Consider the following 55,240-nt stretch of genomic DNA (forward strand, 5'->3'; position numbering starts at 1 on the left):
GGAACCCGACGTGACGCCCCCGCCAGTTGCGGGGCCGCCGGTCCATTCCGGCCTTCAGCCCTTCCCGGATCTCCATGGGTGTGCGGCGGGCGGTCAGCAGCTCGGCGTTGCTCCTCTCGGCCGCGAACTGCCGCAGTTCTTCGGCCAGATACAGCCAGACGACGGTCCGGTAGCGGTTCAGGTAGAACGTCACCGGAACCAGCAGGCCATAGCGCGCGAGGCTGGTGAACCTGGTGGGCGCCACCCCCAGGAGCTCGGCGCCCTGCGTGGTGCCGACGGTCGCGACGCGTTCGCGCAGGGCGCCCGGGAAGCCGTCCCCGGAGCGCAACCGGTCGATCTCGGCCCGGGCCACATGCCTGCCCCCGCCCCCTTCGTCGGGAACGGTCCGGATGAGCCCCAGGTTCACCGCGAGGTCGAACTCGCGCCGCTTGAGTTCCAGTTCACGCGCGGCCCGGCTCGGGACACAGGTGGTGCGATCGGATGCCGTGCTGGTGCGGGCCATGGTCGGTCTCCCCCGTGGAGTCAGCGGCTCACGCCGAGTGCGATCGCCGTGTGCGGCGGCCGTATGCGATGGCCGTGAAAAAACCGTAGCCGCTTCGACGAATCTCGTGGCGAGCCTGTGGATAACTCCACGGGGGATGACGAACGTGCAGGTCAGAGGTCTGTGATCGGTTTTGGTTCGGGCTGGCGCGCATCGACGTCGAGACGCTCGCCCACCCGGTTGACCAGCAGTGTCATCTCGTAGGCGATCAGGCCGATGTCGGCCTCCGCACCGCTGAGGACGCACAGACAACTGCCCGTGCCGGCCGCAGTGACGAACAGCACCGCGTCGTCGAACTCGATCATCGTCTGGCGTACGCTGCCCGCGCCGAAGTGCCGTCCGGAGCCCTTGGCCAGGCTGTGCAGCCCGGACGACACGGCCGCGAGGTGCTCGGCGTCCTCGCGGCGCAGTCCGGTGCTCGCGCCGGTCACCAGGCCGTCGTTGGACAGGACCAGTGCGTGCCGTACTTCGTGGACGCGCTCGGTCAAATCGTCCAGCAGCCAGTCGAGTCCCTGGTTCTGCGCCATCTTCCGGTCTCCCCGTTTTCTCCCCGTGCGAATGTCCTCCTGGCCGGAGGATCTCCTTGTCAGCCTTCCCCACGACCGCGGTCGGGGCAAGGAGGATGGGAGCCATGGCAGAGAAGATGACCGACGCGCAATGGCGGGACTTCGTTTCCCACGGAACCCGCACCGCGAAGCTCTCCACGGTCCGGGCCGACGGCAGTCCGCACGTGGTTCCGATCTGGTTCCTTCTGGACGGCGACGAGGTGGTGTTCAACACCGGCAAGGACAGCGTGAAGGGGCGCAACATCGTCCGGGACGGCCGGATCGCCCTGTGCGTGGACGACGACCGGCCGCCGTACTCCTTCGTGGTGCTGCGAGGCCGGGCCCGCGTCTCGGAGGACCTCGACGAGATACGGCGCTGGGCGACCAGGATCGGTGCCCGGTACATGGGCGAGGAGCGCGCCCAGGAGTTCGGTGCGCGCAACGGCGTCCCCGGCGAACTCCTCGTCCGTGTCACCGTCGACAGGGTGCTGGCGGAGCGGGACGTCGCGAACTGACGGCGGGAAAGCCCCTGGTCCCGCGTTCAGCCGACCGAGTCGAGCAGCCGGGCGGTGTGCATCCGCCCGGCGTACTCGACGAGCCGGATCAGCACCTCCTTTCCCGAGTCGCGGTCACGGGCGTCGCACAGCACCACGGGTGTGCCCCTGTCGAGGTCGAGTGCGCGCGAGACGTCCGGGGCACCGTGCCGCCGGGCGCCCGCGAAGCAGTTGACGGCCACGACGAACGGGATGCGCCGGTGCTCGAAGTAGTCGACCGCGGGGAAGCAGTCCTCCAGGCGGCGGGTGTCCGCGAGGACCACCGCACCGAGCGCCCCCTGCGACAACTCGTCCCACAGGAACCAGAAGCGGTCCTGGCCCGGCGTGCCGAACAGGTACAGGGAGAGGCCGGACCGGATGGTGATGCGTCCGAAGTCCATGGCGACGGTCGTGGTGGTCTTGTGGTCCACGCCGTCGGTGTCGTCCACCGACTGCCCCGCTTCGCTGAGGAGTTCCTCGGTGCGCAGCGGCCGGATCTCGCTGACGGCGCCCACCAGGGTGGTCTTGCCCACGCCGAATCCGCCGGCGACCAGAATCTTCAACGCCAGCGCGGCGGTCTCGCCGTCCGGAGCGTCGGAGTGCTCGGAGACCATTGATCACTTCTCTCAGGAGTGCCGGGTGTCGGGTGTCGGGGGGTGCCCGCTGTGCGCCGAGCCGGGAGTGCCCCGGTGTCGGGAGTGCGTGGGTGAGCGCTTTGTGTCGGTGCGTCGGGGCTACAGCGCTCTCAGCCCCTCGATCACCTCGCGCAGGATGCGTTCGTCGGGCAGCTGCGCCGGTGGGACGGGGCGGCTGACGGTGACACAGCCGAGTTCGAGAAGATCTCCGAGGAGGACCCTGACCACACCGACGGGCAGATCCGCACCTGCGGCGAGTTCGGCGACCGACTGGGTCTCCGGGCGGCACAGGTCGATGAGGTTGCGGTGTTCCGGGCCGAGCGGGGCGTCTTCCGGTCCGGGTGCCCCCGGGTCCAGTGTGACCAGGGCGATCAGGTCGAACCGTACGCCGGTGGGGCCGGGCCGGGTGCGTCCGCCCGTTATGGCGTAGGGGCGGACGAGCGGGCCCGCCTCGTTGTCGTACCAGTGGCTGTCCTGCTCGCGCGGGATGCCCGTCATGTCCTCGGTCATCTGCACGGACCGTTCTCCCGGTTCATCCGGCTGCGGGTGGCCGCGCGGCCGTGCGGGGCGCCGTGCCGAGGTGCTCGCCGACGCGTTTGACCAGGCGGGCCATCTCGTAGGCCACGAGGCCGATGTCGGCGGTGGCGGCGGTGAGGAGGGCGAGGCAGGAGCCGTCGCCCGCGGCGGCCACGAACAGGAAGCCCTCGTCCATCTCCACCATGGTCTGGCGCACTCCGCCGGCGCCGAAGTGCCGTCCCGCGCCCTTGGCGAGGCTGTGGAAGCCCGAGGCGACCGCGGCGAGGTGCTCGGCGTCCTCGCGGAGCAGGCCGGAGGAGGCACCCACGGCGAGGCCGTCGTTGGACAGCACCACGGCGTGCCGGATGTCGCTCACGCGGAGCACCAGATCGTCCAGCAGCCAGTCGAGTTCGCCCGATCGCCGGGCGGACTGTGTGCTCGGGTCCTGGATCATGCGGGGTCTCCTTCACTGCTGTCGCTGCCCGTCGCGGGGCCGGGAGTGGTAACGCGGCCGGGTCGCCTGCCGCCGCCGCGCGCCCATCCGTCGCGGTAGGCGGCCATGCGGTCGCGTACGAGTTCCGGCGTTCGCTCGTCGTCCGGGGCGGCGGGCACGGGTTGCTGATCGGGGCGCTTGTCGCGCAGTTGGGGAGCGAGGCTGGCCTGGCGTACGCGGCGCGGGAGGTCGTCGGAGTCTTCGGGCTGCTGCGGTGGGCGGTGCAGTCGCAAGGTGGCGACTCCTGGGGGTGGGGCCTGGCTCGGGGTCTCCAGGTGACGTGGGCCGTCCGCGTGACCTGAGGTTTCCGCGTGCCGCGAAGTCTCCGCGCGAGGGGAGAGATCCGCGTGAGGCGAGGTCTCGGGCTCCGCGGCGGATGGCACGGGGGCCACGAGGGCGCGCCGGTCGCTTCGGTCGCTCCGGGCCTGGACGGCCTCCTGGAGCGGGGTGTCGTCGGGCACGCGCGCGTAGGCGCGTGCCTCGGGCTGCCGCGCGGGTTCCACCGCTTGAGGGGAGCGGGGTGCCGCGCCCGTGTGGAGGAGGGCTGTGGGCAGCAGGACGACCGCTGTGGTGCCGCCGTACGGGGAGGTCTTCAGGTGGACCTTCACCTCGTGCCGGGCGGCGAGCCTGCTGACCACGAACAGGCCGAGCCGGTCGCTGTCGAACAGGTCGAGCGCCTCGGACTGGGCGATACGGCGGTTGGCTTCGGCGAGGGTCTCCTTGCCCATGCCGAGGCCGCGGTCCTCGACCTCGACGGCGTAGCCGTTCCCGACGGGTTCGCCGGTGACGCGCACACGCGTGTGGGGCGGGGAGAACTGGGCGGCGTTCTCGATGATCTCGGCCAGCAGATGGGTGAGGTCGGCGACGGCCGCGCCGACGACGGCCGCCTCGGGGAGTTGCCGTACCTCCACGCGCGCGTAGTCCTCCACTTCGGAGACGGCCGCGCGGACCACGTTCGTCAGGGAGACCGGCATGCGCCAGGCCCGGCCCGGGGCGGCCCCGGAGAGGATGATCAGGCTCTCCGCGTGGCGCCGCATACGGGTGGTGAGGTGGTCGAGGCGGAAGAGGTCGCTCAGCTCGTTCGGATCGTCGGAGCGGCGTTCCATGCTGTCGAGGAGGGCCAGCTGGCGGTGGACGAGGATCTGGCTGCGGCGGGCGAGGTTGACGAAGACGCCGGAGATTCCGCTGGCGAGTTCGGCGCGTTCCACGGCGGCCCGCAGCGCTGCGCGGTGCACGGTGGTGAGGGCCTCGGCGACCTGCCCCGTCTCGTCCTCCGCGGGCGCTTTCGGCGGGGCCTCGGCGCGGATGTCGATCTCCTCGCCCGCGCGCAGTCTGCGCATGGCGTCGGGCAGTTTGCGCCGGGCGATCTCCAGCGCGCTGTTGCGCAGGCCTTCCAGTTCCACCACGAGGCCGCGGCCGATGCGCACGGAGATGACGAGCGAGGCGGCGACGGCGGCGAGGCCGAGCAGGACGGCGGCGCCGGCCGGGGTGAGCAGGCCCCGGGTGAACGGGTCGGCCCGCTCGGCGACTCCGCGTGCAGCGTCCTCCTCGATGGTGCGCATGCCGTTCTGCACGCGCGCGTGTGCCGTGTTCCAGGTGCTCTCGGGTGCCGCTCCGACCGCCTTCGCGCCGGGCCCGCGGGTGAGGACGGCGTTCTCGGCGTCGCCCAGGCCGGCGTAGGCGCTGCTGTCGGCGAGGGCCTCCCACGCGGAGCGTTCGACGCCGCTCAGGTCCGCGACGGCCGACTCGCTGAGCGTACGGCGCAGGCCGACGGCGCCGGTGAAGAGCCGCAGCCGCTCCCCCGTCAGGGTGCCGTCCAGGCGGGCGCTCGCCAGCAGCGCGTCCTCCTGGGCCAACGCCTCGCCCGCGCGGGCCAGTTCCAGCAGTACGCGCGCGTCGGATCCGAGGTCGGCGTCCCGGATGCCGGTCAGGGCGCCTTCGACGCCGAAGGCGGCCGAGATGGTCCGGGTGTAGCGGTCGTAGGTCTCGGCCCAGCCGGTGCGCCGGTCCCGGACCGCGGTGCGCAGCGGCCGCAGTTGCCCGGCACCGGAGACGAACGTCTTCAGCCGCCGGGCGACTCCGGTGGGCAGATCCCCGCTGTCGGCGACGGTGGTGCCCTGTCCGAGCCGTAGTTTCGCGACGGCCCGGTCGGTGCGCCGGGCGAGCTCGTCCAGTTCGTCGGTCCGGACGGCGGACGGGTCGGTGGCGTGACGTACGGCGGCGGCGCGTTCGGCCTGGAGAGCGGTGACGGCGGCGGAGACGGGGGCGCGGACCGTGGCGTCGACGCGCTGGACCTGCCGGAGCCTGGAGATGTCCTGGGCGGTGGTGACGGTGGCGTATCCCCACAGGGCCAGGAGGGAGACGACCGGAACCATCAGCAGGCAGACGATCTTGGCGCGTACGGTGCGGGGCCGTATGTGCCAGCGCTCCGCGCGTGCGGGCACCTCGTCCGGCGCGGCGCCCGAGGGCGTGTCGGGGCCCTCGTCGGCCGGTGGTCCGGCGTGCGCGCGGCGTCCGCGCGCGGGAGGGGACGGCGCCTCGGCGCCGGCTGTGGGGGTCCTACGGGGTGTGCGCATGGACTCCTCGCTCGGGAGTGGGTCGGAGGCTGAGGGCCGGCGTCCTGGCAGGGGCGGCCATGGAGCTCGGAGCGCGTGGCCCGGCCGGGAAACGGGCTGCCCATGCCGTGGGTGCGCCACCGCCACCCGGTCCGTTGAGACGGCCCCTCCTTGTCCGCCGGGCGCGCTCGCCGCGAGGCGAGCCCTGTCCCCCGGGCCTCGGCAGCGGTCCGCGGTCTCGGGCGTGCCTAGTGGCTAGGGGGCGGCACCCTGGACCGGGCGCTGAGCCGAGGCGGACGCGGCGCGCTCCCCCGCCGTCGGCGACAGCGCGACGAAGGCCGACGTCAGGAAGAGGTAGGAGCCGAGGCCGACGGCGAGGGGGAAGATGAACTGCATCGCCGAGGCCCCGGGCAGCGCCTCCCCGGAGGGCGTGACGCGCACGCCCACCGCGAACATCCCGGTGTAGTGCATGCTGCTGACGGCGGCGCCCATGATCAGGGAGGCGATGGTGACCGCCACGGGCGACTTGATGTTGAGGGCCGCCCACAGGGCCGCCGTGGCGGCGACGACGGCGATCAGCACGGAGAGTGCGACGAGCAGCGGGTCGTAGCTCACGTCGCCGTGCAGCCGGACGGCCGCCATGCCCAGGTAGTGCATGCTCGCGACGCCGAGGCCCGTGGTGAGCCCGCCGACGAGCAGGGCGCGGCCGCGGTCCTTGCTGTAGCCGACGGCGAAGACGCCTGCGCAGACCACGACCATGGCGACGAGCAGGCTCAGCAGCGTGAGCGGCACGTCGTAGCGGATGTCGGTGCCGGTGACGCCGAAACCGAGCATGGCCACGAAGTGCATGGTCCAGATGCCGGTGCCGATCGCCGAGGCGGCGGTGAGGAGCCAGTTGCGGCGCGAACGCCCGGTGGTGGCGAGCGCGCGGACGGTGCAGCGCAGACCGAGCGCGGCGCCTATGCAGGCCATCACGTACGACAGTGCGGGGGTCAGCCACCCCAGGGCTGCGTGGTCCAGGTGTCCCATGGCCCAGGGACGCTAGACCCGGCACAGGCGCACGAAGGGGGCGCATTTCGAAAGGTGTTGGAATATGACCCAAGGCTGCACCGGAACGACCGGGTCACGCTCGAACGTGTGCGCTGAGGCGTCATCCGTGCCGGTGAGGAATCATGCGGTGCATGAGCGACGAGCAGACGCGTGTCCAGGAGTTCTTCACCGCCCGCGCCGCCGGCTGGGACAGCCGTTTCCCCGACGACGGTCCGGCCTACGCGGCCGCGGTCGCCGAGCTCGGACTGCGTACGGGCGACCGGGTGCTGGACGCGGGGTGCGGCACCGGACGCGCCCTGCCGCCGCTGCGAGCCGCCGTGGGGCCCTCGGGAGTGGTCCTCGGGGCCGATCTCACGCCGGCCATGCTGCGGGAGGCCGTGCGGGCCGGGCGGGACCGTGACGGGCAGTTGCTGCTCACGGACGTCGCCGCGCTGCCCCTGCGCTCGCGGTCGCTGGACGCCGTGTTCGGGGCGGGCCTCGTCTCGCACCTCGGCAGTCCCGCCGAGGACCTGCGGGAGCTGGCACGCGTGGTGCGCCCCGGTGGGGTGCTGGCGCTGTTCCACCCGATCGGCAGGGCGGCTCTCGCGGCACGCCACGGCCGCCCGCTCACCCCGGACGATCTGCGCGCCGAGCCCAACCTCCGCCCGCTGCTCGCCGGTTCGGGCTGGCGCATGACGTCGTATGTCGACGAAGACTCTCGTTTCCTGGCGCTCGCCGTCCGCGAGGACTGAGCCACCGCGTCGCAGTGCCCGGGCGCCCGGCGCCGGCTCACCCCCGCGCGGGCATCCGGCGCCGTCACGTCGCGTTGCGCCCCGCTGCGTCACCCCGCCTCTGCCTCCGGCGCCGCGTGCCGCACGGGGCAGCCCCGGATGCCCGGGACCGGGCGGGTGCCCAGGTCGGCGACTTGGTAGCCGTACGGGTAGCCCTTGATCTCCCGATTCTGGCGGGCGAAGTGCGGGGTGCGCCGGGGCGGCAGCAGCCGGACGGCACGACCCCGGAGCCGGACCGCGCGCCGCACCCACGCGCGCGTGGTGGCGCTGGGCGGGGTGTAGCGGAAGGCGTGCAGCAGCGAGTCGTCGAGCAGCGCGAGGGTCGTGGTACGCAGCAGGGGCGCGAGGGGCCCGGGGTACCAGGAGGCCATCAGGTCGAGTGTGGCGTCCGAGACCCGCCGGGCGTCCTCGTCCCAGGCGAAACGGGCGGCCTCGTAGGAGTCGAGGCAGCTTTCGAACTCCTCGTAGGTCTCGGGAATGTTCTTGATTCCCATGTGCCGGCCCAGGGTGCGGTAGTGGACCACACTGGCGACGATCTCGTGGCGTGACATCCTGCGCCAGCCGTAGGCGTCGATCCACCGCTTGGGCATCACGACGAAGGTGCAGAGCACGTACCGCATGTCGTCGTCGCTGATGTCGTAGCTGCGGTGCATCTGGTTGATGCGGCGGATCGCGGTCCTGCCCTGCTCACTGCCGAAACCGTGCTCGACGATGGTGTCCAGCAGCAGCGAGGTGTCGTCGTAGCGCTTCTGAGCCCGGTCCGTGAGCTCCGCCGTACGCGCGAGCAGCCTGCCGATGCCGGGGACGGCGTACGTGCGGTACAGGGCCAGCTCCAAGGCGCGTGTGAAGTCCCAGGGGAACTCGTACGCCACGCTGAGCCGGTAGATCTCCGTGGCCTCCTCGTACGGGTCCATCCGCCGGATCTGTTCGAGCCGTGAGAAGCGCTTCACTGTGCCGTCCCCCTTCTGCCACAGGTTCTGCAACTTTACTTTGGTCACCGGGAGACGAACGACCGGGCAGGGCAGAGGCAGGGGGAAGGTGGTCAGCATGTGGGGCAAATTCCGCAGAGCCGGGGGAAGGGTCGCCGATGCCGTGCGCACGGAGCCGAAAGCCGGTGGGGACAAGCGTCCCCACAATCTCTTCGAGGCGGCGGCCACCTATGTGACGGCCTCGGCGGAGAACGACCCGGAGCGGGCCGACGAAGCGGCCGGCTGGGTATCGCCGGAGGCGCTGTCGTTCGGCGTGAACGAGCTGGCCTGCCGGGCCGTCGTCGCGCTGGCCCGTGAGCGCGGTCGGTCGCCGGAGACCGTGGCCCGCGAGTTGCTGGGGCTGCCGGGGACGTGATGTGCACGTCCCGGACGGCCGATTCGCCCCGTCCGCCGGAAAACTGCAGCTCCGGGTGCGCCTGCGAGGCCGTGACAAGGGGCTTGCGGGCGCATTAGGGTGCGCGCCGGTGGACGAACCGATGGGGAGGCTGGGATGGCCGGGACGGACGAGGAAGCCGTCGCCGCCGCGGACGATGCGCTCTATGTGCTCACGGCGGTGCTGCTGACGCCGGCGAAGTTCCCGAGCGTGCTGGGCGACGACTATCCCGAGGCATGCGCGGCACTCGGCCTCGCGCCCCTCGCCGACGGGTACGGCCTGGTGCTCGGCCAGGACGGCGAGGGCGCCCGGTGGACGGTGGCCATCGACGACGTCTCGCTGGTGGCCGTCGCGATCGCGTCGTGGGACTGCGGCATGGAGTACGAGTTGTCGCCCGACGAGCGCACGGTCGTCGCGGCACTGCCCGGGTGGCCTCTCGCGGTCGCCGTCGCGGCCCCCGGGGTGCCCGCGCCGCACGATCCGGGCCCGGAGGCCGACGACCGGCCCCCGCTGACCCCGCCGGACACCGGCGTCTGGGGCCCCGCCCAGCGGCGTCTGGGCGCGGACGAGATCGCACTGCAGTGGGCCACATGGCGGGAGCAGGTCGACGACGGGGAGTTCCCGGCGCCGGGGTCGTCCGAGGCCACTGAGGCCCCGGGGGACGGGGGCAGCGCGACCGACGGTCCGGACGGGCCCGGGGCGAACACGCACCAGGGTGGCCACAGCGGCATCCGGCGCGTGCTCGCGGAGGCCCGCACCTACATCGACTCGCCGCCGCCCCTGGGCCGGGTCCGGTCCTCCTTCGCGCCGGGCGACGCCCGGACCCTGCGGGCCGACGGTCCGGGCTGGTCGCTCGTGGCGAGGACCGACGACATCGCGTTCGTGCTGCTCGACGACGAGCCCGGCGAGGTCCTGCCGGTGGGCAGGGGGCCGGAACTGCCCAGTCTCCTGGAGGCCCTGGACAAGATGGCCGTACGGCCGAACTGAGCCGGTGCGGCCGGGCCCCTCGCGGTGCCCGGCCGGACCGTGCGGAGCCGGGGCCTCAGCGGCCGAGTTCCTTGCGGGTGGCGCGGCGCAGCCTGCGCCGCTGCGACGGGTCGAGCGTGAGGTACGCGGCGGCCGGGACTCCCAGGATGATCAGGAGCGCTGCCCACCAGGGCAGCCAGATCAGCAGGATGAGCCCGACCGCCACACCGCCCGCGGCGATCTTGGCGTTCTTCGACATGACTGTCGCCTCCTTCGCGGCCGCTGCCGCTCTCTGTCTCGAAAACGGACCCGCCTCCACGGCGGTTCCGGACCGCGACCCTGAGACATCCCTGAGGTGCGACCCCGACGCACCCCTGAGACCTCCATGGTGACCCAGCTCACAGCACAGCCATACCCGTGTGCGCCGAAAGTGTTGTACTCTCGGCGACTCCGCTCCCACTAGTCAAATTTGAGGACTACGTCATAGCCGAGCACCGGAATCACCCGGCACCCTCGCCCGACCACTCCGAACTGGCCTTCTGCCGCTCCGTGTTCCTGCCCGGCGATCCCGCGCGCACCGGCAGCGTCGCCTTCTGGCGGCCCGACGGCGCTCCCCTTCCGGTGCCGGTGTCCGCGTCCGTCACGGAGCTGACGGTCGCCGTGCCTCACGACGGTGGGGTCGGGCAAACGAGCCTGCCCGCCGTCCTGGTGCCGGTGCGCACGGCCTTGCCGGTCCTCACGCGCGCGCGTGCCGACGGGCAAGGGCACCGGTCCACCGTCTTCTGGGGCGCGGCGGCCCTGCACGCCCTGCACCTCGTCGCCCGCGGGCTGCTGTTGCCCGGGCTGTCCGCGGGCGACCACGACGCCTGGCGCACGGGTCCCCTGCGGGCCCAGGACATCGAGGCCGTGCGCCGCCTCGCCGCCGCGATGCCCCCCGAGGCGCACGCCGTGCCTCTCGACGGCACCCGGCCACTGCGGCTGCCCCACCCGGAGCAGCTCCTGCGCGCCTTCCTCGACGCGGTCACCGACACCCTGCCCCGCTCCCCCGCCGCACCACTGGTGACGGGCGGCCCCGCCTACGCCTCGCGGGAACCGGTGCGGTTGCCCGAGCAGCGCGCCTGGGCCGCCGACATCGCCGCGGGCCACGACGCGGGCGTCCGCTTGTCGCTGCGGATCGAGGCGGACGGGCTGACCGACTCGGCGGACGACGGCGCGGGCGTGACGTTCCGGGCCGTGCCGCAGGTGCACAGCGTCAGTGATCCGGCGCTGGTCGCGGACGCCGCGGACGTCTGGGCCGGGGCCCCGGCCGAGGCCTTCGGCCCGCGCGCCCGAATGGACGCGCTGCTCGCCCTGCGCCGTGCGGCCCGGGCCTGGGCCCCGCTCACACCCCTGTTGTCGGCGGCCGTGCCGGACGCGGCCGAGCTCGCCGACGAGGAGGTCACCGAGCTTCTCGGGGCCGGCGCCCGGGCGCTGAGCGCGGCCGGGATCGACGTGCACTGGCCGAAGGGACTGTCGCGTGAGCTCAGCACGCGCGCGGAGGTGGGGCCCTTCGACGGCGAGAACGACGGCGAGCCGGAGTCCGGCGCGTCCCTCGCCACCATGCCGTCGTTCCTGTCGGCCGACGCACTGCTCGCCTTCACCTGGTCCTTCGCCCTGGGTGACAGGCGACTGGACCGGGAGGAACTGGACCGTCTGGCCGAGGCGAAGCGGCCGGTGGTGCGGCTGCGCGACCAGTGGGTCCTGATCGACCCTCAGGAGGCGCGCCTGGCCGGCTCCCGGCAGGACCGCCGGGTGGCGCCGGTGGACGCCCTGGGCGCGGCCCTGACGGGCTGGGCCGAGGTGGAGGGCCGCCGGGTCGAGGTGCGTCCCACCGGCTGGCTGGCGGAGCTGCGGGAGCGGCTGGCGAGCCTCGAGGGGCAGCAGCCCGTGGAGCAGCCCGCCGCGCTCGCCGCCACCCTGCGGGACTACCAGCGGCGGGGCCTGAACTGGCTCGCGAGTATGACGTCGCTCGGCTTGGGCTGCTGTCTCGCCGACGACATGGGACTCGGCAAGACGATCACGCTGATCGCCCTCCACCTGCACCGCCAGTCCGACGCACGGTCCGCCGGGCCCACCCTGGTGGTCTGCCCGACCTCCCTGATGGGCAACTGGCAGCGGGAGATCGAACGGTTCGCCCCCGGCACGCCGGTGCGGCGCTTCCACGGGGCGCGGCGCGGTCTGGACGACCTGGCCGACGGGGAGTTCGTGCTCACGACGTACGGCACGATGCGCCTGGACGCGTCCCGGCTCGCCGGAGTGCCGTGGGGCCTGCTCGTGGCGGACGAGGCCCAGCACGTGAAGAACCCGTTCTCCTCGACCGCGCGCGAACTGCGTTCCATCGGCGCACGCGCGCGTGTGGCGCTCACCGGCACCCCGGTGGAGAACAACCTCTCCGAGCTGTGGGCGATCCTCGACTGGACGACTCCGGGGCTGCTGGGCCGGCTCGGAGCGTTCCGCCGACGGTACGCGGAGGCCGTGGAGGGCGGCCAGGACCCGGCCGCAGCCGACCGGCTGGCCCGGCTCGTTCGGCCGTTCCTGCTGCGTCGCCGCAAGTCGGACCCGGGGATCGCGCCCGAACTGCCCCCGAAGACCGAGACCGATCGCGCCGTGTCGCTCACCCAGGAGCAGGTGGCCCTGTACGAAGCGGTGGTGCGCGAGGCGCTCGCGGAGATCTCCGGCGCCGGCAGCATGGCCAGGCGGGGCCTGATCGTGAAGCTGCTGACCGGGCTCAAGCAGGTCTGCAACCACCCGGCGCAGTACCTCAAGGAGGAGCGCCCTGTGATCGCCGGGCGCTCCGGGAAGCTGGAGTTGCTGGACGAGCTGCTCGACACGATCCTCGCCGAGGAGGCGGGCGTGCTGGTCTTCACCCAGTACGTGCAGATGGCCCGTCTCCTGGAACGGCATCTCGCCGCCCGCGGCACACCCACGCTGTTCCTGCACGGCGGGACACCCGTCGCCGAGCGCGAGGCCATGGTGCGGCGCTTCCAGGACGGCGAGATCCCGGTGTTCCTGCTGTCTCTGAAGGCGGCCGGCACCGGGCTGAACCTCACCCGGGCCGAGCACGTCGTGCACTACGACCGCTGGTGGAACCCGGCCGTCGAGGCCCAGGCCACGGACCGCGCGTACCGCATCGGCCAGACCCGGCCCGTGCAGGTGCACCGGATCATCGCGGAGGGAACGATCGAGGACCGCATCGCCGGCCTGCTGCTGCGCAAGCGGGAGCTGGCGGACGCGGTCCTGGGGGCCGGCGAGGCGGCGCTCACGGAACTGACGGACGCGGAACTGGCGGACCTGGTCGAACTGCGAGGAGGCCTGCGATGACACGGCACGAGGGCGACACGGAACGCACCTTCGCCGCGCTGCCGCCCGCGCACGGACGGGGCTTCGCGCAGACCTGGTGGGGCCAGGCCTGGCTGCGGGCCCTCGAAGGCACGGCGCTGGACTCGGCGCAGCTCAAGACGGGCCGTCGGCTCGCCCGCGCGGGTGCGGTCGGCGCGGTGTCGGTGCGCCCGGGGCGGCTCACGGCCGTCGTCCAGGACCGCGACCGCACGGCCCACCGGGCCGACGTCCTGCTGGAAGAGCTCTCGCCCGGACAGTGGGACCACTTCCTGGACATGGCGGCGGAGCGGGCCGGTCACGTGGCGGCGCTGCTGGACCGGGAGATGCCGCCGCACCTGGTCGAGGACGCCGGGGACGCGGGCGTCGACCTGCTCCCGGGCCTGGGTGATCTGGAGCCGGAGTGCGACTGCGGAGCCTGGGACCACTGCGGGCACACGGCGGCGCTCTGCTACCAGGTGGCACGCCTGCTGGACCAGGACCCGTTCGTGCTGCTGCTGATGCGGGGGCGTGCCGAGGGCGCGTTGCTGGACGGTCTCCACAGGCGCAGCGGTACGCCCGCAGCGCAGGCGTCGGCGCCGGAGGGCGTGGACGCGGCCGAGGCGTACGCGGCCGGCGACATCCTGCCCTCGCTGCCGCCGCTGCCCGGTCTGCCCGGCGAGCCGGGGGCACCGCCGTCCCTCGACACCGAGACGCCGCCTGCCTCCGGCCTCGACCCCGTCGCGCTGGAGTTCCTGGCCGCTCGGACGGCCGTACGGGCCCACGGCATGCTCAGGGAGGCGCTTCGGGGCGGTTTCCCCGTGGAGTCGCCGTCGGCGCAGGACGCGGTACGGCTGGCCGCGGGAGATCCCGGGCGGGATGTGGCCGACCGGCTCGCCGAGGGGTCGGGGCGCGGCCGGGAAGGGCTGGCGACCGCCGTGCGCGCCTGGCGTGACGGCGGGACGGCCGCACTGTCCGTCCTCGACGAGGAGTGGCGCGTGGAGGGCGAGACGCTCGCACGCGCGCGTGCCGCCCTGGACTCTGCCTGGGACACCGGCGAACGGCCGGAACTGCGGGCACGGGGCAACCGGTGGACGGTCGTCGGGGCGCCGGTCCAGCTCCGCCTCGGCCGGGACGGGCGCTGGTGGCCGTATCGCAAGGAAAGCGGCCGCTGGCAGCCCGCGGGAGGCGCCGCCCAGGATCCGGCGACGGCCCTGGCTTCGGTGACGGCCACGGCATCGGAAGAACTCCCGTCGAGAGATGGGAACTTCCGTGGGGAGGAGCAGAGGTCAGGGCAGTAGCTCGCCGGGGTCCAGGGACGGGACGAGCGATTCGACGCCGCTCGGCAGATGGCTCGGCAGCTCGCTCGGCAGGCGGGTCGGGAAGCCGGACGGCAATCTGGTGGGCAGCTCGCTCGGCAGCCTGGTGGGCAGCTCCGTGGGGATACCGAACGACGGGGCGGTCGTGCGGGTCGCGCTCTCGCCGGGCCGCTTCTCGTCAGACGAGTCGCCCCGGCCCGAGGCCATGAGCACCACGAGAGACACGGCTGCCACGGCCACGAGCACGGCGAGCAGGACGAACAGCGGATTCCGGCGCCGGGGAGGCCCGGGCGGGTGGGGTGGTACGGGCGGCAGGGCCATGCCGTCCAGCGTCGCCGCGCATCGCTCATGCCGGGAGGGGCGTACGGAAGCTGATACGGACTCATGGCGCGGATCGCATGATTCCGCGGCATACAGGGCCCATCGGCCGGCCGGCGCGACCGGACGACGGGCCCGCACGCGCGCGTGGCTCAGCCACGCGCCCCCAGCAGGTGATCCATCGCCAGCTGGTCCAGGTGCTCGAACGCCATGCCGCGCGCGGCGGCCGCCTCCACATCGAACGCCTCGAACGCGGACCGGTCGGCGAGCAGCGCCTGAAGGCCGTCCGCGGCGGTGGGCTGGGCCAGCTCGTCCAGACGGGCCGCGCGCAGCGCCTCCTGCACCTCCGGATCGGCACGGAAAGCGGCGGCGCGCTCCTTGAGGACGAGGTAGTTGCGCATGCAGCCGGCCGCCGAGGCCCACACGCCGTCGAGGTCCTCGGTCCGCGGCGGCTTGAAGTCGAAGTGGCGCGGGCCGGCGTAGCCGGCCGACTCCAGCAGGTCGACCAGCCAGAACGCGGCACGCAGGTCGCCGGCGCCGAAGCGCAGGTCTTGGTCGTACTTGATGCCGGACTGGCCGTTGAGGTCGATGTGGAACAGCTTGCCCGCCCACAGTGCCTGCGCGATGCCGTGCGGGAAGTTCAGCCCGGCCATCTGCTCGTGCCCCACCTCGGGGTTCACGCCGTACAGCTCCGGACGCTCCAGGCGCTCGATGAACGCCAGGGCGTGGCCGACGGTCGGCAGCAGGATGTCGCCGCGCGGCTCGTTCGGCTTGGGCTCGATCGCGAAGCGCAGGTCGTAGCCCTGGGAGGTGACGTACTCGCCGAGCAGGTCGAAGGCCTCCTTCATCCGGTCCAGGGCCGCGCGGACGTCCTTGGCGGCACCGGACTCGGCACCCTCACGGCCGCCCCAGGCCACATACACCTGGGCGCCCAGCTCGACGGCGAGGTCGATGTTGCGGATGGTCTTGCGCAGGGCGTAGCGGCGCACGTCGCGGTCGTTGGCGGTGAACGCGCCGTCCTTGAAGACGGGGTGCGTGAAGAGGTTGGTGGTGGCCATCGGGACCTTCATGCCCGTGGCGTCCAGCGCCTGCCGGAAGCGCTTGACGTGGTTCTCGCGCTCGGTGTCGCTCGAGCCGAACGGGATCAGGTCGTCGTCGTGGAAGGTGACGCCGTGGGCGCCCAGCTCGGCCAGGCGCTGCACCGTCTCTACCGGGTCGAGGGCACGCCGCGTGGCGTCGCCGAAGGGATCCCGTCCCTGCCAGCCGACGGTCCACAGTCCGAAGGTGAACCTGTCCTCGGGGGTGGGCTGGAAGCTCATGCCGCGGCTCCTTGCTCGCTGAGGCTATTTCGTCATGCCGATTTACAAATTAGTATGCGGGCACCGCTCTGGGAAGAGACAAGGTGCCTCCGAACGGAGTCACGTGCCGCGCGCAGTAGGGAGAAGCCCGATGTCAGCAGCCGAGGGTCCGCTCGTCGTCGGTGTGGACTCGTCCACCCAGTCCACCAAGGCGCTGGTCGTCGACGCGTCCACCGGCCGGGTGGTCGCGAGCGGCCAGGCGCCGCACACGGTTTCCTCCGGGGCCGGGCGCGAGACCCATCCGCGCCAGTGGTGGGACGCGCTGTGCGACGCCCTGCGCCAGTGCGGGGAGGCGGCGCACGAGGCCGCCGCGGTGTCGGTGGGCGGGCAGCAGCACGGGCTCGTCACACTGGACGGCCGGGGCGAGCCGGTGCGGCCCGCCCTTCTCTGGAACGACGTGCGTTCGGCGCCTCAGGCCCGCCGGCTGACGGAGGAGCTGGGCGGAGCGAAGTTCTGGGCCGAGCGCACCGGAAGCGTCCCCGCGGCCTCCTTCACGGTCACCAAGTGGGCATGGCTGGCGGAACACGAGCCGGAGGCGGTACGCGCCACGAAGGCCGTGCGCCTCCCCCACGACTACCTCACCGAGCGGCTCACGGGGCAGGGCACGACCGACCGGGGCGATGTCTCCGGGACGGGCTGGTGGGCGTCCCGGACGGAGGCGTACGACGAGGAGATCCTGGCGCACGTGGGGCTCGACCCGGCCCTGCTGCCGCGAGTGGCCGGGCCCGGCGAGATCGTGGGCACGGTGCGCGACAGCCATGACCTGCCGTTCTCCAAGGGCACGCTGGTCGCGCCCGGCACCGGCGACAACGCCGCCGCGGCGCTGGGCCTGGGGCTGCGTCCCGGCGTCGCGGTGATGAGCCTCGGCACCTCGGGGACGGTGTACGCGGTGTCGCAGCGGCGGCCCGCCGACCCGAGCGGCACGGTGGCGGGTTTCGCCGACGCCCGCGGCGACTGGCTGCCACTGGCCTGCACCCTGAACTGCACGCTGGCCGTCGACCGCGTGGCGGCGCTTGTGGGTCTGGACCGCGAGGCAGTCGAGCCCGGGACGGCCGTGACGCTCCTGCCCTACCTGGACGGCGAGCGCACCCCGAACCTGCCGAACGCCTCCGGTCTGCTGCACGGCCTGCGTCACGACACGACCGCAGGCCAGCTGCTCCAGGCCGCCTACGACGGTGCCGTGCACTCGCTGCTCGGGGCGCTCGACCTGGTCCTCGACGAGGACGCGGACCCGTCTGAGCCGCTGCTGCTGATCGGCGGCGGCGCCCGGGGCACCGCCTGGCAGCAGACCGTACGGCGGCTGTCGGGGCGTCCCGTGCAGGTGCCCGAGGCCAGGGAACTGGTCGCCCTCGGCGCCGCCGCGCAGGCGGCGGGGCTGCTGACCGGGGAGGACCCGGCGGCGGTCGCGCGCCGCTGGGACACGGCGGCCGGCCCGGTGCTCGACGCCGTCGAGCGGGACCACGAGACGCTGGCCAGGATCGCCGGGGTACTCTCCGACGCGGCTCCGCTGCTTCGGCGGCCCACGGACACCCACTGAGGACTGGCGTCAGGCATGACCGCACCGCTGCACGAGGCCCGTTCCGCCGGGCCGGGACGGGCACTGCCCGACACCCAGCAGGGCATGCGCCGCCGCAACCTCGCCCGGGTCCTGCACACCGTCCGTGCCGAGGGGCCGCTGTCCCGGGCCGCCGTCGCCTCGCGGATCGGCCTGACCCGGGCGGCGGTCTCGACGCTCGTCGACGAGCTCATCCGCTCGGGGCTCGTCGAAGAGCTCGGGCCCGAGCGGCCCGGCCGGGTGGGACGGCCCGGTTCCGCGCTCGCCGTCAGCGCACGCGGTCCGGCCGGCATCGGCGCGGAGGTCGGTGTCGACCATCTCGCGGTCTGTGCCGTCGACCTGCGCGGCACGACCCGGTCACAGGCGATACGGCAGGGAGCGAACCGCGGCCGCTCCCCTCAGCCCGTGCTCGCGGAGCTCACCGACCTGATCCGGCAGGTCGTCGCCGAGGCGGAGGGCGAGGGCCTGTATCCGGCCGGACTCGCCGTGGCCGTGCCGGGTCTGGTGGCGCGCGACGCCCGGACGGTCGTGCGCGCCCCGAACCTCGGCTGGCACGACACGGACCTCGGCCCGCTGCTGCCCGCGGACACCCCGCTGACCGTGGACAACGAGGCCAACTTCGGTGCCCTCGCCGAACTCTGGCTGGGTGAGGGCACCCCTCGTGACTTCCTGCACGTCTCGGCGGAGATCGGGATCGGCGCGGCGGTCGTGGTGGACGGCGGGCTGCTGCGCGGAACGCGTGGGTTCGCGGGCGAGCTGGGGCACGTGCCGGTCCGGCCGGACGGGCCGGAGTGCGCGTGCGGCGGGCGGGGCTGCCTGGAGCAGTACGCCGGTGAGGAGGCCGTGCTGCGTGCGGCCGGTCTGGAACCCGACGAGGACCGGGTCGGGCTGCTCGCGGGGCGCGCCGGCGAGGGAGACGAGGACGTACGCCGCGCTCTGCGCGACGCCGGCACGGCACTGGGCGTGGCCCTGACCGGGGCGGTCAACCTGCTCGATCCGCAGAGCGTGGTCCTGGGCGGAGAACTGTCCGGCCTCGCGCCCTGGCTGCTGCCCTCCCTCCAGGACGAACTCGCGCGCCGGACGGCAGGCCCCGCCTGCCCCGTCTCCGTGTCGCGGCTGGGCCCCCAGGGGCCGCTGCTGGGGGCCGCCCATTCGGTGATCCGGGCGGTGCTGGACGACCCGGCGGCATTCGCCGGTCAGGCCTGAAACGGCGCGTCGCCACCGGTCGCAGGCGGTACCCCTCCTGCCCCGAACCACCCGGCCGTGTGAGGAGTTGTCCACAACGGGGTGCCCGTCCACTGAATCAGTCCGCTCTCTCCGGGCCGGGCGCCGGGCGCCCTAACTTGATCTCGCGGGCGGCGACCGCAAGGGCCGCAGTTCCGCACAGCTGAGCAAGAGACACCCTCCTGTCGAGCCCGGAAGGCACCCACCCATGCCACAGACCACCCTCTTCCCCAGCAGGCGAGGCATCCTCGCCGGCGCCGCCCTCACCGCCCTCCCCTCCGCCCTGCTCTGCGGCACCCGGGCCGACGCCCGGCCACGGCTCGTCGATCACCCCGGAGCGGCGTGGCGACCGGCGAGCCGCAGCAACTACACGCCGTCCAACCGCCCACGGGCCCATCCGCTGCGCTACGTGATCATCCACGTGGCGCAGACGACCTTCTCAGGCACCCTGTCCGTCTTCCGCAGCCCCGGGGAGAAGGTGTCCGCGCACTATGTGGTGCGTTCCTCCGACGGGCGGGTCGCACAGTGCGTGCGCGAGTGCGACATCGCCTGGCACGCGGGCAACTGGGACTACAACACCCGCAGCATCGGCATCGAGCACGAAGGCTGGGTGGACCGGCCGGGTTACTTCACCGACGTCATGTACGAGCGCTCGGCCCGGCTGACCGCGGCGATCTGCCGGAGGTACGGCATCCCGAGGAACCGCGCGCACATCATCGGACACCACGAGGTTCCGGGCAGCGACCACACCGACCCGGGCCGGCACTGGGACTGGAAGCGCTACCTCAGACTCGTCAGGTCGGCCTGAGGGCCAGGCGCGTCAAGTCCGCCCGAAATGCCGGACGTTCTCCGGCCGTCCACCTCACGTCCCGGTTACAAATCGCTCAACCCCTGGTTGCGGACCGGTGAGCAGGCGACGATGGGGCCATGACTCTGGCCCAGCGCGCCATGGAGCGCCTGCAGGCCTGGCCCGACCTCAAGGCGGGCCCGGCGAGTTGCGGTACCGGAAGGGCGCTTCGTTCCGCCCGTGACGAGATCGTCCACTTCCACTCCTCACGGGACGTGGACCTCCACCTCACCCGACGGGCCATACAGCGCTTCCATTACGACCTCGCCGGTTCGAGCGCGATCCACCTGCTGCCCGAGTCGTGCTGGGTCACGGTCCACCTCGACTGCGAGGCCGACGTCGATCTGCTGCTGAGTCTGATGAGCATCGCCCTGAAGGCTCACCAGACCCCGCCGGCCGATGACGACGGACCGCGGCTCGCCGGGTGCAACTTCCACCGGGTCACGGTGCTGCCGCGTGACGCCGTGGCGGGCGGCTGAGCCTTGGGGGGAGAACCGGAGGCGGTCAACGCCGAGGCGTGGGACGCGTACGGAGCACACCATCTGCGTCGGGGCACGGCGCTGCCCGAGGCGGCCCGGATCGACTGGGGGTTCGCGGGCGGCGGGCCCGGGAGCGAAATTCTCGGGGAGCTGACGGGCCGGCGGGTGCTGGATCTCGGCTGCGGTCCGGCCCGGCACGCCGCTCACCTGGCAGGGGCCCACGGGGCGCTGGTCGACGCCGTCGACGCATCGGCCGGGCAGTACGAGCGGGCCCGTGCCCGCTACGGCTCACTGCCCGGGCTGCGGCTGGTCCTCGCCGACGCGGTGGAGCATCTGGTGACGGCCGAGCCGTATGACGTCGTCTACTCCGTCAACGCCGTCCCGTACATCGATCCGCACCGGCTGCTGCCCGCCCTCGCCGGTGCGCTCAAGCCGGGTGGCAGGTTCTGCTTCACGGTGCTGCACACCAACAGCCGGGGTGACGGGCCGTCGGACCGGGTCGCCGCCCGGCCGGAGACCCTGCGGCTGGCGGGTGGTGGTGAGGTCACCGTCCACATGTGGGTGCTCGCCCCGGAGCTCTGGACAGCGCTGCTGACCGAGTACGGGCTGCGTGTGGAGGGGATCGACGTTCTCGACACCCCGGAGGACGGCAACAGCGCCTCCTACCGGCTCTTTCGGGTGACCCGGCCCGTCCGGGTCTCCTCCCGGCCGCGGGCCCCCGAACCGCCGCCCGCGCACGCCGCGATCGGCGTGGGAGCCATCCTGTACGGACCACGCGGGCTGCTTCTGGGCCGGCACCGGCGCGGAACGTGGGAGCTGCCCGGCGGGACGGTGGAGCCCGGGGAGTCGTTGCAGGAGACGGTCGTGCGCGAGCTCGGCGAGGAGACGGGGCTCGCCGCGCGGCCCGAGGACGTCCGGCTGCTCGGGACACTGCTGGACGACGCGGGAGGTGTCGTCCGTATGACCGTGGCCGCCCGGGTCACCACCTGGCGGGGCGAGCCGTCGGACCAGCCCGGGGAGAGCGTGGGCCGCTGGCGGTGGTTCGCCCTGGACCGGCTGCCGGAGGAGCTGTTCGTGTGCAGCGCGCAGGCCCTCACCCTGTGGCGGCCCGGGCTGCCGATCGATCACACGCCGGCGCATGTCACGCCGTTCGACACCGGAACGGGGGACAGCTGAAGCACCCAGAGGGGTGCGTTTTTTCAGCCGTTCCCGCGTAGTGCGCGCTCAGCCACCCTGCCGGGCCGCACCGTCTGGTCCACTGCCGTTGAGGGTCCCGACAGTTGACGAGGCGTCAGGGGGCATGGTGGCAGGTGGTCGCAGGCGACGGGGAGCAGGCAGAACGGTACTGGCGTTTCTCACGGCGTTCGTCGCACTGGCCGGTGCGGGACTGGCGGGGGCGGCTCCGGCCGGCGCCGTCCAGAAGGGCGGACGGGTCGCGCCGGGTGTGACGTACGAGGAGTTCGACATCGACGCGGCGAAGGGAGTGACGCACGCACATGTGCTGAAAGTCGACCTGGGCAACCCGCGGGTACATGTCGATCTGCTCTACCCGGGGGCCGTGGCCGCACGCGCGCGGGTCTCCGCGATGGCGGACACCCAGGGCGCGGTCGCCGGCGTCAACGGCGACTTCTTCAACATCACCGAGGCGCAGCATCCGGGCGTGGAGGCGACCGGCGCGAGTGTGGGTCCCGCGATCGCGGCCGGGCGGACGCTCAAGGCGGCCGTGCCGAAGGGGCAGCGTTTCGGGCCGGAGCTGCCGCCCGGCACGACCACCGAGGACGTCTTCGGCGTCGGCGCCGACGGGCGGGCGCGGCTGGACCGGCTGGCGCTGGCCGGTTCGGTCCGTACGGCCGAGGCACGGCTGCCGCTCGGCGGCCTCAACCAGTACGCGCTGCCGGTGGGGTCGGTCGGAGCCTTCACCTCCGAGTGGGGCAGCGTGTCGCGGGTGCGCGCCACCTGCGGCACGGACACCGACCGCGCCGCGCCGTGCAGCACGGACACCTACGAGGTGACGGTCCGCGACGGCACGGTCGTTTCGGCCGCCGACACTCCGGGCAGCGGCCCGATCGCCGCGGGGACCACCGTGCTGGTCGGCCGGGAGGCGGGCGCCCAGCAGCTGCGCAAGTTCTCCACCGGTGAACCGGTCGAGGTCGAGCACAGCCTCGTGGCGGCGGACGGCGTCGCGTACCGGCTCGCCCTCGGCGGCTACCCGGTGCTCTCGGGCGGGCAGCCGCTGCCGGGGCTCGACGACACGGCCTCGGCCGTCCGGACGGCCGTGGGGATCGCCGACGAAGGACGCCGCGTGCTGCTGCTCGCGCTGGACGGCGCCGCCGACTACCGCAGCGGCCTGACGATCGCCGAAGTCGCCGCCACCATGCGCGACCTGGGCGCACAGGACGCCTTCAGCCTGGACGGCGGCGGATCGTCGACGCTGGTCGCGCGGAAGCCGGGCGCGAGCGCGGTGTCCGTGCGCAACCACCCCAGCGGCGGCGCCGAACGCCTTGTCGCGAACGGCATCGGCGTGTTCTCGGGGTGAGCTCAGGGCCGCAGACCGCTGACGATCTCCGCCGTCGCCGTGATACCGCTGTGGATGGTGGGGGCGATGCTGGTGCTGGCGAGATAGAAGCCGAGCAGCAGGCAGACCAGCGCGTGGGAGACCTTCAGCCCGCCGTTGCGCAGGAAGATCACCGCAAGGATCGCGAGCAGCAGCACCACAGAGATGGAAATGGCCATCGTCAACTCCTCCGCCACGCCGCCACGTCCGGTTCACGGCGTTCGGCCGCAAGTGTGGCCTAGCGAAGGGTTCGTCCGGGCGGCTGACCTGTCCGCCGAACGTGTGGTGTCCTGCTGTCGCTCTAAGCGGCCCGCCGGGCGTCGAGGAACGCCTCGAGGCCGGCGAGGTCGTCGGTGTTGAGGTGGTCGACGCCGGCGGCGAGCAGTTCGGCCCATACCGCGTCGCGGGCGGGTCCGGCCAGGTCCGGGGTGGCCCAGAACCGCACCCGCTGCCCACGCTTGTGGGCGGTCTCGGTGATGCCCCGCAGCTTCTGCCGCTCGGCCTCGGGGAACGGACCCACGCCCTGCCAGGTGAAGTTGAGCGTCCAGTTGTCGCTGATCAGCGGGATGAAGGAGGCGGGAGCCGAGCCGCCGAAGTCGGCGAGACGACCGTCGTAGAAAGCGCGCCGGACGGTCTGGGCCTCCATGGGCGCGCGGGCCGCGCGGTCGCCGGAGATCACGGCGGTGACCGGGCCGCGGTGGACACGGCCGTGGGCGTACGTGGTGAACAGGTGCCGGTGGCGCCGGAGGTGGCGGTCGAGAGCTCGGTACGTCGAGGCGCCCTCGGTCTTGATGTCGATGAGCAGTTGCAGCGACCCGCGGTGTCCGCGGTACACCGAGCCGTGGTGGGCCCGGACGCGGGCCGCGAGCGGGTCGAGGTACAGGGACCGGAGAGTGCGGGACGGGTCGAGGTCCTCCGGGTCGTGGGCGACGAGGAGTTGGTCGCCCACGAGGTGGATGTCGGCCTCGACGCTGCCGAAGCGGTGGTCGAGGGCGTCGAACAGCGGGCGGGGGTGCTCGTAGTCGTTGTGGGCGTGGGCGCGCCACAACGGGCGGGGTCTGTGCGTGCCTTCGTCGGCCGCTGCCGGGGCGGCGGGGAGGGCGATCGAGCCCGCGAGGGCTGCGCCGAGGGTGGTGAGGGCCGTGCGACGGGTGGTGAGGGCCATGCTCCGCCTCCCTGGAGATGCCGTACGGGGTCCCTGCGAGTATGGGGTCCGCACAGCTCAAGGAGCAGGCCTGCGCGCGGAGTTGGCCGGACTGCCGCCACGGGTTCACTTTCGCCGGGCTGCGCGCACGGACAGGCCCGCCCCTGGTGGGACGGGCCTGTCCGGGTTCCTCTCCGGGAGTTTCCGGAGTCGGAGAGAGACGTCAGGGGGCCTGGAGGTCGACCAGTGCGGCCAAGGCCTCCCGGTGGGCGCCCGGCGTGCCGTAGGCGATCGAGTCGGCCTTGGCGCGCTTGAGATAGAGGTGGGCGGGGTGCTCCCAGGTCATGCCGATGCCGGCGTGCAGTTGCACCGCCTCCTCGGCGGCGTGCACGGCCACGGGTGCCGCGTACGCCTGGGCGACGGTGACGGCCACGTCGACGTCCTCGCCGTTCGTCAGCGCGTCGGCGGCGTTGCGGGCGGCCGCGCGGGTGTTGACGACCTCTAGCCACAACTGGGCCAGCCGGTGCTTGATCGCCTGGAAGCCGCCGACGGGCCGGTTGAACTGCTTGCGTTCCTTCAGGTAGCGGACGGTCTCCGTCAGCGTCCATTCGGCCAGGCCGAACTGCTCGGAGGCGAGCAGTCCGGCGCCGGCCCGCAGGGCGCGGTGTACGGAGGGCTCGGCGTCGCCCAGCAGCCGGCCCGGCACTCCGTCGAGGGTGACGGTCGCGAGCGGCCGGGTCAGGTCCAGGGAGGCCCGGGGCGTGACGGTCGCGGCGGAGGCGTCGACCGCGTACAGACCGCCGTCGTCGGCCGGCACGAGCAGCAGGTTCGCCACGGCCGCGTCCGCGATGCCGGTCAGTTCGCCGTGCAGCAGTCCGTCCTCGTGCCGGACGACCTTGTAGTCGGCGCCCGGCGCGACGTTGAGAGCGACCGCGAGGGCGCCGATCGTCCTCCCGGTCGCGAGGTCGCGCAGGAGGTCGTCGGTGCCGCAGGCCAGCAGGGCCTCGGTGGCGACGACCGCGCTCGTCAGGTACGGCACGGGCGCGACCGCGCGTCCCAGTTCCTCCAGCACCACGGCGGCTTCGCGGTGGGTGGCGCCCTGGCCGTCGAGCTCTTCGGGCACCAGCAGGCCGGCGAGCCCCATGCCGTCGGTGAGGGCCTTCCACAGGGCCAGGTGGTGGGGGGTGTCCGACTCGGTGCGGGCGATGACGCCGGGGGCGTCGCAGTGGTCGCTCAGCAGGTCACGGACGGCGGCGCGCAGCGCCTCTTCCTCTTCCGAGTACAACAGGTCGCGCTCGTTCTTCACCGGGCCAGGTCCTTCCAGGCGACGTCCTTGTCGGTGCGCGGTTCGGCGGGCAGGCCGAGGACGCGCTCGGCGACGATGTTCAGCAGGACCTCGCTGGTCCCGCCCTCGATGCTGTTGCCCTTGGAGCGCAGGTAGCGGTAGCCGGCGTCGCGGCCGGTGAAGTCCACCAGCTCCGGGCGCCGCATGGTCCAGTCGTCGTAGAGCAGGCCCTCCTCGCCGAGGAGTTCCACCTCCAGGCCGCTGATCTCCTGGTTGAGGCGGGCGAAGGCCAGCTTCATGCCGGCGCCCTCGGGGCCGGGCTGGCCCGCGACGAGCTGCTGGCGCAGCCGCTCCGCGGTGAGGCGGGAGACCTCGGACTCCACCCACAGCTTCAGCAGCCGCTGGTGCAGGTCGTGGGTGCGCAGCTCGGGCCGCTCGCGCCAGGTCTTCGAGATCGGGCCGATCATGCCGCCCTCGCGGGGCAGCCGCATGCCGCCGATGGCCACGCGCTCGTTGTTCAGGGTGGTCTGCGCGACCTTCCAGCCGTCGCCGACCGCGCCGAGGCGGCGCGAGTCCGGGATGCGGACGTCGGTGAGGAACACCTCGTTGAACTCGGCCTCGCCGGTGATTTGGCGCAGCGGCCGCACCTCGACACCCGGGTCGGTCATGTCGCACACGAAGTAGGTGATGCCCCGGTGCTTGGGAACCTCCGGGTCGGTGCGGGCGATGAGGATCGCCCAGCGGGCCACATGGGCACTGGACGTCCAGACCTTCTGCCCGTTGACGACCCAGTCTCCCCCGGCCTCGCGCACGGCCCGGGTGCCCAGCGCGGCGAGATCGGACCCGGCGCCCGGCTCGCTGAACAGCTGACACCAGACCTCCTCGCCCGTCCACAGCGGCCGGAGGTAGCGCCGCTTCTGCTCCTCGGTGCCGTACTGGAGGATCGTCGGCGCGGCCATGCCGAGGCCGATGCCGATGCGCCGCGGGTCGTTGTCGGGCGCCCCGGCCGCGGCCAGCTCGGCGTCCACGACGGCCTGCAGGGAGCGGGGCGCGCCGACTCCGCCGAGGCCCTCGGGGTAGTGCACCCAGGCGAGTCCGGCGTCGAAGCGGGCCCGCAGGAAGTCCAGCCGGTCGGTGGTGGCGGGCGGGTGGGCGGCCAGCAGCTCCCGGGTGCGGCTGAGCAGTTCTTCGGTGCCGGTCATGCTGCCTCCTCCATGACGACCGCGATCCGGCCGGTGGTCACACCGTCCGCCACCTTCTGCACGGCGTCCGCCGCCCCGGCGAGCGGCACGCGCTCGCTCACCAGCGGCTTGATCGCGCCACGGGCGGCCAGCTCGGTGAGCTGCTCGTGGCAGTGCTGGACCAGCTTGGGGTTCTTGGTGTTGTACAGGCCCCAGTGCAGGCCGAGGATCGAGTAGTTCTTCACCAGGGCGTGGTTCAGGCCCGGGCTGGGGATGGCGCCGCTCGCGAAGCCGACGACGACGATCCGTCCCTCGAAGGCGACGACCTTGGCGGACTGCGCGTAGGCCTCACCGCCGACGGGGTCGTAGATGACGTCGGCGCCCCGGCCGCCGGTGGCCTCCTTGACGGCTGCGACGACGTCCTCGGAGCGCCGGTCGATCACGACGTCGCACCCCAGCTCGCGGGCGACGGCCGCCTTCCCGGAGCCGCCGACGACACCGATGACGGTGGCGCCGGCGGCCTTCCCGAGCTGCACGGCCGCGCTGCCGACCCCTCCAGCGGCAGCGTGGACGAGCAGGGTCTCGCCGGCCTCGAGCCCGGCCCGGCGGTGCAGACCGAACCAGCCCGTCTGGTAGCCGATGTGCAGGGCCGCGGCCTCGGCGTCGTCGAGGGCGTCGGGCGCGGGCAGGAGTGCGGCGGCGTCCGCGACGGCGTACTCGGCGAAGCCGCCGTGGGGCAGCGCCGGGTTGGCGATCACGCGCCGGCCGTCCTCGGTCTCGCCGCAGATCTCCACCCCCGGGGTGAACGGCAGCGGCGGCCTGACCTGGTACTGGCCGCGGCACAGCAGGGCGTCCGGGAAGTTGATGTTGGCGGCGCGCACCTTCAGCAGGACCTGGCCGTCACCGGGGGTGGGCGGCTCGACGTCCTGGAGCCGCATCACCTCGCCCGGCTCGCCGTTCTCGTGCACTTGCCATGCCTGCATGCGGGGCCTCCACGGGGGACTGCTTCGTCTGACCGGGGTCGCTTCGCATACTAAGCGGTCGCTTGCCCATCAGGGAACAGTCTCCGGGCAAAGTCCCGCGCAGAGGTTTCACCCGTGGGTCGCGCCGGGTCACGCACCCTTCGGCCGGGCCCGCACATGCATGCGCTCACCCTGCGGCCCGAACAGGCTGAGGAACTCCACGGGCCCCTCCCCCGTCGACCCGAACCAGTGCGGCACCCGGGTGTCGAACTCGGCGGCCTCCCCCGCCGTGAGCACCACGTCGCGCTCGCCCAGCACCAGGCGCAGCCTCCCGGCCAGCACGTACAGCCATTCGTAGCCCTCGTGCGTGCGGGGATCCGGCTCCTGCTCGCGCTTCGGTTCGAGGACCTTGTATGCCTGCAGGCCGCCGGGCTGGCGGGTGAGCGGCCAGTGGGTGCGGCCGCCCATGACGATCGGCTTGGACCGCACGCGCGGGTCCCCGGCCGACGGGGCACCGACCAGCTCGTCCAGCGCCACCCGGTGGGCGCGCGCGATGGGCAGCAGCAGCTCCAGACTGGGTTTACGCAGGCCGGACTCCAGCCGGGAGAGGGTGCTGACGGAGATGCCGGTGGTCTCGGACAGTGCCGCCAGGGTCACCTCCCGGTCCTTGCGCATCTGCCGCAGCCGGGGGCCCACGCCCGCGAGTACCTCGTCCGTCGTCATGGTCGTATTGCAGGTTCGGCAAAGAGGTTTGTCAATCCCGCAGGACCGGGGCGACGCTCGGCAGCGGAGGTGGTCACATGACCCAGAAGTACGCAGTGGTGGTCATCGGCGGCGGCGCGGCGGGCCTGTCCGCGGCACTGGTGCTCGGGCGGGCCCGGCAGAGCACGCTCGTGGTCGACGCGGGTGAGCCGCGCAACGCGCCCGCCGCACACATGCAGGGCTACCTGACGCGGGACGGCATGCCGCCCGCCGAGTTCCTGGCGATCGGCCGCGAGGAGATCGCGCGCTACGGAGTGGAGCTGGTGCGGGACCGCGTGGTGGGGGTCGACGGCGGGGAGGACTTCACCGTGGTGCTGGCCGGCGGCCGGACCGTGCGGGCCCGGCGGCTGGTCGTCGCGACCGGACTGAAGGACGAGCTGCCCGCGATCGCCGGAGTGGCCGGGCGGTTCGGCCGGGACGTGCTGCACTGCCCGTTCTGCCACGGCTGGGAGGTGCGCGACCAGCCGTTCGGGGTGCTGGCCACCGGTCCGGCGAGTGTGCACCAGGCCCTGATGGTGTCCCAGTGGTCCAAGGACGTGCGCTTCTTCCTGCACACCGTCGCCGAGGAGGAACTCGCCGACGAGGATCTGCGGCGGCTCGCCGCGGCCGGGGTGGAGGTGGTGCCGGGGGAGGTCGCGCAGCTGGTGGTCGAGGACGACCGGCTCACCGGGGTCCGGCTCGCGGACGGCCCGACGCATCCTCGCTCGGTACTGTTCCTCGCCCCACGGGCCGTTCCGCGGACCGGCCTGCTGGAGGGGCTGGGCGCCGAGCTGCACGAGACGCCGTTCGGCGCGTATCCGGTGGTCGACCCGACCGGGCTCACGACCGTGCCCGGCGTGTGGGCGGCGGGCAACGCGATCGGCTTCGCCGAGCAGGTCGTGCACGCGGCGAGCGGCGGATACCGGGCGGCGTCGGCGATCGTCGGGGACCTGCTGATGACCGACCTCGACGCGGTCGCACAGGGATAGGGGCAGCGGCAGCCGAGGGCCTCGCCCAGGTCACCCGGAGCAGCGCGGCACCGCCTTGTCACGGGGGACCCGCTCCCGCCGGTCTCGACACCCTCGCCCAGGTGTAGAGGCCCCGCCTCCGGTGCACCATGGCTGCATGCTGCTGCACCGGCTGGCCCGAGTGTCCCGGGAGGTCGCCGCCACCTCGGCGCGGTCCCGCAAGACGGCCCTGCTCGCGGAGCTCTTCCGGGACGCAGAGGCGGAGGACGTGCCGATCGTCATCCCGTATCTGGCGGGACGGCTGCCGCAGGGCCGGATCGGCGTCGGCTGGAAGGTGCTGAGCCGCCCGGTCGCCCCCGCCGCCGAGCCGGGCCTGACCGTGCGGGAGGTGGACGCCCGGCTGGCGGAACTCGCCCAGGTGTCCGGCCCGGGCTCCCAGGCGGAACGGGCACGGCTGGTCGGGGAGTTGATGGGCGCGGCCACCGAGGACGAGCAGCGGTTCCTGCTCGGGCTGCTCACCGGCGAGGTCCGGCAGGGCGCCCTGGACGCGGTGGCGGTGGAGGGGCTGGCGCAGGCGACCGGGGCGCCGTCCGCGGATGTGCGGCGGGCCGTGATGCTCGCGGGTTCCCTTCAGGCGGTGGCCGAGGCGCTGCTCGCCGACGGGCCCGCCTCCCTCGACCGCTTCCGCCTCACCGTCGGCCGCCCGGTGCTGCCCATGCTGGCGCACAGCGCCTCCTCGGTGGCCGAGGCGGTCGACAAGCTGGGGGCCTGTGCGGTGGAGGAGAAGCTGGACGGCATCCGCGTCCAGGTGCACCGGGACGGCGACACCGTGCGGCTCTACACCCGCACCCTCGACGACATCACCGACCGCCTGCCCGAAGTGACGTCCACCGCGCTGGAGTTGCGGGGCGAGCGGTTCATCCTGGACGGCGAGGTGATCTCCTTCGACGAGGCCGGGCGCCCCCGCTCGTTCCAGGAGACCGCCGGCCGCGTCGGCTCCCGCACGGACGTCACGACGGCCGCGCGGGCGGTGCCAGTCTCCCCCGTCTTCTTCGACGCGCTGTCCGTCGACGGCCATGACCTGCTGGACCTGCCCTTCGCCGAGCGGCACGCCGAGCTGGCCCGGCTGGTGCCCGAGCCGATGCGGGTGCGGCGCACGCTGGTGTCCGGGCCCGGCGACACACCCGCGGCGGAGGACTTCCTCGCCGAGACGCTGAAGCGCGGCCACGAGGGCGTCGTCGCCAAGGCCCTCGACGCCTCCTACAGCGCGGGGCGGCGTGGCGCGTCCTGGCTGAAGGTCAAGCCCGTCCACACCCTCGACCTGGTCGTCCTGGCCGCCGAGTGGGGCCACGGCCGCCGCACCGGCAAGCTCTCCAACCTCCACCTGGGCGCCCGCACCGCCGACGGCGGCCTCGCCATGCTCGGCAAGACCTTCAAGGGCATGACCGACGCCATGCTCACCTGGCAGACCGAGCGCCTCCAGCAGCTCGCCGTGGAGACCGACGACTACGTGGTGAGGGTCCGCCCGGAACTCGTCGTCGAGATCGCCTACGACGGACTGCAGCGCTCCACCCGCTACCCGGCGGGCGTCACCCTCCGCTTCGCCCGCGTGATCCGCTACCGGGAGGACAAGCGCCCCGAGGAAGCCGACACGGTCGAGACGCTGCTCGCCGCGCACCCCGGCGTGAAGCCGTGAAGCGCAGTGCCGGGCTGCTGCTCTTCCACCCCGCCGACGACGGCATCGAGGTGCTGCTCGGCCATATGGGCGGCCCCTTCTTCGCCCGGCGCGACGCCGGGGCATGGACCGTGATCAAGGGCGAGTACGAGCCGGACGAGCCCGCCTGGGAGGCCGCCCGCCGAGAGTTCCGGGAGGAACTGGGGCTGCCTCCGCCCGACGGGGAGGCCATCGACCTCGGCGAGGTCCGGCAGACAGGCGGCAAGATCGTCACGGCCTGGGCGGTCCGGGCGGACCTCGACCCGGCGGCGATCACGCCCGGCACCTTCCGGATGGAGTGGCCGCCGAGGTCCGGGCGGCTCCAGGAGTTCCCCGAAGTGGACCGGGTGGCCTGGTTCGGCCTCGACCGGGCCCGCGCCGTGATCATCAAGGCGCAGGCGGCGTTTCTCGACCGGCTGGCGGAGCACTCGCCCTGAGGAGACACTCCCGCGTTGCGGTCCCCTCCGCCGCGCGGGAAGGTCGAGACACAGCCCGCTCCGAGGGAGGTCGGTCATGCCCATCGCAACGGTGAACCCGGCGAACGGCGAGACGCTCAAGACGTACGAGGCCATGGGCGAGCAGGAGATCGAGCGCCGGCTCCAGCTCGCGGAGGCCACATTCCGCACGTACCGGACGACGACCTTCGACGAGCGCGCCCGGCTGCTGCACCGGGCCGCCGACCTCCTCGAAGAGGACCAGCAGGACATCGCCCGCGTGATGACCACCGAGATGGGCAAGCCGATCCAGCAGGCCCGGGCCGAAGCGGCGAAGTGCGCCAAGGCGATGCGCTGGTACGCCGACCACGCCGAGGAACTGCTCGCCGACGAGGAACCCGCCGACTCCGACGTGAAGGACTCCGGCGCATCCCGCGTGCGGGTGCGCTACCGGCCGCTCGGCCCGGTGCTGGCGGTGATGCCGTGGAACTTCCCGCTGTGGCAGGTGGTCCGGTTCGCCGCGCCCGCGCTGATGGCGGGCAACGTGGGACTGCTCAAGCATGCCTCGAACGTCCCGCAGACCGCCCTCTACCTGGAGGATCTCTTCCACCGTGCGGGCTTCACGGAGGGCACCTTCCAGACCCTGCTGATCGGCTCCGCGGCGGTCGACGAGATCCTGCGTGACGAGCGGGTCAAGGCCGCCACGCTCACCGGCAGCGAGCCCGCGGGCCGCGCGGTCGCCTCCACCGCCGGCGAGATGATCAAGAAGACGGTGCTGGAGCTGGGCGGCAGCGACCCGTTCGTCGTCATGCCCTCCGCCGACATCGACCGGGCCGCCGAGGTGGCGGTGACCGCGCGGGTGCAGAACACCGGGCAGTCCTGTATCGCCGCGAAGCGGTTCATCGTGCACACGGACGTCTACGACGCCTTCGCCGAGCGGTTCGCCGAGGGCATGAAGGCGTTGAAGGTCGGCGACCCGATGGCCGACGACACCCAGGTGGGCCCGCTCTCCAGCGAGCAGGGACTGCGCGATCTGGAAGAGCTGGTCGACGACGCGGTGCGCAGCGGGGCCCAGGCGCTGTGCGGTGGCGAACGGCCGGACGGACCGGGCTGGTACTACACGCCGACGATCCTGGCCGGTATCACCCGCGAGATGCGGATCCACCGGGAGGAGGCGTTCGGACCGGTCGCGACGCTGTACCGGGCGGCCGACCTGGACGAGGCCGTACTGATCGCGAACGACTCCCCGTTCGGGCTGAGTTCGAACGTGTGGACGCGGGACGAGGGCGAGGTGGACCGGTTCGTGCGCGACCTGGAGGCCGGCGGGGTGTTCTTCAACGGCATGACCGCGTCCCATCCGGCGTTCCCGTTCGGCGGTGTGAAGCGGTCCGGGTACGGGCGTGAGCTGTCCGGGCACGGAATCCGCGAGTTCTGCAACATCACCACTGTTTGGCATGGTGCGTGAGTGTTGCGGGGCTACGATCCCGTCTGTGAACCGCGAAGTGACTCTGCCTCTGATCGTCGACGACCGCGGGACCCTGCAGGTGGCTGCGGCGGATGTCAGCAAACTCCTGCGGACGGTGGGGGGTCGGTGGGTGCGGCTCGTGGAGGGCGGGGAGTCGGGGCTGGACGAGGACACGGTCGCCGAGTTGGCCATCGAGCTGGCGAAGCTGGCCGACCGGATCGATGTGGCCTGTATCGCGCACAGCAGTGGGACCGCGACCTGAGTGCCGCGTGGGTGTGCTCGTGCCCTCGATGCGCCTGAGTCGTCCGGGTGCGGAACACGGCGTCCCCGGTACGGAGTAGCTCCGCGCGAAGTCGGCGTACCGGCGGGCGATCGTGAGTGGACCACCCCTTGAGGTGACCCACTTCTGACCGGGGGGCTCAGAGCCTTCCGGGAGGCGAAAGCAGGCGCGGCTCATGGCGACTTTGTGCAGACCCTCGGTGTCCGTTCCAGAGCACGTGATCACGATGGAGGAGACCCTGGAGCTGGCGCGTGAACGCCACGCAGGGCACCCCCAACTGCCGCTGGCCCTCCGGCTGATAGAGAACACCGGGGTGCGCACCCGGCACATCGTGCAGCCCGTCGAGGAGACGCTGAAGCACCCCGGGTTCGAGGATCGCAACAAGCTCTACGAGGCCGAGGCGAAGGCCCGGGTGCCCGCGGTCGTCCAGCGGGCGCTCGACGACGCCGAGCTGCTCGCCTCCGAAGTGGACCTGATCGTCTACGTGTCGTGCACAGGGTTCATGATGCCCTCGCTCACGGCCTGGCTGATCAACGAGATGGGCTTCGAGCCGACGACCAGGCAGCTGCCGATAGCCCAGCTCGGCTGTGCGGGCGGCGGCGCGGCCATGAACCGGGCACACGACTTCTGCACGGCCTACCCGGAGGCCAACGCGCTGATCGTGGCGTGCGAGTTCTGCTCGCTGTGCTACCAGCCCACCGACATCGAGGTCGGCTCGCTGCTGTCGAACGGATTGTTCGGTGACGGCGTCGCCGCCGCCGCGGTCCGCGGCCGGGGCGGCGAGGGCGTCCGGCTGGAGCGCAACGGCTCGTTCCTGATCCCCAAGACCGAGGACTGGATCACGTACGACGTGAAGGCGACCGGCTTCCACTTCCTGCTGGACAAGCGGGTGCCGGCGACGATGGAACCACTCGCGCCGGTACTGCAGGACCTGGCGGGTGATCACGGCTGGGACGCCTCCGACCTGGACTTCTACATCGTCCACGCGGGCGGCCCCCGCATCCTCGACGACCTCAGCACCTTCCTGCACGTCGACCCGCACGCCTTCCGGTTCAGCCGGGCCACGCTCACCGAGTACGGCAACATCGCCAGCGCCGTCGTCCTGGACGCGCTGCGCCGGCTGTTCGACGAGGGCGGCGCCGAGCACCGGGCGCGCGGGCTGCTCGCCGGGTTCGGGCCGGGCATCACGGCCGAGATGGCCCTGGGCCGCTGGCACAGCGGCGGACGAGACGAGGTGACATGAGCGAAGAGACGATCACCGGGGACCCGCCCCCGGCCCCCGACCGGCCCGCGCCCGGCCCGGCCGACGCCGACCTCGACTCGGGCGGCGGCGCCGTCCGCCTTCTGGACCCGTCGGCCCCTGCCCGGTCGCGCCGAGCCGTCACCGCCGCGTTCACGGCGCGAGGGATGGAGCGGGTGCGCGAGCGGTGCCGGCGCATGCTGGCGGAACTGGTCGACGAGCTGCTGCAGGACGGCCCGCCCGCCGATCTGACCGAGGCGGTGCTCAGCCCGTTCTCGAGCGCTGTGATCTGCGAGCTGATGGGCGTCCCGCCCGCGGACCGGCAGGGCATGCACGCCTGGACCCGGCTGATTCTCTCCTCCTCGCACGGCGCCGGGGCCGGCGAGAAGGCCAGGAGAGAGATGAGCCACTACTTCTCCGACCTCATCGGCCTGCGTGAGGGCAGCGCCGGCGAGGACGTCGCCTCCCTGCTCGGGGCCGCCGTGGACCGGGAGGAGGTGACCCTGGACGAAGCGGCCGGTCTCGCGGTCCTCCTAAGGATCGGGGGCGAGGCGGTCACCGACCACAGTGCCCGGTTGTTCCACGTCCTGCTGACCCGGCCCGGCCTCGCCGCACGGCTGCGCGCCGAACCGGAGATCCGTCCCCGGGCCCTCGACGAACACGTCTTCACCGGCCCGGAGACGACCGCCCTCGGAACCAGCCCGAACCCACTCGTCTCCTTCGGCTGCGGCCCGCACGACTGGCCCGGCGGCCTGCCGGCCCGGATGGTGTCGGAGCTGCTGGTCGACGCGCTCCTCGAAGGCGTACCGGGCCTTCGGCTCTCCGTGCCCGCCGACGAGCTGCCCCTCCCGTCGGGCACACGGCCCCGCGGGCCCGAGGCCTTGCGCGTGACCTGGTGATCCGGTGATGACGGCGACGGAAGGGCTGCTCGTCCCACCCGGGCACGGCCGGATCATGGAGACCCCCGCCCAGCGCGTCACCTTCAAGGTGACCGGCACGCACTCCCGCGTGGCCTCCACCTTCGAGGTGGTCGTCCCTCCGGGCTTCGACGTCGGCGCCCATGTGCACACCCGCAGCGAGGAGTTGTTCTACGTGCTCGAGGGCGAGCTGGACGTCCTCGCCTTCGAGCCGCGGATCCGCACACCCGACAACTGGCGGACGTGGGAGTCCGCTTCGGGCACCAGAGTGGTGCGGGCGACACCGGGGACGGTGATCGCCGTGCCCCCGGGGTGCCCGCACGCGTTCGCCAACCCGACCGACACACCGGCGAAGATGTTCTTCCAGGCGAGCCCGCCGCCCGACCACGAGCGGTACTTCGAGGAACTGCTGGAGATCCTCGGCGGCGGGGGCCCGCCGGACCAGGCGGCGATCGAGGAGCTACGGGCGCGCTACGACATCGAGCAGCTGACGCCGCTCCGGCACCGCTAGCGGATGGGCACGCCGGCGAGGGTCCGGGCGATGACCAGCCGCTGGATCTCGCTCGTGCCCTCGAAGATGGTGTAGATGGCCGCGTCCCGGTGCATCCGCTCCACGGGGTACTCCCGGGTGTAGCCGTTGCCGCCGAGGATCTGGATCGCCTGGGCCGTGACCTTCTTGGCCGTCTCGCTCGCGAAGAGCTTGGACATGGAGCCCTCGGCCGCCGTGAAGGGCTTGCCGTTGATCGCCATCCAGGACGCTCGCCACACCAGCAGCCGCGCCGCGTCGATGGACGTCCGCATGTCGGCGAGCTGGAAGGCGACGCCCTGGTTGTCGATGATCGGCCGACCGAACTGCTCGCGCGTCTTCGCGTAGTCGAGGGCGACCTCGTAGGCGGCGCGGGCCGTGCCGACCGCCATGGCGCCGACCGCCGGGCGCGAGGCCTCGAACGTGGCCATGGCCGCGTTCTTCACGCGCTCGCCGCCCGCCTTGGCCCGCTCCCGGGCCCGGGCCAGCCGCTCGTCCAGCTTCTCCTTGCCGCCGAGCAGGCAGGAGCCGGGAACGCGCACGTTGTCGAGGATGACCTCGGCGGTGTGCGAGGCGCGGATGCCGTGCTTCTTGAACTTCTGGCCCTGAGCGAGACCCGGCGTCCCCGGCGGGACGATGAAGGAGGCGTGCCCCTTGGAACCGAGCTCGGCGTCGACGACCGCGACGACGACGTGGACGTTGGCTATGCCGCCGTTGGTCGCCCAGGTCTTGGTGCCGTTGAGCACCCACTCGTCCTTGGCCTCGTCGTACACGGCCCGGGTGCGCATGGAGGCCACGTCGGAGCCGGCGTCGGGCTCGGAGGAGCAGAACGCGGCGACCTTGACGTCGTTGGCGTCGCCGTACATCTGGGGGATCCAGGTGCCGATCTGCTCCTCGGTGCCGTTGGCGAGGACGCCGACTGCGGCGAGGCCGGTTCCGACGATGGACAGGGCGATGCCCGCGTCGCCCCAGAACAGCTCCTCCATCGCCATGGGGATGCCGAGGCCGGTGGGGTCGAAGTACTGCTGGGCGTAGAAGTCCAGGGAGTAGATGCCGACCTTGGCGGCCTCCTGGATGACCGGCCAGGGAGTCTCCTCACGCTCGTCCCATTCGGCGGCCGCGGGGCGGATCACATCGGCCGCGAAGCCGTGCAGCCAGTCCCGGACCTCCTTCTGTTCGTCGTTGAGCTCCATGGTGAACTCGGCCATGTCGTCCCCTCCAGCGGCACACATGCATGTTACTTGCGGTAACACCAGTCTGTTACCGGCGGGTAGTCGAAGTCAACTCCTACCGACCGGTCGGCACCCGTTCGGTGTCGGGGGCACGCTTCAGTGTTAGTTTTCGCAGGCGTCATGGAAACAGCACGGGTGGGGAGAGACCATGGACACCACGCAGCGGACCGATCAGCAACGGTCCGCCGACCGCCGTCGGCGTGAGCTGCTGGAGGCCGCCGACCGGGTGGTGCTGCGCGACGGACCGCAGGCATCGATGAACGCGATCGCGGCGGAGGCCGGCATCACCAAGCCGATTCTCTACCGGCACTTCGGTGACAAGGGCGGACTTTACGCGGCCCTTGCCATGCGGCACACGGACGCCCTGCTGGACTCGCTGCGGGCGGCGCTGGACGCGCCGGCGGACCGGCGGGAGCGGGTCGAGGCGACGCTGGACACGTACCTCACGGCGATCGAGTTGCGGCCCCAGGTGTACCGGTTCCTGATGCATCCCGCGGAGGGCGGCCAGCCGGGGGACGCGGGGTTCGACGTCGGCAAGCACAGCGCGCCGTTGCTGCGGCGGATGGGCGAGGAGCTGGCGCAGGTCATCGAGGAGCGGCTGGATCTCGGGCCGGGCGGGCAGCAGCTCGCTCGCGTGTGGGGGCATGGGATCGTCGGCATGATGCATGCGGCCGGGGACTGGTGGCTGGGGGAACGACCTTGTTCGCGGGCCGAGTTGGTTCGGAGTCTGGCTGATCTGTTGTGGGGGCGGCTTGCGGCTGCGGGGGATCGGGTCGGGAGTCCGGGGTTCTGACCGTCGTTCGTCGCGTGCGGGCCGGTGGGGGTTGTTCGCGCCCACGCGGCGGAGCCGCATATGGAACACAGCCCCGCGCCCCTGAGGGACATACGCTCACCGGCGCCAAGAAGCCCGAGCCACCTGGCGCATCAGTCTGCGGTGGCGCCAGCCGCTCAGGTGGTCCGCGTAGATGCGGCCCTCCAGGTGGTCGCACTCGTGCTGCAGGCAGCGGGCGAAGAAGCCCGTGCCGTGGACGGTGACGGGTTCTCCCGTCACCGTCCAGCCCTCGACGACCGCGTGGTCGTGGCGTTCCGTGCCCGCTTCGAGGCCCGGGAGGGACAGGCAGCCCTCCGGGCCCCGGACCACCACACCGTCCTTTTCGGTCAGGCGAGGATTGACCACATGGCCCACATGGCGGACGTCCTCGTCGTCCGGGCAGTCGTAGACGAAGACCCGCAGCGGCTCGCCGACCTGGTTGGCGGCGAGGCCGACGCCCTGGGCGGCGTACATCGTCGCGAACAAGTCCTCGACGAGGCGGGCCAGTTCGGGGCCGAAGTCGGTGACCTCCGAGCAGGGGGTGTGCAGCAGCGGATCGCCGTACAGGGTGAGGGGTCTCACGCGGCCGTGGGCGCCGGGGATGGAGCTGTGTCGCATGGCGGCAAGAGTAAGGTCCTGTCGGTCCGCGTCTCCCACACGAGTTCGCCACAGTGCCGCGGTTCGGGAGTGCGAATGGATCTCGATAGGCTGAGGTCCACACCACGTGGCCGTCAGGCTTCAAGGCGCGGCGCGTACGCAAGGAGGATCGAGAACTGATGGCAGGCAACTCGGACCCGCTCTCGCCGCGGGCCAAGCTGGCCGTGACCGCGGGCAAGGCGGTCGCGGCGGCATCGCGCGCCGCAGGGCGCGGCAGCGGTTCGGTGATCGGCGGCCGGGTCGCGCTGAAACTCGACCCCGACCTCCTCGCCCGGCTCGCCCAGAACCTGGACGTGATCCTGGTCTCCGCGACGAACGGCAAGACCACCACCACCCGGCTCATCGCCGAGGCCCTGCGCGCGGCGGGACCCGTCGTCTCCAACGCGCTCGGCGCCAACATGCCGGCCGGCATCACCTCGGCCCTCGCCGGCAGCTCCGACGCCCGCTACGGCGTCATCGAGGTCGACGAGAAGTACCTCGCCGGCGTCGCCCGGGACACCGCCCCGAAGTGCATCGCGCTGCTCAACCTCTCGCGCGACCAGCTCGACCGTGCCGCCGAGACCCGCATGCTCGCCGAGAACTGGCGGGAGGGTCTCGCCGGCTCCAAGTCGGTGGTCGTGGCCAACTGCGACGACCCGCTGGTGGTGTGGGCGGCCTCGTCCTCCCCCAATGTGATCTGGGTCGCCGCCGGGCAGATGTGGAAGGACGACGCCTGGTCCTGCCCGTCGTGCGGTGGCGTGATGCAGCGCCCCGGCGACGACTGGTTCTGCGGCGAGTGCGGCTTCCGCCGCCCCACCCCGAGCTGGGCGCTCTCCGGCGACCACGTCCTCGACCCGCACGGCTCGGCCTGGCCGATCCACCTCCAGCTGCCCGGCCGCGCCAACAAGGCCAACGCCGCCTCCTCTGCCGCCGTCGCCGCCGTGTTCGGGGTGCCGCCGCAGGTCGCGCTGGAGCGCATGTACCAGGTGCAGGCGGTGGCCGGGCGGTACGACGTCGTCCAGTTCCAGGGCCGTGACCTGCGGCTGCTGCTGGCGAAGAACCCGGCCGGCTGGCTGGAGACGTTCTCCCTGATCGACCCGCCGCCCACCCCGGTCATCCTGTCGGTGAACGCGCGCTCCGCCGACGGCACCGACACCTCCTGGCTGTGGGACGTCGACTACTCGCGCCTGACCGGTCACCCGATCTGCGTCGTCGGCGACCGGCGGCTGGACCTGGCGGTGCGTCTGGAGGTCGCCGACCAGCACTTCCAGGTCTACGAGAACCTCGACCAGGCGGTGGCGGCGTGCCCGCCGGGCCGGATCGAGGTCATCGCCAACTACACGGCGTTCCAGGACCTGCGCCGCCGCGTCGGCAACTGAGCACGAGACGTCAGGGGACTTTTGTGAGCGACAACCAACTGCGCATCGTCTGGATCTATCCCGACCTGCTCAGCACCTACGGCGACCAGGGCAACGTTCTCGTCGTCGAGCGCCGGGCCCAGCAGCGCGGCCTGGACGTGGCCCGGCTGGACGTGCGCAGCGACCAGCCGATCCCGACCTCCGGCGACATCTACCTGATCGGCGGCGGCGAAGACCGGCCGCAGCGGCTCGCCGCCGAGCGGCTGCGGCGGGACGGCGGACTGACCCGGGCCGTGGAGAACGGCGCCATCGTGTTCTCGGTGTGCGCCGGCTACCAGATCCTCGGCCACGAGTTCATCAACGACCTCGGCCAGCGCGAGCCCGGCCTGGGGCTGCTGGACGTCGTGTCGGTGCGCGGCGAGGGTGCGCGCTGCGTCGGTGACGTGCTGGGCGACGTCGACCAGCGTCTCGGCCTGCCCCCGCTGACCGGCTTCGAGAACCACCAGGGCGTCACCCACCTCGGCCCCACCGCCCGCCCCCTGGCCCAGGTGCGGTTCGGCAACGGCAACGGCACGGGCGACGGCACGGAGGGCGCGTACAACGACACCGTGTTCGGCACGTACATGCACGGGCCGGTGCTCGCGCGCAACCCGCTGATCGCGGACCTGCTGCTGAAGCTGGCCCTCGACGTCAACGCGCTGCCGCCGACCGACGACCGCTGGTACGAGGCGCTGCGCAACGAGCGGATCGCCGCTGCTCAGCAGCCCGCGTAGGCACAGCACCGCAGCGTGCCCGAGGTACGCGTCAACCTGCTGGTCAACAGCCCGAATGACGACCCATCCGCACAGGTGAGCGGGGTCGTCCAGCAGGCGGACGCGTGCTTCGGTCCGGCCCCCCGGTGCCGCTAGGGTGGCGGGGATTCCAGCCGGACAACGTGGTCCGGTCCCCGGCCCACGTTGAGAAGGTATTTCGGGCTATGCGCATTGGTGTCCTCACGTCCGGCGGCGACTGCCCCGGCCTGAACGCCGTCATCCGGTCCGTCGTGCACCGCGCCGTCGTCGACCACGGCGACGAGGTCATCGGCTTCCGGGACGGCTGGAAGGGCCTCCTGGAGTGCGACTACCTCAAGCTCGACCTCGACGCGGTGGGTGGCATCCTCGCCCGCGGCGGCACCATCCTCGGGTCCTCCCGGGTCCAGCCCTCCCATCTGCGGGACGGTGTGGAGCGGGCCAAGGGCCATGTCGAGGAGCTCGGCCTCGACGCGATCATCCCCATCGGCGGCGAGGGCACGCTCAAGGCCGCGCGGCTGATGTCGGACAGCGGTCTGCCCGTCGTGGGTGTGCCGAAGACCATCGACAACGACATCGCGGTCACGGACGTCACCTTCGGCTTCGACACGGCCGTGGGCGTCGCGACCGAGGCCCTGGACCGGCTGAAGACCACCGCCGAGTCCCATCAGCGGGTGCTGGTGGTCGAGGTCATGGGCCGGCACACCGGCTGGATCGCGCTGCACTCCGGTATGGCGGCCGGTGCGCACGCCATCGTCGTGCCCGAGCGGCCCTTCGACATAGAGGAACTGACCCGGCGGGTCGGCGAGCGGTTCGAGGCGGGCAAGCGCTTCGCGATCGTCGTGGCGGCGGAGGGGGCCAAGCCCCGGGCCGGGAGCATGGAGTTCGACGAGGGCGGCAAGGACATCTACGGGCACGAGCGGTTCGCCGGGATCGCCCGGCAGCTGTCCGTGGAGCTGGAGGGGCGCCTGGGTAAGGAGGCGCGGCCGGTCATTCTCGGGCATGTGCAGCGCGGTGGAACGCCCACCGCGTACGACCGGGTGCTGGCGACGCGGTTCGGGTGGCACGCGGTGGAGGCGGTGCACCGGGGTGAGTTCGGGCACATGACCGCGCTGCGGGGGACCGACATCCTGATGGTGCCGCTCGCGGAGGCCGTGGAGACGCTGAAGACCGTTCCTGACGACCGGTACGAAGAGGCTGAGTGCGTTCTCTGAGCTGAGCTGATCTGCCGAGTGCGGGTCGTGGGTGGCTGCTCGCGCAGTTCCCCGCGCCCCTGAGGGTGTTCCACCGCCCCCGGTCGTAACGGTGACCGGGGGCGGTTCTACTCTTGTGGGCGGACAGATGGCTGCACACCCCCACGAAACAGGAGCCGGCGGAATGGATCACAGCGGGCACGGCATGACCATGGATCTGCCGCCGTTCACGCTGGGACGAGGTCTCGTGTGGTCGGCGGACCCGTTCTTCCTCGTCGCTTGCCTCGTCGCGCTGGCCCTGTACGGGTGGGGCGTCGTGCGGCTCGTCCGGCGCGGGGACAAGTGGCCGGTGGGGCGCACCGTCGCCTACGTCCTGGGCGTGCTCAGCATCGTGCTCATGATGTGCACCGGCCTGAACGACTACGGCATGGTCATGTTCAGCGTGCACATGGTGCAGCACATGGTCATCAGCATGGTGTCGCCCATCCTCATCCTGCTCGGGGCGCCGATCACGCTGGCGTTGCGGGCGCTGCCCACCGCCGGGCGGGGCCGCAAGGGGCCGCGTGAACTGCTGCTGATGTTCCTGCACAGCCGGTACATGCGGATCATCACGCACCCGGCCTTCACGATCCCGCTGTTCATCGCGAGCCTGTACGGGCTGTACTTCACCCCGATCTTCGACACGCTGATGGGCTCCAAGCCGGGCCACATCGCGATGATGGTGCACTTCCTCGCCGTCGGCCTGGTGTTCTTCTGGCCGATCATGGGCGTGGACCCGGGCCCGCACCGCCCGGGCTACCTGATGCGGATGCTGGAGCTGTTCGCGGGCATGCCCTTCCACGCGTTCTTCGGGATCGCGCTGATGATGGCGTCCGAGCCGATGGTGGAGACGTTCAAGAACCCGTCCGCCTCGCTCGGCATCGATGCGCTCTCCGACCAGAACGCGGCGGGCGGCATCGCCTGGGCGTTCAGCGAGATCCCCTCCGTGCTGGTGCTGGTGGCCCTGCTGTTCCAGTGGTACGCCTCGGACCAGCGGCAGGCCAGGCGCACCGACCGGGCCGCCGACCGCGACGGGGACAAGGAGCTGGAGGCGTACAACGCCTATCTGGCATCGCTGAACACGCCGGGTCGCTGAAGACCTCTTCGGTACGGGCCGTGCGCGCCGGGCGTCCGCCGGGCACCATGGAGGGACCGAACCCGAGGAGGGTGTTGCGATGCCCGGTTCCACGAACGGTTCCAACTCGACGAAGACCATGGGAGCGCTCACGCTGGGCGGGCTGGTCGTGGTGACGGCCTACACGGTGGCGCTCGGGAGCAACGGCTGGCTGTGGTTCGGCTGGGTCGTCCTGGGCCTGATCACGCTGGGACTGGTGGTCACGACGCGCAGCACCTGACGGCTCACTCCCGGGGCAGCCGCCCCGCCGAGTGCACGCCGGGCTGGTACTTCGGGAGCCGGACGGTGATCTTCATGCCGGCTCCCACGGCGGTTTCGATGACGAGCCCGTAGTCGTCGCCGTAGACCTGGCGGAGCCGGTCGTCGACGTTGGAGAGGCCGATGCCGCCCGAGGGGCTGACCTCGCGGGCGAGGATGCGGCGGAGCAGGCCGGGGTCCATACCGGCGCCGTCGTCCTCGATGACGACCAGGGCCTCGGCGCCCGCGTCCTGGGCGGTGATCTGGATGTGGCACTTGCCGGAGGACGGGGCCTTGCCTTCCAGGCCGTGCTTGACGGCGTTCTCGACGAGCGGCTGCAGGCAGAGGAACGGCAGGGTCACCGGCAGCACCTCCGGCGCTATCTGGAGGGTGACGGAGAGGCGGTCGCCGAAGCGTGCCCGCACCAGCGCCAGGTAGTGGTCGATGGCGTGGAGTTCCTCGGCGAGCGTGGTGAAGTCCCCGTGCCGGCGGAACGAGTAGCGGGTGAAGTCGGCGAATTCGAGGAGCAGCTCGCGGGCGCGCTCGGGGTCGGTGCGGACGAACGAGGCGATCACCGCGAGCGAGTTGAAGATGAAGTGGGGGGAGATCTGGGCCCGCAGCGCCTTGATCTCGGCCTCGATGAGGCGGGTGCGGGACTGGTCGAGGTCGGCCAGTTCCAGCTGGACCGAGACCCACCGGGCGACTTCACCGGCGGCACGGACGAGCACGGCCGACTCGCGGGGCGCGCACGCGACCAGGGCGCCGTGCACCCGGTCGTCGACGGTGAGCGGGGCGACGACCGCCCAGCGCACCGAGCAGTCGAGCCTGTCGCAGGTGAGCCGGAAGGCCTCGCCGCGGCCGGTTTCCAGGGCGCCCGCGAGGCGTTCCATGATCTCGGTGCGGTGGTGGGAGCCGTCGCCGTCCCAGACCAGGACCTGTCCCCGGTCGGTGAGGCAGAGAGCGTCCGTGCCGAGCAGGGAGCGGAGTTTGCGGGCGGACTTGCGGGCGGTCTCCTCCGTCAGGCCGGCCCGCAGCGGGGGGGCTGCGAGGGACGCCGTGTGCAGGGTCTCGAAGGTGGCGTGCTCGACGGGGGTGCCGAGGCCGGCGAGGCTCTTGGCCCGTGCGGTGCGCCGTCCGAGCCAGACCCCGAGGGCGAGCACCGGGAGCACGGCGACGCACAGGCCCGCCAGGAACCCGCTCATGCCGTGACCTCCGTGCGCAGTTCCTCGGGCAGGTGGAACCGGGCCAGGACCGCCGCGGTGCCGGGCGGGACCCGGCCGGGGGTGGCCAGGGATACGAGGATCATGGTGAGGAAACCCAGGGGCACCGACCACAGCGCGGGCCAGGCGAGCAGGGCGTGCAGGGCGGCGCCCTCGCCCGGGTAGCCCGCCATGGTCGCGGCGACGGCGAGCAGGGCCGAGCCGCCGCCGACCAGCATCCCGGCGGCGGCGCCGGGCGGGGTCAGCCGCCGCCACCAGATGCCGAGGACGAGCAGCGGGCAGAACGAGGACGCCGAGACGGCGAAGGCGAGCCCCACGGCGTCGGCGACCGGCAGTCCGCCGACCAGGACGCTCGCCGCGAGGGGCACGGCCATGGCGAGGACCGTGCCGAGGCGGAAGTACCGTACGCCCCGGGACGGCAGGACGTCCTGGGTGAGGACGCCCGCGACCGCCATGGTCAGTCCGGAGGCCGTGGAGAGGAACGCGGCGAAGGCGCCCCCGGCGACCAGCGCGCCCAGCAGGTCGCCGCCCACTCCCCCGATCATGCGGTCGGGCAGCAGGAGGACGGCGGCGTCCGGGTCGCCGGTGAGGGTCAGTTCGGGGGCGTAGAGACGGCCGAGGGCGCCGTAGACCGGGGGCAGGAGGTAGAAGGCGCCGATCAGGCCGAGGACCGCGACGGTGGTGCGGCGGGCGGCGACGCCGTGCGGGCTGGTGTAGAAGCGGACCACGACGTGCGGCAGTCCCATGGTGCCGAGGAACGTGGCGAGGATCAGTCCGTACGTGGCGTACAGCGGTCGTTCCTCGCGGCTCTCGGCCTGCGACGGGGACAGGTCGCCGCCGCCGCGCTCGGCCTCGGGGACGGGGGCTCCCCGGGCGAAGGTGAGCCGGGTGCCGCGCTCGATGTGGTGGCTTCCTGCGGTGAGTTCCAGGTGTGCGCCGGTGTGGGTACGACCGTCGACGGTGCCGGTCACCGTGACACTCAGGGGCCGATCCAGCCTCAGGTCGATCGAGTCGTCGACGCGCACGACGCGCTGCTCGCGGAAGGTGGCCGGTTCGTCGAAGGCGTGCCGGGGTGCTCCGTCGCTCTGCCAGGTGAGGATCAGGAACAGGGCGGGGACGAGCAGGGCGGTGAGTTTCAGCCAGTACTGGAAGGCCTGGACGAAGGTGATGCTGCGCATGCCGCCGGCGGCCACGGTGGCGGTCACGACGACGGCGACGATCACTCCGCCGAGCCAGTCGGGCGCCCCGGTCAGCACGGTCAAGGTCAGTCCGGCGCCCTGGAGCTGGGGCAGCAGGTACAGCCAGCCGACACCGACGACGAAGGCACCGGCGAGGCGCCGCACGGCCTGGGAGGCGAGGCGGGCCTCGGCGAAGTCGGGCAGGGTGTAGGCGCCGGATCGGCGCAGCGGGGCGGCGACGAAGAGCAGCAGGACCAGGTAGCCGGCGGTGTAGCCGACCGGGTACCAGAGCATGTCGGGGCCTTGGACGAGGACGAGGCCCGCTATACCGAGGAAGGAGGCGGCGGAGAGGTATTCGCCGCTGATGGCGGCGGCGTTGAGGCGGGGGCCGACGGTGCGGGAGGCCACGTAGAAGTCGGAGGTGGTGCGGGAGATGCGCAGGCCGAAGGCGCCGACGAGGACGGTCGCGACGACGACGAGGGCGACGGCGGGGATGGCGTAGCTGGAGTTCATGAGTGGCCGGGGTTCATTCGGTGGGGCTTCAGCGGTCTTCGACGAGGCGTACGAAGTCGCGTTCGTTGCGCTCGGCGCGGCGGACGTACCAGCGGGCGAGCAGGACGAGCGGGACGTAGAGGCCGAAGCCGAGGACGGCCCATTCGAGGCGACGGGTGCCGGGCATCGCCGCGAAGAGCAGCGGGAGCGGGCCGACGAGGAGGCCGAGGACCGCGAACACGGCGAGCGCGGCGCGCAGTTGGGTGCGCATCAGGGAGCGGACATAGGTGTGGCCGAGGGTGGTCTGCTCGTCGATCTCGGTGCGCGGGCGGTAGTAGCCGGAGGCCTGGGGGTACCGTCCGCGCGAGCGGAGCCGAGCGTGGGGGAGGGTGCGGCGGGGCGGGGCGGTGACGACGACGCGGCGTTCGGAGTGGTCCTGGGGCACCGTCACGTCCTCCGCATGAGCAGGTCGCGCAGTTCGCGCGTGTGGCGCCGGCTGACCTGGAGTTCCTCGGAGCCGACGAGGACGCTGACGGTGCCCGCGTCGAGGCGGAGTTCGCCGATGTGGCGCAGGGCGACGAGGTGGCGGCGGTGGATGCGGACGAAGCCGCGGGTGCGCCAGCGCTCCTCGAGGGTGGACAGCGGGATGCGCACCAGGTGGCTTCCCTTGTCGGTGTGCAGACGGGCGTAGTCGCCCTGGGCCTCGACGTGGGTGATGTCGTCGACGGCGACGAAGCGGGTCACCCCGCCGAGTTCGACGGGTATGTGGTCCGGGTCCGGTTCGTGCACGGGGATGCGCGGGGCGGCGCCGCGCAGTTCGGCGGCCCGGCGGACGGCCTCGGCGAGGCGTTCCTTGCGGACCGGTTTGAGGACGTAGTCGACGGCCTTGAGGTCGAAGGCCTGCACGGCGAAGTCCTCGTGGGCGGTGACGAACACGACGAGCGGCGGCCGGGCGAAGCCGGTGAGCAGCCGGGCGAGGTCGAGACCGTCGAGGCCGGGCATCTGGATGTCGAGGAAGACGACGTCGATGGCCTCGGGCCCGGCCGGGCCGGACTCCAGGGCCCGGTTCATGCGGCGCAGCGCCTCGGTCGCGTCGCCGGCGCCCTCGGCGCTGCCGATGCGGGGGTCGGCGTGCAGGAGGTAGAGCAGTTCCTCCAGCGAGGGGCGTTCGTCGTCGACAGCCAGGGCACGCAGCATGAACCCGGAGTGTAGGGGTGATCCGAACGTCTGGACATGTGCCGGGGGTGGACGTCTGCGCCGGATGCGGTGTCCGCGCCCGGCGGGGCGCGGGCCGGGGTGCCGGTGGATACAGTGCCCGCATGAACAGCAGGTCCACGCCGTTCGACGAACTCGACCGGAAGATCATCACTGCGTTGATGGCGAATGCGAGGACGTCGTTCGCCGAGATCGGCACGGCGATCGGGCTGTCGGCCACGGCGGTCAAGCGGCGGGTCGACCGGCTGCGCGAGACGGGCGTGATCACCGGGTTCTCGGCGACGGTGAAGCCGTCGGCGCTGGGCTGGCGCACGGAGGCGTACGTCGAGGTGTACTGCGAGGGCGCCGCCCCGCCACGGCGGCTGGCCGAGGTGGTGCGCGACTACCCGGAGATCGCCGCGGCGATGACCGTGACCGGCGGGGCGGACGCGCTGCTGCACGTGCGGGCGCGGGATGTGGAGCACTTCGAGGAGGTGCTGGAGCGGATCCGGCAGGAGCCGTTCATCCGCAAGACGATCAGCGTGATGGTGCTGTCCCATCTGCTGCCGGAGAGCCCGGAGGCGGGGGCGAGTCATCCGGCCCCCGAGGTGCTCCCGGGCCGCGCAGCAGACGTGCGCTGAGCGGCTGCAAGACGCAGCGTTCCTGCGCGAACGCGCAACCTTTGTTTCTTGTCGGGCACCGCCGCCGGTTCCTACCGTTGTGTCAACCCCCAGTCACACACCGTGAGGAAGCGGAGGGACCCCTCTGTGCCCGACTCCCGTGTGCCGCGTCGGCGGCGCTACCTCGTCTGCGAACCCAGACACTTCGCCGTGCAGTACGCGATCAACCCGTGGATGCATCCCGACGAGCCCGTCGACGTCATCCGCGCCCTGGACCAGTGGCAGGCGCTGGTCGACACCTACCGTGTCCACGGCCATACCGTGGACAGTGTGAAACCCGTTCCCGGCCTGCCCGACATGGTGTTCGCGGCGAACGCGGCGGTCGTCGTCGACGGCCGCGTCTTCGGCTCGCTCTTCCACGCGCCCGAGCGCCGTCCCGAATCCGTGCCGTACGAGGCGTGGTTCAAGACGGAGGGCTACGACGTCTACCACCCCGAGTCGGTGTGCGAGGGCGAGGGCGACCTGGTGCCGGCCGGCCGCTGGATCCTGGCCGGGACGGGCTTCCGGACGACCCGGGAGGCCCATGGCGAGGCGCAGGAGTACTTCGGGACGCCGGTGATCAGCCTGACGCTGGTGGATCCGTACTTCTACCACCTGGACACGGCGTTGTTCGTCCTCGACGAGGGGCACGACGGGAACATCGCGTACTACCCCGAGGCGTTCTCGCCCGGCAGCCGCGAGATGCTGGCCCGGCTGTACCCGGACGCGGTGCTCGCCACGCGCGAGGACGCGATGGCCTTCGGGCTCAACTCCGTCTCCGACGGGCGCCACGTGTTCATCTCACCGGGGGCGACGGGCCTGGCCGGGCAACTGGCCGACCGCGGTTACGTCCCCGTCCCCGTCGACCTGTCCGAGTTCCACAAGGCCGGTGGCGGCATCAAGTGCTGCACCCAGGAGATCCGGGAGACCCGCTCATGACCGCACCCGTCCGCACCGAGGACCCGCAGGGAGCCCGTGGCTCGCGGGAGACCCGTGACGCGCGGGAGACGCGCGGCTCGCAGGAGCTCATCCGCGCGGAGGAGCCGGTCCTCGCGCACAACTACCACCCGTTGCCCGTGGTCGTCGCCCGGGCCGAGGGCACCTGGGTGGAGGACGTGGAGGGGCGGCGTTACCTCGACATGCTGGCCGGCTACTCGGCCCTCAACTTCGGCCACCGGCACCCTGCGCTGATCGAGGCGGCCCACCGGCAGCTCGACCGGCTGACCCTCACCTCGCGCGCCTTCCACAACGACCGGCTCGCCGAGTTCGCGGAGCGGCTGGCGGCGCTGACCGGCATGGACATGGTGCTGCCCATGAACACCGGCGCGGAGGCGGTGGAGAGCGGGGTGAAGGTCGCCCGCAAGTGGGCCTACGACGTCAAGGGCGTACCGGCCGACCGGGCGACGATCGTGGTCGCGGCGGACAACTTCCACGGCCGTACGACGACGATCGTCAGCTTCTCCACCGACGAAACGGCCCGGGCGGGCTTCGGGCCGTTCACCCCCGGTTTCCGGGTGGTGCCGTACAACGACCTGGCCGCGATGGAGGCGGCGGTCGACGAGACGACGGCGGCGGTGCTGATCGAGCCGATCCAGGGCGAGGCCGGAGTGATCATCCCGGACGACGGTTATCTGGCTGGTGTGCGGGAGCTGACCCGCCGCAGGGGCTGTCTGTTCATCGCCGACGAGATCCAGTCCGGGCTCGGCCGTACGGGCCGGACGCTGGCGGTCGAGCACGAGCCGGTGGTGCCGGACGTGCTGCTGCTCGGCAAGGCGCTGGGCGGCGGCATCGTGCCGGTGTCGGCGGTGGTCGGGCGCCGGGAGGTGCTCGGGGTGCTGCACCCGGGTGAGCACGGCTCGACCTTCGGCGGCAATCCGCTGGCGGCCGCGGTCGGTACGGCGGTGGTGGAGCTGCTGGAGACGGGCGAGTTCCAGCGCCGTGCGGCCGAGCTGGGCGTGCTCCTGCGCGAGGGTCTGACGGCCCTGGTCGGCAAGGGCGTCGTCGGCTTCCGCTCGCGCGGGCTGTGGGCGGGCGTCGACATCGACCCCGCACTCGGCACCGGCCGCGAGATCAGCGAACGCCTGATGCGGCAGGGGGTCCTGGCGAAGGACACCCACGGCTCGACGATCCGCCTGGCCCCACCGCTCACCATCACGGGCGAGGAGCTGACGGGGGCGCTCGGGGCGCTGGAGAAGGCGCTGGGCCAAGGACACGGCTGAGGCCACCGGCGGGGGCGGAGGCCCTGGAAGCCACGTCCCCGCTTGCCCTGCGTGAGGCGGCGCGGGCTGCGGACGGGCCCCTCCGCTGGGCCGCGCGGGGCTGCGACCTGCAAACCTGGGCGAAGCAGCGCAGAGCTGCGGACGGCACCTCCGCGAGGCAGCGCGGGGACCCCCGGCCTGGACCGGGCGGGTGCCGCACAGGCGTGCACCCCGACGGCCCGCCGTACGGCGTCGACCGGCTGTTCACCGCGGACGGAAGCGGAGCAGCGTGTTTTCCCGTGGCCGCCCGCGTCGCGTCGGCCGGCACTTTCTCAGCCCAGAGGGGGCCGGGGCGGCGCGCTCGCCTCGGGGCGGCCGCCCCCGCGCGACCGGCCCTTTCCAACGCGGAGGCAGCCGGGCCGGCGTGCCCGGCCCCCGGGCCGTCGCCGCGCATCGACCAGCCCTTTCGGCGCGCGGAGGCAACCGGGGCGGCCGGCCCCTTCCCGCGCGGAGGGGGCCAAGCCGGCGTGCTCCTCCCCCGGCCGCCCGCCTCGCGTCGAGCAGCCCTTCCGCAGCGCTGACCGCAGCCGGGCCGGCACGCTCGTCCCCGGATCTGCCGACACCCTCCGGTCCGCATCCGGAGCGCCTTCACCCCGTCCGGCCCGGGGCCCCGGCCGGCCCTGCACAAGCCGCCCCGCGTCGCCGGAAGGGTGAAGATTGAGGCAAGAGGTGGTAGACCACTCTCAGCGACAGAGAGGTCGGCCGTGGGCGCAGACGAGGTGTACGGCGTTGCCCGGCAGCGGTTCGACGTGGCCGACGCGGCGCCCCTGTTGCTCGATCCACAGGGCGTGGTGACGGGCTGGACCGACGAGGCCCGGCGGCTGCTGGCGTACCCGGCTGCCGAGGCGGTCGGCAGGAAGCTGGCCGACCTGCTGGTCACCGAGGACGCGCAGCGCGTCCCCGACCTGGTGGAGCGGTGCCGCCGGAACGGCGGCTGGGCGGGACTGCTGACGGCCCTCCGCAGGGACGGGCGGCCGGTGAGGGTCGCGGCCCGGATCACCTCGGCCGAGGAGGCACAGGGCGGCGCGCGCTGGCTGTTGCTCCTGTCGGAGCTGTCCGACGCCCCCGGCTGGGACATGAGCCGCACGGTCCTGGAGCAGATGGCGGCGGCCGCCCCGGTCGGCATCGCGATCGTGGACACGGATCTGCGCTTCGTGTGGTCGAACGCCGCGCTGGAGCAGTTCGGCGGCGGTCCGGCGGCGCGCCGGCTCGGGCTGCGGTTCGCGGACGTGCAGCCGGGCATGGACGCACAGGCGGTCGAGGCGCAGATGCGGCACGTCCTGGAGACCGGCGAGCCGGTGGTCGGCTACGAGCACGTGGGCCACGTGCGCTCGGCGCCGCTGCGCGAGACGGCGCACATGCTGTCGTTCACCCGCCTCGAGGACGACCGGGGCCATCCGATCGGCGTGTACTACACGGTCGTGGACATGACCGAGCGGCACCGTGCCCGACAGCGGCTGGCGCTGCTCGACCGTGCGGGCGAGAGCATCGGCCGCAGCCTGGACCTCACGCGCACCGCGCAGGAACTGGCGGACGTGGCCGTGCCGGGGCTGGCCGACTTCGTCACCGTGGACCTGCTGGAGTCGGTGCTGCGGGGTGGCGAGCCGGTGGCCGGGCCGCTCGCGGACTCGGAGGAACCGGTGGAGCTGCGCCGCGCCGGCTACCGGTCCGCGCAGGACGATCTCGTGGAGGCCGTCATCGAGATCGGCGAGGGGGTGGCCTTCCGGGCCGGAACGCCGCCCTTCCGCTGTCTGGCGACGGGACGGTCGTGGCGCGCGGAGCGGCTCGACCCGCTGACCCGGGACTGGACCACGCGGACCCCGAGCGGCCGCCGGGCCACCTTCCGGGAACTGGGCCTGCACAGCGTGATGACCGTGCCGATCCGCTCGCGCGGCATCACCCTGGGCATCACGACCTTCTACCGGCGCGAGAACCGGGAGCACTTCGACGAGCAGGACCTGCGGCTGGCCGAGGACCTCGTCGCCCGCGCGGCCGTCTGCGTGGACAACGCCCGCCGCTACACCCGCGAGCGGGACGCCGCGCTCGTCCTGCAGCGCAGCCTGCTCCCCCACCGCCTGCCCGAGCAGGACGCCGTCGAGGTGGCCGCGTGCTACCGGCCGGCCGACGAGCTGACCGGGCTCGGCGGCGACTGGTACGACCTCATCCCGCTGTCCGGGGCGCGGGTGGCGCTGGTCGTGGGCGAGGTGCCGGGGCACGGCATCGACGCCGCCGCTGCCATGGGGCAGTTGCGGACCGCCGTGCGGACCCTGGCGGCTCTGGATCTGCCGCCCGCGGAGGTGCTGGCGCACCTCGACGACCTGGTGGCGCGTTCGGCCAGGGAGGAGGGCGCGGAGCCCGGGACGATGGGCTCCGCGGGCACGCCGGGCGTGGGCTCCGGTTGCCTGTACGCCGTCTACGACCCGGTCGACGGGGGGTGTGCGCTGGCCGCGGCGGGACACCCCGCCCCGGCCGTGGTGCGGCCCGACGGCTCGGTCGTGTTCGTCGAACTGCCGCAGGGACCGCCGCTCGGCGTGGGCGGCCCGCCCTTCGAGGCGGTCGAGCTGTCCCTGGCCGAGGGCAGCACCCTGGCGCTGCACACCGACGGACTGCTGGCCCGGGGCGACACCTGGGCCGTCGACGCCGGCCGGGAGCGGCTGCGCCGGGCCCTGGAGCGGGAGGGTCCGCTCGAGTCGTACTGCCGGTCCGTGGTCGACGCGCTGGTCCCGGCCCGCCCGTACGACGACGTGGCCTTGCTGATGGCCCGGACGAAACGTCTCGGCAGCGGGCAGGTCGCGGCCTGGGACCTGCCCTCGGACCCTGCCGTGGTCGCCGACGCCCGCCGCACGGCCACCCGGCAGCTCGCGCACTGGGGCCTTGACGAGCTGGCCTTCACCACGGAACTGGTGGTGAGCGAGCTCGTCACCAACGCCATCCGGTACGCCACCGGATCCATCCGGCTGCGGCTGATCAGGGAGCGCGCCCTGGTCTGCGAGGTCCTCGACGGCGGCGCCACCGCGCCCCATCTGCGCCATCCCCGGACGACGGACGAGGGCGGGCGCGGGCTCTTGCTGGTCTCCCAGCTCACCCAGCGGTGGGGGACGCGGTTCCTCCCCGAGGGCAAGATCATTTGGGCCGAGCAGTCCCTGACGGATCTTCCCCGGTGAAGACGGTCCGGCTTCGCCCATACCGTGCGAAACTGGTGTGACCCCGGCAGCGGTGAGGCGGCAGCCATGGCGGAGACGGCGATCGACTACGGCGCGGTGTTCAAGGCTCTGCCCGGCATGGTGGCGCTCCTGACGCCGGAGCTCGTGTACGCGGACGTCAACGACGAGTTCGTCCGCGTCTCCGGTCGCTCGCGCGAGCAGCTGGTCGGCAAGTACCTGTTCGACGTCTTCCCGGACAACCCCAACGACCCGGCCGCGACGGGCATGCGCAATCTGGAGGCCTCGCTGTACCGCGTCCTGGCCACCGGGGAGCGCGACGCCATGGCCCTGCAGCGCTACGACGTCGAGGACCCGGAGCGGCCCGGCGAGTGGTCGAAGCGCTACTGGAGCCCGGTGAACGCGCCGCTGCTCGGCCCGGACGGCAAGGTCGTGCTGATCCTGCACCGCGTGGAGGAGGTCACGGAACTGATCCGGGCCCGGGGCGGATCTCCGGGGAACCGGGGCAGCCGGTCCCGGGTGCTGGAGGCTGAGCTGTACACCCGCGCCCGCGAGCTGCAGGAGCTCAACGAGCGGCTGCGCCGGGCGCACTCCCGGGAGCGGGAGGTGGCGCTGGCGTTGCAGGAGGCGATGCTTCCCGCTCCGCGGCAGGTCCGCAATCACCCGGCCGCCGTCCGGTACCGGCCCGCCGTGGGCGCGCTCAACGTGTGCGGGGACTGGTACGACCTGGTCGACCTGGTGGGCGGCGACCGGATCGGCGTGTCCGTGGGCGACGTGGTCGGGCACGGCCTGGAGGCGGCCGGTGTGATGGGCCAGCTGCGCAGTGCGCTCAGCGCTGCCTCACGGGTCGCCGGCGGGCCTGCCCAGGCCCTGGACGTGCTGGGCCGCTACGCCCACGTCATCGACGGGGCCGAGTCGGCGACCGCCGCCACGACGTTCATCGACTGCGACCGCCACGTCATCACGTACAGCAGCGCCGGCCACCCCCCGCCCGTGCTCGTTCACGCCGACGGCCGCACCGAGTTCCTCGACCAGGCCACGGACACACCGCTCGACGCCCGCCCGGACCCGATCCCGAGACCCCAGGCCGAGACCACGTTCACGCCGGGCGCCACGCTCGTGCTCTACACCGACGGCCTGATCGAACGGCGTCGCGAGGACATCGACAAGGGCCTGGAACGGCTCGCCGACGCCCTGCGCGACCATCGGGGCCAGGACCCCGAGACGCTCGCCGACACCGTTCTGCTGGAGTTGCTCCCGCCCGGCGGCGCCACCGACGACACGGCGCTGATCATCGTGCGCCTGTGAGCTACATCCGGGTCTTGCCGTGGTCGAGCAGCCGGACGCGGTCGACGTTCTGCCGGTCCTCGGCGTCCGCGCTGGGCTCACCGGCGAACCAGGCGTCGAGGATTTCCGTGAGCAGCGGCTGCGACGTCAGCCGCAGGCTGAGCGCGAGCACGTTGGCGTCGTTCCAGCGGCGCGCCCCGTCGGCCGTGTAGGCGTCCGTGCACAGGGCCGCCCGCACGCCGGGCACCTTGTTCGCCGCGATCGAGGCGCCCGTGCCGGTCCAGCAGCACACCACCGCCTGGTCGGCCGTGTGTTCGGCGACCTCGCGGGCCGCGGCCTCGGAGCACACCGCCCACTGCGGGTCGTCCCCCGGGCGCAGCGCGCCGTGCGGGCGCACCTCATGACCCCGCTCGCGCAGGGCGGCCACGAGGGAGCGGGCGACGGGTTCGTCCATGTCCGAGGAAACAGCGATCCGCATGCCTGGCAGGTTACTCGCCGGGAGCACCGGCCCACAGCGTCCGTACCGCCCGC

The 55,240-nt window shown here is 72.7% G+C and carries 54 protein-coding genes and 1 pseudogene (1 of these 55 running past the window's edge); 31 read left to right on the forward strand and 24 right to left on the reverse strand.

Going from position 1 to position 55,240, the window contains the following annotated elements; genetic code table 11:
* Together ABTX60_RS24365 and ABTX60_RS24370 are read right to left on the reverse strand one after the other, a co-directional pair.
* Positions 1-502 carry the 5' portion of a DUF6397 family protein gene (locus ABTX60_RS24365; protein WP_352099123.1) on the reverse strand. The gene continues 500 nt to the left of window position 1, outside the view, so only the first 502 of its 1,002 coding nucleotides appear in the window; it begins with the start codon at positions 500-502; its stop codon lies beyond the left edge, outside the window.
* A gap of 152 nt (positions 503-654) precedes the next feature.
* A complete protein-coding gene (locus tag ABTX60_RS24370) occupies positions 655-1,068 on the reverse strand; it encodes a roadblock/LC7 domain-containing protein (protein ID WP_352099124.1) in 414 nt (137 codons plus the stop codon).
* Between the two features lie 104 nt (positions 1,069-1,172).
* Here ABTX60_RS24370 and ABTX60_RS24375 point away from each other — a divergent pair, with 104 nt between their 5' ends.
* Complete coding sequence (locus tag ABTX60_RS24375) at positions 1,173-1,601, forward strand: PPOX class F420-dependent oxidoreductase (RefSeq protein ID WP_352099125.1); 429 nt, start codon at positions 1,173-1,175, stop codon at positions 1,599-1,601.
* 26 nt (positions 1,602-1,627) lie between these two features.
* Here ABTX60_RS24375 and ABTX60_RS24380 read toward each other — a convergent pair whose 3' ends face one another.
* The 5 genes from ABTX60_RS24380 to ABTX60_RS24400 form a co-directional block, all read right to left on the reverse strand.
* Positions 1,628-2,233, reverse strand: coding sequence for a GTP-binding protein (locus ABTX60_RS24380; protein ID WP_053674300.1), 606 nt, complete (start codon positions 2,231-2,233; stop codon positions 1,628-1,630).
* Positions 2,234-2,353: 120 nt separating this feature from the next.
* Positions 2,354-2,764, reverse strand: coding sequence for a DUF742 domain-containing protein (locus ABTX60_RS24385; protein WP_352099174.1), 411 nt, complete (start codon positions 2,762-2,764; stop codon positions 2,354-2,356).
* Between the two features lie 22 nt (positions 2,765-2,786).
* The gene (locus ABTX60_RS24390; RefSeq protein ID WP_352099126.1) at positions 2,787-3,224 is read right to left on the reverse strand and encodes a roadblock/LC7 domain-containing protein; all 438 of its coding nucleotides are present in this window, start codon (positions 3,222-3,224) and stop codon (positions 2,787-2,789) included.
* Positions 3,221-5,839: a sensor histidine kinase gene (locus tag ABTX60_RS24395; protein ID WP_352099127.1), complete on the reverse strand. Its 2,619-nt coding sequence runs from the start codon at positions 5,837-5,839 to the stop codon at positions 3,221-3,223. Before ABTX60_RS24395 ends, ABTX60_RS24390 begins: the two co-directional genes overlap by 4 nt.
* 234 nt (positions 5,840-6,073) lie before the next feature.
* A complete protein-coding gene (locus ABTX60_RS24400; RefSeq protein WP_352099128.1) occupies positions 6,074-6,847 on the reverse strand; it encodes an MHYT domain-containing protein in 774 nt (257 codons plus the stop codon).
* A 152-nt stretch (positions 6,848-6,999) separates the two neighbouring features.
* Here ABTX60_RS24400 and ABTX60_RS24405 point away from each other — a divergent pair, with 152 nt between their 5' ends.
* Complete coding sequence (locus ABTX60_RS24405) at positions 7,000-7,599, forward strand: class I SAM-dependent methyltransferase (protein ID WP_352099129.1); 600 nt, start codon at positions 7,000-7,002, stop codon at positions 7,597-7,599.
* An 89-nt stretch (positions 7,600-7,688) separates the two neighbouring features.
* Here ABTX60_RS24405 and ABTX60_RS24410 read toward each other — a convergent pair whose 3' ends face one another.
* Positions 7,689-8,588, reverse strand: a complete 900-nt coding sequence (locus ABTX60_RS24410; protein ID WP_352099175.1) for an oxygenase MpaB family protein — start codon at positions 8,586-8,588, stop codon at positions 7,689-7,691.
* 97 nt (positions 8,589-8,685) lie between these two features.
* On the opposite strand from ABTX60_RS24410, the gene ABTX60_RS24415 reads away from it, so the two are divergent.
* Positions 8,686-8,982 carry a hypothetical protein gene (locus tag ABTX60_RS24415; RefSeq protein WP_352099130.1) on the forward strand — a complete coding sequence of 99 codons (297 nt, stop codon included), beginning with the start codon at positions 8,686-8,688 and terminating at the stop codon, positions 8,980-8,982.
* A 135-nt stretch (positions 8,983-9,117) separates the two neighbouring features.
* Positions 9,118-9,987: a hypothetical protein gene (locus tag ABTX60_RS24420; RefSeq protein WP_352099131.1), complete on the forward strand. Its 870-nt coding sequence runs from the start codon at positions 9,118-9,120 to the stop codon at positions 9,985-9,987.
* A gap of 55 nt (positions 9,988-10,042) precedes the next feature.
* Here the strand turns inward: ABTX60_RS24420 and ABTX60_RS24425 are convergent, their stop codons facing one another.
* A complete protein-coding gene (locus tag ABTX60_RS24425; protein ID WP_114250647.1) occupies positions 10,043-10,225 on the reverse strand; it encodes a tail-anchor membrane protein in 183 nt (60 codons plus the stop codon).
* 290 nt (positions 10,226-10,515) lie between these two features.
* Between ABTX60_RS24425 and ABTX60_RS24430 the strand changes: the two genes are divergently transcribed.
* Both ABTX60_RS24430 and ABTX60_RS24435 read left to right on the forward strand, forming a co-directional pair.
* Positions 10,516-13,326 (forward strand): SCO1167/SCO6262 family helicase, encoded by a 2,811-nt coding sequence (locus ABTX60_RS24430; RefSeq protein WP_502992379.1) that lies wholly within the window; start codon positions 10,516-10,518, stop codon positions 13,324-13,326.
* Complete coding sequence (locus ABTX60_RS24435; protein ID WP_352099132.1) at positions 13,323-14,621, forward strand: SWIM zinc finger family protein; 1,299 nt, start codon at positions 13,323-13,325, stop codon at positions 14,619-14,621. Before ABTX60_RS24430 ends, ABTX60_RS24435 begins: the two co-directional genes overlap by 4 nt.
* On the opposite strand, the gene ABTX60_RS24440 is transcribed toward ABTX60_RS24435, so the two are convergent.
* Both ABTX60_RS24440 and xylA read right to left on the reverse strand, forming a co-directional pair.
* Positions 14,610-14,960 (reverse strand): hypothetical protein, encoded by a 351-nt coding sequence (locus tag ABTX60_RS24440; protein ID WP_352099133.1) that lies wholly within the window; start codon positions 14,958-14,960, stop codon positions 14,610-14,612. The two genes, ABTX60_RS24435 and ABTX60_RS24440, sit on opposite strands and share 12 nt — an antisense overlap.
* 149 nt (positions 14,961-15,109) lie before the next feature.
* Positions 15,110-16,276, reverse strand: a complete 1,167-nt coding sequence (gene xylA / locus ABTX60_RS24445; protein WP_352099134.1) for a xylose isomerase — start codon at positions 16,274-16,276, stop codon at positions 15,110-15,112.
* 130 nt (positions 16,277-16,406) lie between these two features.
* On the opposite strand from xylA, the gene xylB reads away from it, so the two are divergent.
* From xylB to ABTX60_RS24475, 6 genes are all read left to right on the forward strand, one after another.
* The gene (gene xylB / locus ABTX60_RS24450; RefSeq protein WP_352099135.1) at positions 16,407-17,852 is read left to right on the forward strand and encodes a xylulokinase; all 1,446 of its coding nucleotides are present in this window, start codon (positions 16,407-16,409) and stop codon (positions 17,850-17,852) included.
* 15 nt (positions 17,853-17,867) lie between these two features.
* Positions 17,868-19,076: an ROK family protein gene (locus ABTX60_RS24455; RefSeq protein ID WP_352099136.1), complete on the forward strand. Its 1,209-nt coding sequence runs from the start codon at positions 17,868-17,870 to the stop codon at positions 19,074-19,076.
* 226 nt (positions 19,077-19,302) lie between these two features.
* Positions 19,303-19,902, forward strand: a complete 600-nt coding sequence (locus ABTX60_RS24460; protein ID WP_352099137.1) for an N-acetylmuramoyl-L-alanine amidase — start codon at positions 19,303-19,305, stop codon at positions 19,900-19,902.
* Positions 19,903-20,021: 119 nt separating this feature from the next.
* Positions 20,022-20,420, forward strand: coding sequence for a luciferase domain-containing protein (locus ABTX60_RS24465; RefSeq protein WP_352099138.1), 399 nt, complete (start codon positions 20,022-20,024; stop codon positions 20,418-20,420).
* A gap of 3 nt (positions 20,421-20,423) precedes the next feature.
* On the forward strand, positions 20,424-21,596 hold the full coding sequence (locus ABTX60_RS24470) for a bifunctional class I SAM-dependent methyltransferase/NUDIX hydrolase (RefSeq protein WP_352099139.1): 1,173 nt from the start codon (positions 20,424-20,426) through the stop codon (positions 21,594-21,596).
* 124 nt (positions 21,597-21,720) lie between these two features.
* Entirely contained in the window at positions 21,721-22,956 is a 1,236-nt protein-coding gene (locus tag ABTX60_RS24475) for a phosphodiester glycosidase family protein (protein WP_502992380.1), read from the forward strand.
* Positions 22,957-22,958: 2 nt separating this feature from the next.
* On the opposite strand, the gene ABTX60_RS24480 is transcribed toward ABTX60_RS24475, so the two are convergent.
* The 6 genes from ABTX60_RS24480 to ABTX60_RS24505 all read right to left on the reverse strand — a co-directional run bounded on the left by ABTX60_RS24480 (position 22,959) and on the right by ABTX60_RS24505 (position 28,269).
* The gene (locus ABTX60_RS24480) at positions 22,959-23,153 is read right to left on the reverse strand and encodes a hypothetical protein (protein ID WP_104782004.1); all 195 of its coding nucleotides are present in this window, start codon (positions 23,151-23,153) and stop codon (positions 22,959-22,961) included.
* A 122-nt stretch (positions 23,154-23,275) separates the two neighbouring features.
* A complete protein-coding gene (locus ABTX60_RS24485; RefSeq protein WP_352099140.1) occupies positions 23,276-24,139 on the reverse strand; it encodes a phosphatidylinositol-specific phospholipase C/glycerophosphodiester phosphodiesterase family protein in 864 nt (287 codons plus the stop codon).
* A gap of 202 nt (positions 24,140-24,341) precedes the next feature.
* Complete coding sequence (locus ABTX60_RS24490; RefSeq protein ID WP_352099141.1) at positions 24,342-25,424, reverse strand: acyl-CoA dehydrogenase family protein; 1,083 nt, start codon at positions 25,422-25,424, stop codon at positions 24,342-24,344.
* Positions 25,421-26,605, reverse strand: a complete 1,185-nt coding sequence (locus ABTX60_RS24495; RefSeq protein ID WP_352099142.1) for an acyl-CoA dehydrogenase family protein — start codon at positions 26,603-26,605, stop codon at positions 25,421-25,423. The genes ABTX60_RS24490 and ABTX60_RS24495 overlap by 4 nt, the downstream gene beginning before the upstream one ends.
* Positions 26,602-27,567 (reverse strand): NADPH:quinone oxidoreductase family protein, encoded by a 966-nt coding sequence (locus tag ABTX60_RS24500; protein ID WP_352099143.1) that lies wholly within the window; start codon positions 27,565-27,567, stop codon positions 26,602-26,604. Before ABTX60_RS24500 ends, ABTX60_RS24495 begins: the two co-directional genes overlap by 4 nt.
* Before the next feature lie 129 nt (positions 27,568-27,696).
* A complete protein-coding gene (locus ABTX60_RS24505; RefSeq protein WP_352099144.1) occupies positions 27,697-28,269 on the reverse strand; it encodes a helix-turn-helix domain-containing protein in 573 nt (190 codons plus the stop codon).
* A 77-nt stretch (positions 28,270-28,346) separates the two neighbouring features.
* Between ABTX60_RS24505 and ABTX60_RS24510 the strand changes: the two genes are divergently transcribed.
* The 8 genes and pseudogenes from ABTX60_RS24510 to ABTX60_RS24545 all read left to right on the forward strand — a co-directional run bounded on the left by ABTX60_RS24510 (position 28,347) and on the right by ABTX60_RS24545 (position 35,816).
* Positions 28,347-29,276: an NAD(P)/FAD-dependent oxidoreductase gene (locus tag ABTX60_RS24510; RefSeq protein ID WP_352099145.1), complete on the forward strand. Its 930-nt coding sequence runs from the start codon at positions 28,347-28,349 to the stop codon at positions 29,274-29,276.
* A 136-nt stretch (positions 29,277-29,412) separates the two neighbouring features.
* Positions 29,413-30,951: an ATP-dependent DNA ligase gene (locus ABTX60_RS24515; RefSeq protein ID WP_352099146.1), complete on the forward strand. Its 1,539-nt coding sequence runs from the start codon at positions 29,413-29,415 to the stop codon at positions 30,949-30,951.
* On the forward strand, positions 30,948-31,406 hold the full coding sequence (locus ABTX60_RS24520) for an NUDIX hydrolase (protein WP_352099147.1): 459 nt from the start codon (positions 30,948-30,950) through the stop codon (positions 31,404-31,406). The genes ABTX60_RS24515 and ABTX60_RS24520 overlap by 4 nt, the downstream gene beginning before the upstream one ends.
* 76 nt (positions 31,407-31,482) lie before the next feature.
* Positions 31,483-32,868, forward strand: a complete 1,386-nt coding sequence (locus tag ABTX60_RS24525; protein ID WP_352099148.1) for an NADP-dependent succinic semialdehyde dehydrogenase — start codon at positions 31,483-31,485, stop codon at positions 32,866-32,868.
* A 25-nt stretch (positions 32,869-32,893) separates the two neighbouring features.
* Complete coding sequence (locus tag ABTX60_RS24530; RefSeq protein WP_033307522.1) at positions 32,894-33,130, forward strand: DUF6213 family protein; 237 nt, start codon at positions 32,894-32,896, stop codon at positions 33,128-33,130.
* A gap of 184 nt (positions 33,131-33,314) precedes the next feature.
* Positions 33,315-34,391 (forward strand): annotated as a pseudogene (locus ABTX60_RS24535) (type III polyketide synthase); the annotation flags it as partial.
* Positions 34,388-35,287, forward strand: coding sequence for a cytochrome P450 family protein (locus ABTX60_RS24540; RefSeq protein WP_352099149.1), 900 nt, complete (start codon positions 34,388-34,390; stop codon positions 35,285-35,287). The pseudogene ABTX60_RS24535 and the gene ABTX60_RS24540, both read left to right, overlap by 4 nt.
* 7 nt (positions 35,288-35,294) lie before the next feature.
* The gene (locus ABTX60_RS24545) at positions 35,295-35,816 is read left to right on the forward strand and encodes a cupin domain-containing protein (RefSeq protein WP_352099150.1); all 522 of its coding nucleotides are present in this window, start codon (positions 35,295-35,297) and stop codon (positions 35,814-35,816) included.
* Here ABTX60_RS24545 and ABTX60_RS24550 read toward each other — a convergent pair.
* On the reverse strand, positions 35,813-37,039 hold the full coding sequence (locus ABTX60_RS24550) for an acyl-CoA dehydrogenase family protein (protein WP_352099151.1): 1,227 nt from the start codon (positions 37,037-37,039) through the stop codon (positions 35,813-35,815). The two genes, ABTX60_RS24545 and ABTX60_RS24550, sit on opposite strands and share 4 nt — an antisense overlap.
* Before the next feature lie 172 nt (positions 37,040-37,211).
* Between ABTX60_RS24550 and ABTX60_RS24555 the strand changes: the two genes are divergently transcribed.
* On the forward strand, positions 37,212-37,856 hold the full coding sequence (locus ABTX60_RS24555; protein ID WP_352099152.1) for a TetR/AcrR family transcriptional regulator: 645 nt from the start codon (positions 37,212-37,214) through the stop codon (positions 37,854-37,856).
* Positions 37,857-37,952: 96 nt separating this feature from the next.
* Here the strand turns inward: ABTX60_RS24555 and def are convergent, their stop codons facing one another.
* Positions 37,953-38,492, reverse strand: coding sequence for a peptide deformylase (gene def, locus ABTX60_RS24560; protein ID WP_352099153.1), 540 nt, complete (start codon positions 38,490-38,492; stop codon positions 37,953-37,955).
* Between the two features lie 158 nt (positions 38,493-38,650).
* On the opposite strand from def, the gene ABTX60_RS24565 reads away from it, so the two are divergent.
* The 5 genes from ABTX60_RS24565 (at position 38,651) to ABTX60_RS24585 (ending at position 43,243) form a co-directional block, all read left to right on the forward strand.
* On the forward strand, positions 38,651-39,889 hold the full coding sequence (locus ABTX60_RS24565) for a MurT ligase domain-containing protein (RefSeq protein WP_053674266.1): 1,239 nt from the start codon (positions 38,651-38,653) through the stop codon (positions 39,887-39,889).
* Positions 39,890-39,912: 23 nt separating this feature from the next.
* Complete coding sequence (locus tag ABTX60_RS24570) at positions 39,913-40,641, forward strand: type 1 glutamine amidotransferase (RefSeq protein WP_033307231.1); 729 nt, start codon at positions 39,913-39,915, stop codon at positions 40,639-40,641.
* Positions 40,642-40,844: 203 nt separating this feature from the next.
* Positions 40,845-41,870: a 6-phosphofructokinase gene (locus ABTX60_RS24575; RefSeq protein ID WP_352099154.1), complete on the forward strand. Its 1,026-nt coding sequence runs from the start codon at positions 40,845-40,847 to the stop codon at positions 41,868-41,870.
* Between the two features lie 163 nt (positions 41,871-42,033).
* A complete protein-coding gene (locus ABTX60_RS24580; protein WP_352099155.1) occupies positions 42,034-42,984 on the forward strand; it encodes a cytochrome c oxidase assembly protein in 951 nt (316 codons plus the stop codon).
* Positions 42,985-43,063: 79 nt separating this feature from the next.
* A complete protein-coding gene (locus ABTX60_RS24585) occupies positions 43,064-43,243 on the forward strand; it encodes a hypothetical protein (RefSeq protein WP_030835374.1) in 180 nt (59 codons plus the stop codon).
* 4 nt (positions 43,244-43,247) lie between these two features.
* Here the strand turns inward: ABTX60_RS24585 and ABTX60_RS24590 are convergent, their stop codons facing one another.
* The 4 genes from ABTX60_RS24590 to ABTX60_RS24605 are packed head-to-tail and all read right to left on the reverse strand — an operon-like array spanning position 43,248 to position 47,347.
* The gene (locus ABTX60_RS24590; protein ID WP_352099156.1) at positions 43,248-44,462 is read right to left on the reverse strand and encodes a sensor histidine kinase; all 1,215 of its coding nucleotides are present in this window, start codon (positions 44,460-44,462) and stop codon (positions 43,248-43,250) included.
* Positions 44,459-46,171: a sodium/solute symporter gene (locus ABTX60_RS24595; protein WP_352099157.1), complete on the reverse strand. Its 1,713-nt coding sequence runs from the start codon at positions 46,169-46,171 to the stop codon at positions 44,459-44,461. The genes ABTX60_RS24590 and ABTX60_RS24595 overlap by 4 nt, the downstream gene beginning before the upstream one ends.
* A 28-nt stretch (positions 46,172-46,199) precedes the next feature.
* Positions 46,200-46,595: a hypothetical protein gene (locus tag ABTX60_RS24600; protein WP_352099158.1), complete on the reverse strand. Its 396-nt coding sequence runs from the start codon at positions 46,593-46,595 to the stop codon at positions 46,200-46,202.
* Positions 46,596-46,597: 2 nt separating this feature from the next.
* Positions 46,598-47,347 (reverse strand): LytR/AlgR family response regulator transcription factor, encoded by a 750-nt coding sequence (locus ABTX60_RS24605; RefSeq protein ID WP_352099159.1) that lies wholly within the window; start codon positions 47,345-47,347, stop codon positions 46,598-46,600.
* Between the two features lie 122 nt (positions 47,348-47,469).
* On the opposite strand from ABTX60_RS24605, the gene ABTX60_RS24610 reads away from it, so the two are divergent.
* From ABTX60_RS24610 to ABTX60_RS24630, 5 genes are all read left to right on the forward strand, one after another.
* Positions 47,470-47,985, forward strand: coding sequence for an Lrp/AsnC family transcriptional regulator (locus ABTX60_RS24610; protein WP_352099160.1), 516 nt, complete (start codon positions 47,470-47,472; stop codon positions 47,983-47,985).
* A 126-nt stretch (positions 47,986-48,111) separates the two neighbouring features.
* On the forward strand, positions 48,112-48,942 hold the full coding sequence (gene ddaH, locus ABTX60_RS24615) for a dimethylargininase (RefSeq protein ID WP_352099161.1): 831 nt from the start codon (positions 48,112-48,114) through the stop codon (positions 48,940-48,942).
* Positions 48,939-50,222 (forward strand): ornithine--oxo-acid transaminase, encoded by a 1,284-nt coding sequence (gene rocD / locus ABTX60_RS24620; RefSeq protein ID WP_352099162.1) that lies wholly within the window; start codon positions 48,939-48,941, stop codon positions 50,220-50,222. Before ddaH ends, rocD begins: the two co-directional genes overlap by 4 nt.
* Positions 50,223-50,965: 743 nt before the next feature.
* Positions 50,966-53,425, forward strand: coding sequence for a SpoIIE family protein phosphatase (locus ABTX60_RS24625; protein WP_352099163.1), 2,460 nt, complete (start codon positions 50,966-50,968; stop codon positions 53,423-53,425).
* 66 nt (positions 53,426-53,491) lie between these two features.
* Positions 53,492-54,730 carry a PP2C family protein-serine/threonine phosphatase gene (locus tag ABTX60_RS24630; protein WP_352099164.1) on the forward strand — a complete coding sequence of 413 codons (1,239 nt, stop codon included), beginning with the start codon at positions 53,492-53,494 and terminating at the stop codon, positions 54,728-54,730.
* A gap of 1 nt (position 54,731) precedes the next feature.
* On the opposite strand, the gene ABTX60_RS24635 is transcribed toward ABTX60_RS24630, so the two are convergent.
* Entirely contained in the window at positions 54,732-55,187 is a 456-nt protein-coding gene (locus ABTX60_RS24635) for an RpiB/LacA/LacB family sugar-phosphate isomerase (RefSeq protein ID WP_352099165.1), read from the reverse strand.
* Positions 55,188-55,240 lie beyond the last annotated feature (53 nt).

The organism is Streptomyces sp. NPDC126510, assembly GCF_040302345.1.
GTDB lineage: Bacteria > Actinomycetota > Actinomycetes > Streptomycetales > Streptomycetaceae > Streptomyces.

Bases quoted from the DNA above. Each gene is read 5' to 3' on its own strand.
- ABTX60_RS24405 (WP_352099129.1), top strand. From the start codon at position 7,000: ATGAGCGACGAGCAGACGCGTGTCCAGGAGTTCTTCACCGCCCGCGCC.
- ABTX60_RS24595 (WP_352099157.1), bottom strand. From the start codon at position 46,171: ATGAACTCCAGCTACGCCATCCCCGCCGTCGCCCTCGTCGTCGTCGCG.
- ABTX60_RS24565 (WP_053674266.1), top strand. From the start codon at position 38,651: ATGGCAGGCAACTCGGACCCGCTCTCGCCGCGGGCCAAGCTGGCCGTG.
- ABTX60_RS24380 (WP_053674300.1), bottom strand. From the start codon at position 2,233: ATGGTCTCCGAGCACTCCGACGCTCCGGACGGCGAGACCGCCGCGCTG.
- ABTX60_RS24635 (WP_352099165.1), bottom strand. From the start codon at position 55,187: ATGCGGATCGCTGTTTCCTCGGACATGGACGAACCCGTCGCCCGCTCC.
- ABTX60_RS24455 (WP_352099136.1), top strand. From the start codon at position 17,868: ATGACCGCACCGCTGCACGAGGCCCGTTCCGCCGGGCCGGGACGGGCA.
- ABTX60_RS24485 (WP_352099140.1), bottom strand. From the start codon at position 24,139: ATGGCCCTCACCACCCGTCGCACGGCCCTCACCACCCTCGGCGCAGCC.
- ABTX60_RS24480 (WP_104782004.1), bottom strand. From the start codon at position 23,153: ATGGCCATTTCCATCTCTGTGGTGCTGCTGCTCGCGATCCTTGCGGTG.
- ABTX60_RS24550 (WP_352099151.1), bottom strand. From the start codon at position 37,039: ATGGCCGAGTTCACCATGGAGCTCAACGACGAACAGAAGGAGGTCCGG.
- ABTX60_RS24555 (WP_352099152.1), top strand. From the start codon at position 37,212: ATGGACACCACGCAGCGGACCGATCAGCAACGGTCCGCCGACCGCCGT.
- ABTX60_RS24525 (WP_352099148.1), top strand. From the start codon at position 31,483: ATGCCCATCGCAACGGTGAACCCGGCGAACGGCGAGACGCTCAAGACG.
- ABTX60_RS24540 (WP_352099149.1), top strand. From the start codon at position 34,388: ATGAGCGAAGAGACGATCACCGGGGACCCGCCCCCGGCCCCCGACCGG.
- ABTX60_RS24630 (WP_352099164.1), top strand. From the start codon at position 53,492: ATGGCGGAGACGGCGATCGACTACGGCGCGGTGTTCAAGGCTCTGCCC.
- ABTX60_RS24475 (WP_502992380.1), top strand. From the start codon at position 21,721: ATGGTGGCAGGTGGTCGCAGGCGACGGGGAGCAGGCAGAACGGTACTG.
- ABTX60_RS24370 (WP_352099124.1), bottom strand. From the start codon at position 1,068: ATGGCGCAGAACCAGGGACTCGACTGGCTGCTGGACGATTTGACCGAG.
- ABTX60_RS24400 (WP_352099128.1), bottom strand. From the start codon at position 6,847: ATGGGACACCTGGACCACGCAGCCCTGGGGTGGCTGACCCCCGCACTG.
- ABTX60_RS24385 (WP_352099174.1), bottom strand. From the start codon at position 2,764: ATGACCGAGGACATGACGGGCATCCCGCGCGAGCAGGACAGCCACTGG.
- rocD (WP_352099162.1), top strand. From the start codon at position 48,939: ATGACCGCACCCGTCCGCACCGAGGACCCGCAGGGAGCCCGTGGCTCG.
- ABTX60_RS24545 (WP_352099150.1), top strand. From the start codon at position 35,295: ATGACGGCGACGGAAGGGCTGCTCGTCCCACCCGGGCACGGCCGGATC.
- ABTX60_RS24610 (WP_352099160.1), top strand. From the start codon at position 47,470: ATGAACAGCAGGTCCACGCCGTTCGACGAACTCGACCGGAAGATCATC.
- ABTX60_RS24515 (WP_352099146.1), top strand. From the start codon at position 29,413: ATGCTGCTGCACCGGCTGGCCCGAGTGTCCCGGGAGGTCGCCGCCACC.
- ABTX60_RS24500 (WP_352099143.1), bottom strand. From the start codon at position 27,567: ATGCAGGCATGGCAAGTGCACGAGAACGGCGAGCCGGGCGAGGTGATG.
- ABTX60_RS24590 (WP_352099156.1), bottom strand. From the start codon at position 44,462: ATGAGCGGGTTCCTGGCGGGCCTGTGCGTCGCCGTGCTCCCGGTGCTC.
- ABTX60_RS24420 (WP_352099131.1), top strand. From the start codon at position 9,118: ATGGCCGGGACGGACGAGGAAGCCGTCGCCGCCGCGGACGATGCGCTC.
- ABTX60_RS24390 (WP_352099126.1), bottom strand. From the start codon at position 3,224: ATGATCCAGGACCCGAGCACACAGTCCGCCCGGCGATCGGGCGAACTC.
- ABTX60_RS24435 (WP_352099132.1), top strand. From the start codon at position 13,323: ATGACACGGCACGAGGGCGACACGGAACGCACCTTCGCCGCGCTGCCG.
- ABTX60_RS24510 (WP_352099145.1), top strand. From the start codon at position 28,347: ATGACCCAGAAGTACGCAGTGGTGGTCATCGGCGGCGGCGCGGCGGGC.
- ABTX60_RS24575 (WP_352099154.1), top strand. From the start codon at position 40,845: ATGCGCATTGGTGTCCTCACGTCCGGCGGCGACTGCCCCGGCCTGAAC.
- xylB (WP_352099135.1), top strand. From the start codon at position 16,407: ATGTCAGCAGCCGAGGGTCCGCTCGTCGTCGGTGTGGACTCGTCCACC.
- ABTX60_RS24505 (WP_352099144.1), bottom strand. From the start codon at position 28,269: ATGACGACGGACGAGGTACTCGCGGGCGTGGGCCCCCGGCTGCGGCAG.
- ABTX60_RS24440 (WP_352099133.1), bottom strand. From the start codon at position 14,960: ATGGCCCTGCCGCCCGTACCACCCCACCCGCCCGGGCCTCCCCGGCGC.
- ABTX60_RS24605 (WP_352099159.1), bottom strand. From the start codon at position 47,347: ATGCTGCGTGCCCTGGCTGTCGACGACGAACGCCCCTCGCTGGAGGAA.
- ABTX60_RS24375 (WP_352099125.1), top strand. From the start codon at position 1,173: ATGGCAGAGAAGATGACCGACGCGCAATGGCGGGACTTCGTTTCCCAC.
- def (WP_352099153.1), bottom strand. From the start codon at position 38,492: ATGCGACACAGCTCCATCCCCGGCGCCCACGGCCGCGTGAGACCCCTC.
- ABTX60_RS24415 (WP_352099130.1), top strand. From the start codon at position 8,686: ATGTGGGGCAAATTCCGCAGAGCCGGGGGAAGGGTCGCCGATGCCGTG.
- ABTX60_RS24495 (WP_352099142.1), bottom strand. From the start codon at position 26,605: ATGACCGGCACCGAAGAACTGCTCAGCCGCACCCGGGAGCTGCTGGCC.
- ABTX60_RS24465 (WP_352099138.1), top strand. From the start codon at position 20,022: ATGACTCTGGCCCAGCGCGCCATGGAGCGCCTGCAGGCCTGGCCCGAC.
- ABTX60_RS24460 (WP_352099137.1), top strand. From the start codon at position 19,303: ATGCCACAGACCACCCTCTTCCCCAGCAGGCGAGGCATCCTCGCCGGC.
- ABTX60_RS24580 (WP_352099155.1), top strand. From the start codon at position 42,034: ATGGATCACAGCGGGCACGGCATGACCATGGATCTGCCGCCGTTCACG.
- ABTX60_RS24425 (WP_114250647.1), bottom strand. From the start codon at position 10,225: ATGTCGAAGAACGCCAAGATCGCCGCGGGCGGTGTGGCGGTCGGGCTC.
- xylA (WP_352099134.1), bottom strand. From the start codon at position 16,276: ATGAGCTTCCAGCCCACCCCCGAGGACAGGTTCACCTTCGGACTGTGG.
- ABTX60_RS24585 (WP_030835374.1), top strand. From the start codon at position 43,064: ATGCCCGGTTCCACGAACGGTTCCAACTCGACGAAGACCATGGGAGCG.
- ABTX60_RS24395 (WP_352099127.1), bottom strand. From the start codon at position 5,839: ATGCGCACACCCCGTAGGACCCCCACAGCCGGCGCCGAGGCGCCGTCC.